Origin of the sequence: Streptomyces tibetensis (genome assembly GCF_040647715.1) — a bacterium.
GTDB lineage: Bacteria > Actinomycetota > Actinomycetes > Streptomycetales > Streptomycetaceae > Streptomyces > Streptomyces tibetensis_A.
In genome coordinates this window covers 281246-338916 of record NZ_JBEZCR010000009.1, presented here as the reverse complement: position 1 = coordinate 338916, position 57671 = coordinate 281246, and the positions used below count along the sequence as shown (strand labels likewise).

General features: G+C 69.8%; 44 protein-coding genes and 2 pseudogenes. 25 read left to right on the top strand and 21 right to left on the bottom strand.

Annotation, left to right across the window (positions count from 1 at the left end):
- Nucleotides 1–6: 6 nt before the first annotated feature.
- Both AB0B29_RS25210 and AB0B29_RS25205 read right to left on the bottom strand, forming a co-directional pair.
- Entirely contained in the window at nucleotides 7–1032 is a 1026-nt protein-coding gene (locus tag AB0B29_RS25210) for a lactonase family protein (RefSeq protein WP_362243736.1), read from the bottom strand.
- A gap of 251 nt (nucleotides 1033–1283) precedes the next feature.
- Nucleotides 1284–2774: an FUSC family protein gene (locus tag AB0B29_RS25205; RefSeq protein WP_362243734.1), complete on the bottom strand. Its 1491-nt coding sequence runs from the start codon at nucleotides 2772–2774 to the stop codon at nucleotides 1284–1286.
- A gap of 198 nt (nucleotides 2775–2972) precedes the next feature.
- Here AB0B29_RS25205 and AB0B29_RS25200 point away from each other — a divergent pair, with 198 nt between their 5' ends.
- The 3 genes from AB0B29_RS25200 (at nucleotide 2973) to AB0B29_RS25190 (ending at nucleotide 5060) form a co-directional block, all read left to right on the top strand.
- Nucleotides 2973–3449 (top strand): Lrp/AsnC family transcriptional regulator, encoded by a 477-nt coding sequence (locus AB0B29_RS25200; RefSeq protein ID WP_031111300.1) that lies wholly within the window; start codon nucleotides 2973–2975, stop codon nucleotides 3447–3449.
- A gap of 19 nt (nucleotides 3450–3468) precedes the next feature.
- Nucleotides 3469–4164, top strand: coding sequence for an HAD family hydrolase (locus AB0B29_RS25195; protein ID WP_362243733.1), 696 nt, complete (start codon nucleotides 3469–3471; stop codon nucleotides 4162–4164).
- 131 nt (nucleotides 4165–4295) lie between these two features.
- Nucleotides 4296–5060, top strand: a complete 765-nt coding sequence (locus AB0B29_RS25190) for a DUF4142 domain-containing protein (RefSeq protein ID WP_362243731.1) — start codon at nucleotides 4296–4298, stop codon at nucleotides 5058–5060.
- A gap of 169 nt (nucleotides 5061–5229) precedes the next feature.
- Here AB0B29_RS25190 and AB0B29_RS25185 read toward each other — a convergent pair whose 3' ends face one another.
- Entirely contained in the window at nucleotides 5230–6012 is a 783-nt protein-coding gene (locus AB0B29_RS25185; RefSeq protein ID WP_362243729.1) for a LysR family substrate-binding domain-containing protein, read from the bottom strand.
- Between the two features lie 58 nt (nucleotides 6013–6070).
- Between AB0B29_RS25185 and AB0B29_RS25180 the strand changes: the two genes are divergently transcribed.
- The 7 genes from AB0B29_RS25180 to AB0B29_RS25150 all read left to right on the top strand — a co-directional run bounded on the left by AB0B29_RS25180 (nucleotide 6071) and on the right by AB0B29_RS25150 (nucleotide 12732).
- On the top strand, nucleotides 6071–6454 hold the full coding sequence (locus tag AB0B29_RS25180) for a DUF5997 family protein (protein ID WP_362243727.1): 384 nt from the start codon (nucleotides 6071–6073) through the stop codon (nucleotides 6452–6454).
- Nucleotides 6455–6654: 200 nt separating this feature from the next.
- The gene (locus AB0B29_RS25175; protein ID WP_362243725.1) at nucleotides 6655–7980 is read left to right on the top strand and encodes an ABC transporter substrate-binding protein; all 1326 of its coding nucleotides are present in this window, start codon (nucleotides 6655–6657) and stop codon (nucleotides 7978–7980) included.
- The gene (locus AB0B29_RS25170; RefSeq protein ID WP_362243723.1) at nucleotides 7977–8888 is read left to right on the top strand and encodes a carbohydrate ABC transporter permease; all 912 of its coding nucleotides are present in this window, start codon (nucleotides 7977–7979) and stop codon (nucleotides 8886–8888) included. The genes AB0B29_RS25175 and AB0B29_RS25170 overlap by 4 nt, the downstream gene beginning before the upstream one ends.
- Complete coding sequence (locus AB0B29_RS25165) at nucleotides 8885–9829, top strand: carbohydrate ABC transporter permease (RefSeq protein ID WP_362243722.1); 945 nt, start codon at nucleotides 8885–8887, stop codon at nucleotides 9827–9829. Before AB0B29_RS25170 ends, AB0B29_RS25165 begins: the two co-directional genes overlap by 4 nt.
- Nucleotides 9830–9855: 26 nt before the next feature.
- Nucleotides 9856–10764: a 5-dehydro-4-deoxyglucarate dehydratase gene (locus tag AB0B29_RS25160; protein WP_362243720.1), complete on the top strand. Its 909-nt coding sequence runs from the start codon at nucleotides 9856–9858 to the stop codon at nucleotides 10762–10764.
- Entirely contained in the window at nucleotides 10761–12011 is a 1251-nt protein-coding gene (locus AB0B29_RS25155; protein ID WP_362243718.1) for a glucarate dehydratase family protein, read from the top strand. Before AB0B29_RS25160 ends, AB0B29_RS25155 begins: the two co-directional genes overlap by 4 nt.
- 232 nt (nucleotides 12012–12243) lie before the next feature.
- Complete coding sequence (locus tag AB0B29_RS25150; protein ID WP_362243786.1) at nucleotides 12244–12732, top strand: hypothetical protein; 489 nt, start codon at nucleotides 12244–12246, stop codon at nucleotides 12730–12732.
- Here the strand turns inward: AB0B29_RS25150 and AB0B29_RS25145 are convergent.
- A complete protein-coding gene (locus tag AB0B29_RS25145; protein ID WP_362243717.1) occupies nucleotides 12698–13135 on the bottom strand; it encodes a hypothetical protein in 438 nt (145 codons plus the stop codon). The two genes, AB0B29_RS25150 and AB0B29_RS25145, sit on opposite strands and share 35 nt — an antisense overlap.
- 231 nt (nucleotides 13136–13366) lie before the next feature.
- Between AB0B29_RS25145 and AB0B29_RS25140 the strand changes: the two genes are divergently transcribed.
- The 3 genes and pseudogenes from AB0B29_RS25140 (at nucleotide 13367) to AB0B29_RS25130 (ending at nucleotide 17233) form a co-directional block, all read left to right on the top strand.
- Complete coding sequence (locus AB0B29_RS25140) at nucleotides 13367–14590, top strand: transcriptional regulator (protein ID WP_362243715.1); 1224 nt, start codon at nucleotides 13367–13369, stop codon at nucleotides 14588–14590.
- A gap of 129 nt (nucleotides 14591–14719) precedes the next feature.
- Entirely contained in the window at nucleotides 14720–16237 is a 1518-nt protein-coding gene (gene adh, locus AB0B29_RS25135) for an aldehyde dehydrogenase (RefSeq protein ID WP_362243713.1), read from the top strand.
- 197 nt (nucleotides 16238–16434) lie between these two features.
- A pseudogene (locus AB0B29_RS25130) lies at nucleotides 16435–17233 on the top strand (IS5 family transposase).
- On the opposite strand, the gene AB0B29_RS25125 reads toward AB0B29_RS25130, so the two are convergent.
- Nucleotides 17223–17540, bottom strand: a complete 318-nt coding sequence (locus AB0B29_RS25125) for an ankyrin repeat domain-containing protein (RefSeq protein WP_362243711.1) — start codon at nucleotides 17538–17540, stop codon at nucleotides 17223–17225. The pseudogene AB0B29_RS25130 and the gene AB0B29_RS25125 overlap by 11 nt on opposite strands.
- An 87-nt stretch (nucleotides 17541–17627) precedes the next feature.
- On the bottom strand, nucleotides 17628–18488 hold the full coding sequence (locus tag AB0B29_RS25120; RefSeq protein WP_362243709.1) for a tyrosine-type recombinase/integrase: 861 nt from the start codon (nucleotides 18486–18488) through the stop codon (nucleotides 17628–17630).
- 77 nt (nucleotides 18489–18565) lie between these two features.
- On the opposite strand from AB0B29_RS25120, the gene fxlM reads away from it, so the two are divergent.
- From fxlM to AB0B29_RS25080, 8 genes are all read left to right on the top strand, one after another.
- On the top strand, nucleotides 18566–19669 hold the full coding sequence (fxlM, locus tag AB0B29_RS25115; RefSeq protein ID WP_362243785.1) for a methyltransferase, FxLD system: 1104 nt from the start codon (nucleotides 18566–18568) through the stop codon (nucleotides 19667–19669).
- A 4-nt stretch (nucleotides 19670–19673) separates the two neighbouring features.
- The gene (locus AB0B29_RS25110; protein ID WP_362243707.1) at nucleotides 19674–20786 is read left to right on the top strand and encodes a hypothetical protein; all 1113 of its coding nucleotides are present in this window, start codon (nucleotides 19674–19676) and stop codon (nucleotides 20784–20786) included.
- A gap of 234 nt (nucleotides 20787–21020) precedes the next feature.
- Nucleotides 21021–22961, top strand: coding sequence for an ABC transporter ATP-binding protein (locus AB0B29_RS25105; RefSeq protein ID WP_362243705.1), 1941 nt, complete (start codon nucleotides 21021–21023; stop codon nucleotides 22959–22961).
- A gap of 61 nt (nucleotides 22962–23022) precedes the next feature.
- Nucleotides 23023–24159, top strand: a complete 1137-nt coding sequence (locus AB0B29_RS25100; RefSeq protein WP_362243704.1) for an NUDIX hydrolase — start codon at nucleotides 23023–23025, stop codon at nucleotides 24157–24159.
- 57 nt (nucleotides 24160–24216) lie between these two features.
- Nucleotides 24217–25710: an NUDIX domain-containing protein gene (locus AB0B29_RS25095; protein WP_362243702.1), complete on the top strand. Its 1494-nt coding sequence runs from the start codon at nucleotides 24217–24219 to the stop codon at nucleotides 25708–25710.
- Nucleotides 25707–26975: a M15 family metallopeptidase gene (locus tag AB0B29_RS25090; protein ID WP_362243701.1), complete on the top strand. Its 1269-nt coding sequence runs from the start codon at nucleotides 25707–25709 to the stop codon at nucleotides 26973–26975. Before AB0B29_RS25095 ends, AB0B29_RS25090 begins: the two co-directional genes overlap by 4 nt.
- A gap of 131 nt (nucleotides 26976–27106) precedes the next feature.
- A complete protein-coding gene (locus tag AB0B29_RS25085) occupies nucleotides 27107–27787 on the top strand; it encodes an NUDIX domain-containing protein (protein WP_362243700.1) in 681 nt (226 codons plus the stop codon).
- A gap of 359 nt (nucleotides 27788–28146) precedes the next feature.
- Nucleotides 28147–28602: a hypothetical protein gene (locus AB0B29_RS25080; protein ID WP_362243698.1), complete on the top strand. Its 456-nt coding sequence runs from the start codon at nucleotides 28147–28149 to the stop codon at nucleotides 28600–28602.
- A 52-nt stretch (nucleotides 28603–28654) separates the two neighbouring features.
- Here the strand turns inward: AB0B29_RS25080 and AB0B29_RS25075 are convergent, their stop codons facing one another.
- From AB0B29_RS25075 to AB0B29_RS25050, 6 genes and pseudogenes are all read right to left on the bottom strand, one after another.
- Complete coding sequence (locus AB0B29_RS25075; RefSeq protein WP_362243696.1) at nucleotides 28655–29932, bottom strand: NucA/NucB deoxyribonuclease domain-containing protein; 1278 nt, start codon at nucleotides 29930–29932, stop codon at nucleotides 28655–28657.
- Between the two features lie 291 nt (nucleotides 29933–30223).
- Nucleotides 30224–30544 (bottom strand): annotated as a pseudogene (locus tag AB0B29_RS25070) (transposase); the annotation flags it as partial.
- The gene (locus AB0B29_RS25065) at nucleotides 30544–35817 is read right to left on the bottom strand and encodes a sacsin N-terminal ATP-binding-like domain-containing protein (RefSeq protein WP_362243694.1); all 5274 of its coding nucleotides are present in this window, start codon (nucleotides 35815–35817) and stop codon (nucleotides 30544–30546) included. The gene AB0B29_RS25065 and the pseudogene AB0B29_RS25070, both read right to left, overlap by 1 nt.
- Nucleotides 35818–36150: 333 nt before the next feature.
- Nucleotides 36151–36864 (bottom strand): restriction endonuclease, encoded by a 714-nt coding sequence (locus AB0B29_RS25060; protein ID WP_362243692.1) that lies wholly within the window; start codon nucleotides 36862–36864, stop codon nucleotides 36151–36153.
- Nucleotides 36865–36907: 43 nt separating this feature from the next.
- A complete protein-coding gene (locus AB0B29_RS25055) occupies nucleotides 36908–37582 on the bottom strand; it encodes a restriction endonuclease (protein WP_362243691.1) in 675 nt (224 codons plus the stop codon).
- Entirely contained in the window at nucleotides 37582–37794 is a 213-nt protein-coding gene (locus tag AB0B29_RS25050) for a hypothetical protein (protein ID WP_362243689.1), read from the bottom strand. Before AB0B29_RS25050 ends, AB0B29_RS25055 begins: the two co-directional genes overlap by 1 nt.
- A 927-nt stretch (nucleotides 37795–38721) precedes the next feature.
- Between AB0B29_RS25050 and AB0B29_RS25045 the strand changes: the two genes are divergently transcribed.
- The 4 genes from AB0B29_RS25045 (at nucleotide 38722) to AB0B29_RS25030 (ending at nucleotide 44090) form a co-directional block, all read left to right on the top strand.
- A complete protein-coding gene (locus AB0B29_RS25045) occupies nucleotides 38722–38853 on the top strand; it encodes a hypothetical protein (RefSeq protein WP_362243790.1) in 132 nt (43 codons plus the stop codon).
- A gap of 179 nt (nucleotides 38854–39032) precedes the next feature.
- Nucleotides 39033–39974: an ABC transporter ATP-binding protein gene (locus AB0B29_RS25040; protein WP_362243687.1), complete on the top strand. Its 942-nt coding sequence runs from the start codon at nucleotides 39033–39035 to the stop codon at nucleotides 39972–39974.
- Entirely contained in the window at nucleotides 39971–41329 is a 1359-nt protein-coding gene (locus tag AB0B29_RS25035; RefSeq protein WP_362243686.1) for an ABC transporter permease, read from the top strand. Before AB0B29_RS25040 ends, AB0B29_RS25035 begins: the two co-directional genes overlap by 4 nt.
- A gap of 4 nt (nucleotides 41330–41333) precedes the next feature.
- The gene (locus AB0B29_RS25030; protein ID WP_362243684.1) at nucleotides 41334–44090 is read left to right on the top strand and encodes a bifunctional YncE family protein/alkaline phosphatase family protein; all 2757 of its coding nucleotides are present in this window, start codon (nucleotides 41334–41336) and stop codon (nucleotides 44088–44090) included.
- 110 nt (nucleotides 44091–44200) lie between these two features.
- Here the strand turns inward: AB0B29_RS25030 and AB0B29_RS25025 are convergent, their stop codons facing one another.
- The 9 genes from AB0B29_RS25025 to AB0B29_RS24985 form a co-directional block, all read right to left on the bottom strand.
- Nucleotides 44201–45337 (bottom strand): hypothetical protein, encoded by a 1137-nt coding sequence (locus AB0B29_RS25025; protein WP_362243683.1) that lies wholly within the window; start codon nucleotides 45335–45337, stop codon nucleotides 44201–44203.
- Nucleotides 45334–45642, bottom strand: a complete 309-nt coding sequence (locus AB0B29_RS25020) for a helix-turn-helix domain-containing protein (protein ID WP_362243681.1) — start codon at nucleotides 45640–45642, stop codon at nucleotides 45334–45336. Before AB0B29_RS25020 ends, AB0B29_RS25025 begins: the two co-directional genes overlap by 4 nt.
- Complete coding sequence (locus AB0B29_RS25015; RefSeq protein ID WP_362243680.1) at nucleotides 45639–46385, bottom strand: hypothetical protein; 747 nt, start codon at nucleotides 46383–46385, stop codon at nucleotides 45639–45641. The genes AB0B29_RS25020 and AB0B29_RS25015 overlap by 4 nt, the downstream gene beginning before the upstream one ends.
- Entirely contained in the window at nucleotides 46382–46666 is a 285-nt protein-coding gene (locus tag AB0B29_RS25010; protein ID WP_362243678.1) for a hypothetical protein, read from the bottom strand. Before AB0B29_RS25010 ends, AB0B29_RS25015 begins: the two co-directional genes overlap by 4 nt.
- Entirely contained in the window at nucleotides 46663–47454 is a 792-nt protein-coding gene (locus tag AB0B29_RS25005) for a hypothetical protein (protein WP_362243676.1), read from the bottom strand. The genes AB0B29_RS25010 and AB0B29_RS25005 overlap by 4 nt, the downstream gene beginning before the upstream one ends.
- 106 nt (nucleotides 47455–47560) lie before the next feature.
- Nucleotides 47561–48283 (bottom strand): Crp/Fnr family transcriptional regulator, encoded by a 723-nt coding sequence (locus AB0B29_RS25000; protein WP_362243674.1) that lies wholly within the window; start codon nucleotides 48281–48283, stop codon nucleotides 47561–47563.
- Between the two features lie 139 nt (nucleotides 48284–48422).
- On the bottom strand, nucleotides 48423–52886 hold the full coding sequence (locus tag AB0B29_RS24995; protein ID WP_362243672.1) for an ATP-binding protein: 4464 nt from the start codon (nucleotides 52884–52886) through the stop codon (nucleotides 48423–48425).
- Between the two features lie 194 nt (nucleotides 52887–53080).
- Entirely contained in the window at nucleotides 53081–55018 is a 1938-nt protein-coding gene (locus tag AB0B29_RS24990) for a S41 family peptidase (protein WP_362243670.1), read from the bottom strand.
- Between the two features lie 46 nt (nucleotides 55019–55064).
- The gene (locus AB0B29_RS24985) at nucleotides 55065–56993 is read right to left on the bottom strand and encodes a DNA/RNA non-specific endonuclease (RefSeq protein WP_362243668.1); all 1929 of its coding nucleotides are present in this window, start codon (nucleotides 56991–56993) and stop codon (nucleotides 55065–55067) included.
- Between the last annotated feature and the right edge of the window lie 678 nt (nucleotides 56994–57671).

Sequence of the window (57671 nt, the reverse complement as noted above, 5' to 3'; positions counted from 1 at the left end):
TTCCGCTCAGCCGAGGACCACGTACGAGGCCGCGGTCACCCTGGTCGAGCCGCCTCGTCGTGGGACGCCCGTGAGCGGGTCGACCGCGAACCAGGTCACGTCGCCGGAGCGCTCGTTGGCGACGTACAGGTAGCCGTCGCCGGCGGTGAGGGCGCGCGGCCAGTGGCCGCCGCAGGGCACCGTGGTGACGAGCCGCAGCCCTTCACCCTCGACGGCGAGCACGGACAGGACGTCCTCGCCGCGGGTGGCGGTCCAGACGAAGCGGCCGTCGCGTGAGGCGGCGATGCCCGACGGGTAGGCGTCGCGCGCCGGTGCACCGGGCAGGACCGGGGTTTCGGACAGCGGTGTCAGAACGCCTTCCGTCGCGTCCCAGCGGCATACGGTGACGGAGGGGCTGAGTTCGTTGACGACGTACGCGTGGCGGCCGTCCGGGTGGAAGGCCAGGTGACGCGGCCCCGAGCCGGGGCGCAGGGCGGTCTCCCGGTGCACGGCGAGGGCACCGTCGGTCAGGGTGCACACCCGCACCGAGTCCGTGCCGAGGTCCACGCTGACGGCCCAGCGGCCGCTCGGGTCGGGCTGCACCTGATGGGCGTGCGGCCTCTGCTGGCGGGGCGTGTGCGGACCGGCGCCGCTGTGCCGGAGCACGCGGGACGCGGACCGCGCGAGTGTGCCGTCGGGGCGGAGCGGGACCGCGGTGACGCTGCCGGAGCCGTAGTTGGCGGTCAGGAGGTGCCCGGCGTACAGGCTGAGGTGGGTCGGGCCGCTGCCGTCGACCGGGACCGGCCGTCCGGCCGGCTCGGGCTTGTCCCCGTCCACCCGGTACGCGGCCACCGCGCCCTCGGCGGTCTCACTGACCGCGTACAGCATCTCCCCGTCCGTCGAGAGCGTCAGGCAGGAGGGGTCCGGGACGGCGTTCACGCTGCTCAGCACGGTCAGCGCGCCGGTGTCGGCGTCGACCTCCGCCATCACGATGCCGGGGCCGCCGGCCGCCGTGAACGACCCGATGAACGCCCGCCGCCTGCCGTCCGTCACCGCTGTCCCCTCTCGTCCGCGCGGCCGGGTGGTCCGCCCAGCCGATCATGCGCGGTCTAGACCAGACGGTCAAGGGTGCCTCGCCCGGTCGGCCCCGGGCCCGGCGGAGCGCGCACCGCCACCGTGCCGGCCCAGAGCCGCTGACGTCCTCACGGCGCACATCACCACCGTGCCGACCCAGGGCGCGTCACCGTCTCACGGCGCAACTCGGGCCCGTGCCGACCAGGGGCGCCTGCGCCCTCACGGTCCCGTCAGGCGCCCACCAGCGGTGAGCCCGACGGGGTGCGCAGGGGGCGGGCCAGATCGGCCAGGGCTCGCTCCAGGCCGTGCAGATGGGCCAGGGCGGGCTCCGCGTGGGGCAGGCCGTCCGCGTGGACCGCGATGTCCCTGCCCTCGGTGAGGGCCTCCACAGCGGCCTCCACCCGTCGGCAGGCGGTGGCGAGACGGGCGTCGTGGGAGGCCTCCGGGTCCGCCGCGACGGCGACCAGACCGCGGATTTCGCGGGCGCAGTCGTCGAGGAGGGCCAGCACGTGCCGGGCCCGCCGTTTGCGGCCGAGCATCGGGTTCAGCGGGTGCACGAGCGGGGCGACCGAGAGCCGTACCCGGGCGAGCAGCTGCTCCAGCTCGGCCACCCGCGGGCCCGGGTCGGCGTCCGCCGCTCCGGCCAGGCGCCGGGCGGTCTCGACGGCGCAGGCGTGCACGCAGCGCAGGGCCCGCCGGATCCAGGCGTCGGTGATGCTGTGGGTGGTCACGGGCAGGACGAGGATCACGGCCAGGGCGGCGCCGAGCGCTCCGACGCCGGTCTCGGCGAGCCGCAGTGCGAGCAGTCCGGGGCCGAGCACGCCGAGGAGACCGTAGAGGAGTCCGGCGAGGAGGGTGACCCAGAGCATCATCCAGGTGTAGGACACGGCGGCGGTGTAGAAGATGCCGAACACGCAGGCGGCGGCCAGCGCGGCCGTGACGGTCGGGTCGCCGTGCACGGGCATCGCCACGAGCAGACCGAGGGCGATGCCGATGACCGTGCCGAGCAGCCGCCGGAAGCCGCGGACCAGGGTCTCGCCCCGCGAGGTGGTGTTGACGAAGATCCACCAGGTGGCGCCGACGGCCCAGTACCAGCGCTGCCCCGACACCAGCTGGCCCACGACGAGGGCGAAGCCCGCCCCGGCGGTCGCCTGGATCGCCTGGCGGGTGGTCACCCGCGCCAGACCGGTGCCGCCCGGCGGGGCGGGCGTGGACGGCGGGGGCAGGCGGCGCTCGTAGCACCAGAGGCCGAAGCGCACCGCGGCGGCGGCGAGGACCGACAGCAGGACCGCGGCGTACAGCTCCAGCAGCCGGCCGGTGGTGGCGTGCAGGAACTGCGCCACGAAGAAGGTCATGAACGCGAACACGCCGAGGCTGTGACCGCGCGGGCCCCAGCGGCGCGCGTACACGCCCGCACCGACGACGGCGAGGAAGGTGAGGTCCCGGGCCACCGGGTGGTCGTGCAGCTCGGCCGCGGCGGTGAGCACGGGCAGGCCGACGGCGGGCAGCAGAGCGGTCGTGACGGCCTGGCCGCGGACCGTCGCGTCCGTGACGGTGAACAGGGCGAGCAGGGCGGCGAGACCGCCGGTGACGGCACCCGCGAGGGAATGCCCGGCGAGGCCGCACAGGGCGACCGCGAGCGCGATGCCGAGCACGGCCCGCGCGGCGAACCTGAGCCGCGTCCGCCCCGGATCCGGAGCCATGAACACCCTCTTCAGCACCGCTTACCGCCCCTCTCGTCGTACCGGCCACAAGTACGCATGAAAAAGGCGCCGCGGGGTCCGCAGCGCCATCGACGCACCCATATCAGCATCCCGGAGGCCACTGGCTCAACCGGCTCCTTCTAGACTGGGCCATTGGTGCAGCCTGAGCGGCCGGGGAACGGCCGCAGCAGAGCCAACGGACGAGGAGGAGGCGCCATGCCCGTGGACGAGCTCGACACCCGCATCCTGCGGCTGCTGCTGGAGCAGCCACGTACCAGCGTGCGCGAGTACGCCCGGATCCTGGGCGTCGCCCGGGGCACCCTGCAGGCAAGGCTCGACCGGCTGGAGCGCGACGGTGTGATCACCGGCACGGCACCGGCCCTCTCCCCCGCCGCGCTCGGGCATCCCGTGCTCGCGTTCGTCCACATCGAGGTCACCCAGGGCCATCTCGACGAGGTGGGGGACGCTCTGGCGGCGGTGCCGGAGATCGTGGAGGCGTTCTCGATCACGGGTGGCGGGGATCTGCTGGCCCGGGTGGTGGCCCGGGACAACGCACATCTGGAGGACGTCGTCCAGAAGCTGATCAGCATGCCCGGGGTGGTGCGCACCCGTACCGAGGTCGCCCTGCGCGAGCGCGTGTCCCACCGGATGCTGCCGCTGGTCGAGTCGATCGGGCGGTCGGCCCGCGGATGATCTTTGAGAGCATGGCCGCATGAGCGAGCTCCGCGGAATGTCAGTCATCTTCGATCTCGATGGAACACTCGTGGACAGCGAGCCGAACTACTACGAGGCAGGCCGCCGGACGCTCGCCGAGTACGGCATCACGGACTTCACCTGGGCGGACCACGAGCGCTACGTCGGCATCAGCACGCAGGAGACGGTCGCGGACTGGAAGGACCGCTACGGCCTGCCCGCCTCGGTCGAGGAACTGCTCGCCGTGAAGAACCGCCACTACCTGGAACTGGCCCGCAGCGCCACCCGCGCCTACCCGGAGATGCGTGCGTTCGTCGAGCTGCTGGCGACCGAGGGCGTGCCCATGGCCGTGGCCTCGGGATCGTCGCCGGAGGCCATCGCGGCGGTGCTGACCGGAACCGGGCTGGACGCGCGGCTGCACACCGTGGTCTCCGCCGACGAGGTCGCGCACGGCAAGCCCGCTCCGGACGTCTTCCTGGAGGCGGCCCGCAGGCTGGGCGCGGCCCCGTCCGACTGCGTCGTGCTGGAGGACGCCGCTCCGGGCGCCGCCGCCGCGCACGCGGCCGGCATGCGCTGCATCGCGATCCCGTACGTCCCGGCCCAGGCCGACGCACCCGAGTTCGCGACCGTGGGCCTGCTCCTGCGGGGCGGCCAGGAGCAGTTCACGGCACGGTCGGCGTACGACTGGCTCGTCGGCTCGGCCGACCTGTCCTGATCTGGCCTCTCCCGTCCCGTGCGGGGAGCATGGCGAGCGGATTCTGCGAACTTTTTTGCGGCAGGGGTGATTGTTTCGCCCCCGGCGTCCGTACCTCCTGGTGTTGGGCCGTTCATATCCCAGGAGGCACGATGCGCATCTCGCGCAGCACGGCAGGAACCGCGTTCGTGGGCGGTGCGTTGATCCTTACGCTCACCGCGCTCGCCTACCCGAGCATGCTGGGCGTGCAGAACACCGCTTCCGGCCAGGACCGCATCATCGCCAACACCCAGTGGGGTCCGCTGACCGAGGCGGACCGCGACTTCGTGGTGCGCGTGCGCGCGGCCGGGCTCTGGGAGTACCCGCTCGGGCAGATGATCAAGGAGCGGAGCACGTCGCCGGAGATGCAGGAAGTCTCCAAGCACCTGCTCGTGGGGCACGGCCGGCTCGACGCGGGCTGCCGCAAGATCTCCACGGACCTGGGCATCACCCTGCCGAACGAACCGTCGCCACAGCAGCAGCAGTTCGTGGCGACGGCCGAGGGCAGCACCGGCAAGGAGTTCGAGTCCACGGCCGTGACCATCATGCGTGTCGCGCACGGGGGCATCTTCCCGACGATCGCCAAGATCCGGGCAACCACCCGCAACAGCCTCGTGCGGGAGCTCGCCGACACGACCAACGACACCGTTCTGGACCACATCACGGTGCTGGAGAAGACCGGCCTGATCAACCAGGAGCAGGTCAGCTTCCAGATCACCGCCCCGCCCAAGCTTCCCCAGGACCAGACGACACCGCCGCCGCCGCAGCAGGGTGCGCCGGTCCGCGTGCTGCCGATCCCGGACGACCTGAAGGACTTCCAGACGGTGGCACCCAACCCCTCCTTCGGGGCGCCGGCGCCCTCTCCGTCGGCAGGCTGAACAGACACGGGTACGCGTCCGGGGCTGCGGTCCGTCCGCCGGCCCCGGACCACGAACGACGGCTGACCGGTATCGCGCAACGGCCTCCGCGAGCACCACGAACACGGCAGGCCCCGGTGCCACGAACGACGGCCGTCCCCGGTGCTGAGAACGACGACAGGCCCCGGTATCACGAACGGCGGCGGGGCTTGCCCCGTCTGGCGCCCTTGGGCGCGCCGCTCCCGCTCTGCCCCGTCCGCTTCACCCCCGCCGACTTGGCGCCAGCCGACTTGCCGGGCGCCGGTTTCCGCCGGGCGCCGCCCCGGGCCGCGTCCGTGGACCTGCCCTGCGTCGGCGGCTGCTGACGGCCCCGGGTGCTGTTGACCGTGCGGCCGCGGACGATGCCGATGAAGTCCTCGACCTGGTCCGTCTTCGCGTCCTCGGGCCAGGCAAGGGCCACGCTCGACTCGGGGGCGTCGGTGAGGGGCCGGTGGGTGAGGTCCTTGCGGTGGTGGAGCCGGGCGAGCGACAGCGGGACCACGAGGACGCCGATGCCCGCCGCGACCAGTTCGACGGCGTCGGCGGTGGTGGCGGGCCGATCGAGGGCAGGACGCCCGGGGAGGGTCTCCCAGTCGAGGACGTCGTCGAGCGGGTGCAGCACGATGTCGTCGGCCAGATCCTCCGGCGCCACCTCGTCAACGGCCGTGACCAGGTGATCCTTGGGCACGACGACGACCGTCTGCTCGGTGTAGAGGGGAATCGCGCTGAAGACCGTCCGGTTCACCGGTGTGCGGACGAGGCCCGCGTCGGCCTCCCCGCCCAGCAGCCGCTCGGCCACCTCTCCGGCCGGCACCTGCGTGAGGATCAGCGGGACATCGGGCTGCCGCTCGTTCCAGATGCGCACCCACTTGTCGGGCATCACCCCGGGGACGTAGGCGAGCCGGAACGAGGGGGTTTCATCCGAGCCTGTCACCTCGCCAGGTTACCGGGCGTGGTCAGGGGTCGTGCACACGCTCGATACCCTGGGAGCCATGACGTCGCACCAGAGCACCCAGACGATGAAGCCCGCTACCGCGGCCAAGAAGCTGGGTGTGTACCTCGAAGCCACACCCGCCGAGTTCCGGGAGGGTGTCGTTTCGCGCGCCGAGCTGAACGAGCTCCAGGCGAACCCTCCGCAGTGGTTGCAGGACCTGCGGCGCAACGGCCCGCACCCCCGCCCGGTGGTCGCCGCCAAGCTCGGCGTCTCCATCGCCGGTCTCGCCCGCGCGGGCGTCACCGAGCCCCTCACCACCGAGCAGATCGAGGCCCTGAAGCAGGAAGGCCCCGAGTGGCTCGAGCGGGAGCGCACCACCCAGGCCGAGGTCCGCAAGGAAGCGGCCCGGATCAAGAAGAAGAACGCCGAACGTCAGGCCTGACCTCAGCACCCCTCGTTTTTGGACGGCCCCCACCGGATGATCCGGTGGGGGCCGTCGCTGTCTCCTGGGTGTTACCGGGCGCCGTGTGGCATCGGTGAAACCTTTCGGCCATGTCTTGACATGGCGCTGAAACGATCCGTAGCTTGGCCGATCATTTAGATTCGTGAAGCGGGTTCACGAATATGAACGGAGAACCACCCATGCGGGATCGCCGACGAAGTCTCCGCCTGGCTGCCACGCTCACCGTCTCGGGGCTCCTGTTCGGAACGGCAGGCTGCGGCTCCGGTTCCGGCAGCGCCCGGGCCGGCGACCCGAACACCCTGGAGGTGTGGACCCGGAGCGATCCGGAGTCCGCCAAGACCTACGACCGGGTGTTCGCCGCCTTCACCCAGAAGACCGGCATCAAGGTCGACTACCAGCCGGTCATGAACTTCGACCAGCAGCTCCAGAGCCGGGCGTCCGTCAAGGACCTGCCGGACGTCATGATCAACGACACGGCCCTGATGGGCAGTTACCAGTCCCAGGGTCTCCTCGAGCCCATCACCCCGGCCTCCATCGCGGGCCACGACGAGATCACCGCCAAGTCCTGGGCGACCACCGTGGGCCGCGACGGCAGGCACTACGGCATCCCCTACTCCCGCCAGGCCATGACGCTGTTCGTCCGCAAGGACTGGCGCGAGAAGCTCGGCCTGCCACAGCCGAAGACCTGGCAGGACACGCTCGTGCTCGCCAAGGCGTTCGCCACCCGCGATCCGGACGGGGACGGCAAGGAGGACACCTACGGCATGGTCGTCCCGGGCAGCGCCCAGAACGGCTACGTCGCATGGTGGGGCGCCAGCTACCTCTGGCAGGGTGGGGTGCAACTCCTGGAGAAGGAGGGCTCGGGCTTCCGGCCCGCCATGGACTCGGCTGCCGCCGTGCGCACCGTCACCTGGATGAAGAAGAACCTCTTCTGCGGCGACAAGGGGGTCGTCCAGCCCAGCGCCCTGACCTCCGTCACCTCGAACACCACCAACTTCCAGGACGGCAACGCCGGGATGTACCTCACCGGCCCGTACAACATGTCGACGTTCGACGCGGCGCTCGGCAAGGGCAAGTACGAGGTGCTGCCCGCGCCGGCGGGACCGGCCGGCAACAACGTGCTGGCCGACGGCGAGAACATCTACTTCGGCGCCAGGACCGGCAAGGCGAAGCAGGAGCAGGCGCTCGCCGCGTTCCTCATCTCCCCCGAAGGCCAGGAACTCGCCATGACCGGCGACCACCAGCCCGTCGTGCGCATCCCGGTCAACTCCACGCTCGACGCGGCGAAAGTGCGCCACGACCCCCGCTGGAGCGTGGTGCAGAAGGCGTACGAGACCGCCTCCGTGCAGTTCCCCAATGCGCCGGACTTCGCCCCGATCAAGCAGGACACCGCCGACGCGCTCAACGCGATCTTCACCTACTGCGGCAGCGACGTCCGCTCCGGCCTGAAGGAACTCAACGACACCCTCGCCGGTGACCTCAAGGACCAGGACCTGTTGAAATGACCGCGACCGCGACGACTGCCGGGCCACGCAGAGCCCGGATCATCAGCAAGAAGGCCGTACTGCCCTGGCTGTTCCTCGCCCCGGCTCTGCTGCTGGCCCTCATCTTCAAGTTCCTGCCGATGGGCAAGGGCGTCTGGCTCAGCTTCTTCGACGTACGGCCCTTCCTCGGCGACAAGTGGGTCGGCCTCGACAACTACACGCGGGTCCTGACCGATCACCGCTTCCAGGACGCCATCGGCCACACCCTGGTGCTCGGCATCGGCATGTCCCTCGGCGGGATCGTCGTCGGCTGTGCGCTGGCGCTGCTGCTGGAGGGCCAGGCCCGCTCACTGAAGATCATCCGTACCGCCGTGTTCCTGCCCGTCGTCACCGCCACCGCGGTGGTCGGCGAGATGTGGCGGCTGATGTACTACCCGACCTCCGACGGCCTCATCAACAGCGGTCTCGGACTGTTCGGGCTGGGTCCGGTGCCCTATCTGGACAACCCCGGCACCGCATTGTGGGCCACGATGGCCATGGGCATCTGGATGCTCGCCCCGTACAACATGGTGATCATCCTCGCGGGCCTCGCGGGCGTGGACCGCTCGCTGTACGAGGCCGCCGCGATGGACGGCGTCTCGCTGTGGCAGCGTCTGCGCCACATCACCCTGCCCGCCATCCGTCCCGCCCTCGGCATCGTCCTGACCCTCGCCGCCATCCGTGGACTGCGCGTCTTCACCGAGGTGTACGTCCTCACCGGCGGCGGCCCGGCCGGCTCCACCGACGTGTGGATGACCCGCGCCTACACCCTCGGCTTCACCCGTAACGACATCGGCGGTGCCTCGGCCGCCTCCGTGGTCCTGCTCTGCGTGACGCTACTGCTCACCGTCACGGTCAACTACCTCCGCAAGAGGGGAGACGCGAAATGAGCGCCCCTGCCATCGAACCCGTCCGCACCCCGGTGACCGCCTCCCCCACGCGGCAGTCCGGCGGCAACCGGCGCACCACGCCCGCCCGTTTCGACACCGCCCTCGGATGGAACGACCGGCCGGGCCCCGCCTGGGCGCTGCGCGTCCTGCTCTGTCTGCTCGCCCTGGGGGTCTTCGCGGCACCGTTCCTGACGATCTTCTCCGGTTCCTTCAGCGAGAAGGCCAGCGGTTCGACGCTGTCGTTCCTCCCCCACCACCCGACCCTGCTGAACTTCGAGGTGGCGGGCGAGCGCGGCATCTGGGACTACTTCGGCAACTCGCTGGTCATCGCGGGCGGTGGGCTGCTGCTCCAGCTCGCCGTGTGCACACTGGCCGCGTACGCGCTGGCCCGGCACAGGTTCCGCGGGCAGGCGCTGGTCCTGACCCTGTTCATGCTGACGATGATGCTCCCCGAAGAGGTCATCGCCATCCCGCTGTCGCTGGTCCTCGGGCATGTGCCCGTGCTCGGCGTCGACCTCAAGGGCACGGTCTGGGGCGTGATCCTGCCGCTCGGCGCCTGGGGTTTCTCGGTGATGCTGCTCACCGAGTTCATGAAGGACATCCCCACCGAGATAGAGGAGGCCGCCCGTATCGACGGCGTGGGCGAGCTGCGGATGCTGTGGCAGGTCGTCCTGCCGCTGTGCAAGCCCGCCCTCGGCGTGGCCGGGGTGCTCGGCTTCATCATGATCTGGGACCAGTACCTGCTGCCCCTGATCGCCGCCAAGGACCCCACCGACTACACGGTCACCGTCGCCCTGTCCGTCCTGCGCACCGACCCGCAGGTCGGCTCCGGGGTGGTGCTGGCCGGTGCGGTCATCGCCCTGATCCCCAGCCTGATCGTCTATCTGCTCCTCCAGCGCTCGCTGGTCACCGGCATCGCCGCCGGGGCCACCAAGGGCTGACCACCCACCCCACGTTTGAGGGAGACATGAAGTTCCACGGAGTGCTGTTCTTCCCGGTCACGCCGTTCGCGGCGGACGGTTCACTGGACGAGGAACGGCTCGCCCAGCACATCGAGTCGGGTGTCGCCGCGGGCGCGGGAGGTGTGTTCGTCGCCTGCGGCACCGGCGAGTTCCACGCGCTGTCGGCCGAGGAGATCGAGCGGGCCACCCGGGTCGCCGTCGAAACCACGGCCGGACGCGTACCGGTCCTCGCTGCGGCCGGCGGCCCCACCCCGGTCGCCCGCGACCAGGCCGCCCGCGTCGAACGCGCCGGCGCCGACGGCATCCTGCTGCTGCCGCCCTACCTCGTCAGCGCCCCGCAGCAGGGCCTGGTGCGCTACGTCGAGGAGGTCATCGCGACCACGGACCTGCCGGTCGTCTTCTACCAGCGGGGCACCGCCCGGCTCACGGCGCAGACGGCCGCGGAGATCGCCGCCCTGCCCGGGGTGGTCGGACTCAAGGACGGTGTCGGGGACATCGAGCGGATGCACCGCATCGTCCGCGCGGTGCGGGCCGTGCCGGGCACGGAGGACTTCCAGTTCTTCAACGGGCTGCCGACCGCCGAGATGACCGCGCCCGCCTACCAGGGCATCGGTGTGGAGCTGTACTCCTCGGCGGTGTTCGCCTTCGCCCCGGAGATCGCCCTGGCCTTCCACCGGGCCCTCGCGGAGAACGACGACGCCTTGGTCTCGCGGCTCCTCGACGAGTTCTACGGCCCGCTGGTCGCCCTGCGCGACGAGGTCCCCGGGTACGCCGTGTCGCTGGTCAAGGCCGGTGTGACCCTGCGCGGCCTGGATGTCGGCGGGGTACGGGCGCCCCTGCTCGACCCGACGCCGGAGCACCTCGCCCGGCTCGCGAAACTCCTCGACCACGGTCTGGAGGTGGCCGCAGCATGAGTGCCACGCGCATCCGTGAGCTGATCATCACCCCGATCGCCTTCGGCGACCCGCCGCTGCTCAACTCGAGCGGCGTGCACGAGCCGCTCGCCCTGCGGATCGTCCTCCAACTGGTCCTGGAGGACGGCACGGTGGGGCTCGGCGAGTCCCCGGGTGGCGCGGCCCGCCTGGAGCGGCTGCACGCCGCCGCGAAGGTCGTCGCCGGCATGGACGTCTTCGACACCACCGCCGTGTCCGCGGCGATCGACGCGGCGCTGCTCCCGACCGAGCCGAGCTCCCACGAGCGCGGCTGGACCACCTCGGCGGTCGAGGTGGCCTGCCTGGACGCGCAGGGCAGGCTGCTCGGCCGTCCGGTCAGCGACCTGCTGGGCGGGAAGGTCCGCGACGCGGTGCCCTTCGCCGCCTACCTCTTCTACAAGTGGGCGGAGCACCCCGCGCTCGACGGCCGGGCCGCGATCGGCGACGACTGGGGCGAGGCCCTCGACCCGGCCGGCATCGTCGAGCAGGCCCGGCTGATGCAGGAGCGGTACGGGTTCCGGTCGTTCAAGCTCAAGGGCGGTGTCTTCCCGCCCGACGAGGAGATCGCCGCGATGCGGGCGCTCGCGGAGGCCTTTCCCGGGCAGCCGCTGCGGCTCGACCCGAACGTGGCCTGGACGGTGGAGACGTCGAAGTACGTCGCCCGTGAACTCGACGGCGTACTGGAGTACTTGGAGGATCCGACCCGGGGCGTCCCCGCCATGGCGGAGGTGGCGAAGGACTCCCCCATGCCGCTCGCGACCAACATGTGCGTCATCGCCTGGGAGCATCTGAAGCCGGCCGTCGAGCAGGACGCGATCCAGGTGCTGCTCACCGACCACCACTACTGGGGCGGACTGCGCCGCACCCGTGAACTGGCCGCCGTGTGCGAGGCGTTCGGGCTCACCCTGTCGATGCACTCCAACTCGCACCTGGGCATCAGCCTCGCCGCGATGACCCATGTCGCCGCCGCCATCCCCAACCTCGACCACTCCTGCGACACGCACTACCCGTGGAACTCCGCGGACGACGTGATCGTCCCCGGCGCGCTGGAACTGCGCGACGGTGAGGTCAAGGTGCCCACCGGGCCGGGACTGGGCGTCGAACTCGACCACGACCGGCTGGAGCGACTGCACCGGCGGTACCTCGACTCGGGGAAGCGCAGCCGGGACGACACCGGTTACATGCGGCGGTTCCGTCCGGAGTTCGAGTCGAGGCTCCCGCGCTGGTGACGGCCGCGCGTGTTGCGCTCGAAGTTGACCGCGGTTGTGCGGAACGTGCCTTCGGCTGCCCTCGTTCGACCGGGACCGGCACGCCTCAAACGCCACACCGCGCCACCCCTTCCGGCGCATAGAAATATCTACGAGCATGGCTACGGCCGGGCGGCACGCGGAACCCCGCGGGCCACCGGCCGTGTCCAGCGCGCGCCCGACCGCGGCGCCACCGACTGTGCCTGGGGTGGCCATGCAGAGCGTCATGTGGAAGCAAGCCGTCGAGTGGCTCGCCGCGGCCGCCACGGACCCCAAGGAGTGCAAGCGGGAGTGGGACTACGGTGCGGGGACCATGCTCGTGGAGGCCGGGCGGTACTGGGACGTGCTGAGCGTCCCCGACCGGCTCGGCCTGCTCGCTCTGGACATCCTGTGGCGCGATCCGCTGAAGGTGCCCGGCCCTACCCTGGTGGACTGCGCCGCGCGCAGAGTGGGGTTCTTCCTGCCACCGGATCCGGTCAGCGAGTGGATCGGCTTCGGCGTACGGCACGTCGGCCGGGGTTCCTGGGTCGCCGTGCCGCCGCCGTACCGTCCCGCCGGCCGGCTGGAGTGGCTCGTGCCGCCGGACGGAACCGGCACCCTGCACACCCCCGGCCCGCTCGAATGGGCCCTGCGGGAGGCCAGCGGAACCCTCGCGGTGCTGGCACCGGTCAGTGCGGAGCCGGTGGTGACGGACGGCTGGTGACGCGGGCACCGGACGACGGCCCGGCAACCCCCGGGTGCCGGCCGGAGGCCGGGCGGGTGCCCGCGGGTGCGGCCGGGCCCGGGTACCGGCCGGCCGCCGGGTGAGGGGCGGCAGCCGGGTACGGGGCGGCAGCCGGACGCGGGGTGCCGGGGATGACCGGGCCCAGGTGCAGGCCGGTGGTCCACGCGGGGACAGCGGTCCAGGTTTCGCTGTCGGCGGGCGCGGCGAAGGAGACCCACTGGCCGTCGCGGTGCTCCGGGACCGCGTGGCCCCGCGCCTCCCACTCGGCGACCAGAGCCGCGTAGATCGGCGGGTGTCCCGCGTATCCGCTGGTGAGTTCGGCGTACGAGCGGGGTACCGCTTCGTTCCCCGGAAGGCGCCGCGCCGTCTCCGTGCTGTCCATGCCGGGGGAACGCGGCGCCGCGCACCGGTGGCACGCGAGCCGGACCCCGTCCGTCGGGTCGAGTGAACCCGTCACCCGGACGGCGGCACGCGGGCACCGGACAAACATCCAGTGAGGCGGTCGCCCGTTCAGAACGTCTCACCCCGGCCCGGCCAAGTGCTCGACCGGGGCCGACGCGTCCGGTAACACTGACCTCACCCCGAGAGACCGGTACGACGGCAGGGAGAGGCCATGTCACAGCGCCCTGACCTCACGCAGCGCAGGGCCGTGCTGGAGCACGAGTGGTCGCGCTGGGTGCCGCGGCTGGGCGTGCCGGGCACGCGGCCCGGCGGCACCGCCGTACTGCGCCACGAGGTGAGCGAGTCCTGGGCGCGTTCGCTGGGCAGCGTCGACCCGGGCCGCGACAGCGCCCCCGTCACCGACGACGGCCTGGTGCACCAGCGCTGGACCTCGTCACCGCTGTACGGGCCGGTCTCCGCTCTCGCCGGGGAGCTGCACAGCATCGCCGAGGACGCCGGGTTCGTCTCTGCGGTCACCGACGAGTCCGGCACCATCCTGTGGACCTGCGGCGGCCCTGCCATGCGCCGCAGGGCCGAGCGGGTCAACTTCGCGCCGGGCGGCCGCTGGGACGAGCAGGCCATGGGCACCAACGCGCTGTCCCTCGCCCTGCGCACCGGCCGTCCCAGCTCCGTGTTCTCGGCCGAGCATCTGGTGTCGGCCCTGCACGGCTGGGTCTGTTACTGCGCGCCCGTGCACGGCAGGGACGGCAGCGTCCTCGGCGTCCTGGACCTCTCCACGACCTGGGACCGGTCCCACCCACTGGCCATGTCCACCGTGCGCACCCTGGTGTCGACGATCGAGGCCCGCCTGACCGCGGAGGTGTCCCGCCCGACTCCGCTGCGGCTCACGTGCCTGGGCACCGAGCGAGCGCTGCACGAGGGGCGGCCGCTCCCCCTGCGCCCCCGGCAGTTGGAGATCCTCACCCTCCTCGCGCTCGAACCCGACGGCTTCTCCCCGGAGCGGCTGCGCGCGGCCCTGTACGGCGACCGGCCGGTCACGTCGTCCACCTTCAAGGCGGAGATCTCCCACCTGCGCCGGGCGCTGGGCGGCGCGATATCCCCCCGCCACTACGCCCTCACCGCCCCCGTGTCCTGCGACGCCGCAGACGTCCTGCGCGCGCTGGAGCAGGGCGACACGGACAGCGCCCTGGGGCACTACGGCGGCCCGCTCCTGCCCCGCTCCGAGGCCCCCGGCGTCGAGGAGTGGCGCACCCGCCTCGAAGTGGCGGTACGCGAGGCCGTCCTGGCGAGCACCCGCCCGGACCACGCCCTGCGCTACGGCGAACGCGCCCCGTACGACGCGGAGATACACGAGCACGCGCTGCGGCTGCTCGGTCCGGACGACACGCGCCGCGCCATCGCGGCGGGCCGGCTGACGACGGCCCTGCGCGACTGACGGCCTGTGCGGCCGGCACCCGCGCGGCTGCAGTGCCCTCGCCGCACGCCAACCTTGCGCCAACCTCCCGGGAGCACAGTGAGGGACGTCGCGACCGTCCCGCACCGCCCTTCACCGAGGAGAGCCGCCATGGTGTACGCGCAGCCCGGAACCGAAGGCAGCATCGTTTCCTTCGCCCGCCGGTACGACAACTTCATCGACGGCGACTGGACAGCGCCGGTCGAGGGCCGTTACTTCGAGAACCCGACACCGGTGACCGGCAAGGTCTTCTGCGAGGTCGCCCGTTCCACCGCGGCCGATGTCGACCTCGCCCTGGACGCCGCGCACCGGGCGGCCGACGGGTGGGGCCGTACGTCCACGGCGGAACGCGCGAACGTCCTCAACAGGATCGCGGACCGCATCGAGGAGAACCTGGAGAAGATCGCGGTCGCCGAGACGTGGGAGAACGGCAAGCCGGTCCGTGAAACCCTCGCGGCCGACATCCCGCTGGCCGTGGACCACTTCCGGTACTTCGCCGGAGTCGTCCGCGCGCAGGAGGGCAGCATCGCGGAGATCGACGCCGACACCGTCGCGTACCACTTCCACGAGCCGCTGGGTGTGGTCGGTCAGATCATCCCGTGGAACTTCCCGATCCTCATGGCCACATGGAAGCTCGCGCCCGCGCTGGCCGCCGGCAACTGCGTGGTCATCAAACCGGCGGAGCAGACCCCGGTCAGCCTGCTCTACGTCATGGACCTGATCGCCGACCTGCTCCCGCCGGGCGTGGTCAACGTGGTCAACGGCTTCGGCGTGGAGGCGGGCAAGCCGCTGGCGTCCAGCCCCCGGGTGGCGAAGGTGGCGTTCACCGGCGAGACGACGACCGGCCGCCTGATCATGCAGTACGCGAGCGAGAACATCATCCCCGTCACCCTGGAGCTGGGCGGCAAGAGCCCGAACATCTTCCTGCCCGACGTGATGGCCGCCGACGACGACTTCCTGGACAAGGCGGTCGAGGGCTTCGTGATGTTCGCCCTCAACCAGGGCGAGGTCTGCACCTGCCCGTCCCGCGCCCTGATCCCCTCCTCGATCTACGACGACTTCATGGCCCGCTGTGTCGAACGCACCGAGGCGATCGTCGGCGGCGATCCGCTGGACCCGGCCACGATGATCGGCGCGCAAGCGAGCAACGACCAGTACGAGAAGATCCTCTCCTACCTCGACATCGGCAGGAAGGAGGGCGCGGAGGTCGTCACGGGCGGCAGGCCCCGCGCGGTGCCCGGCCTCGATGGGGGCTACTACATCGAGCCGACCATCTTCCGCGGCACCAACGACATGCGGATCTTCCAGGAGGAGATCTTCGGCCCGGTCGTCTCGGTCACGACGTACGACTCGGTCGACGAGGCGCTGAAGATAGCGAACGACACGTTGTACGGCCTCGGCGCGGGCGTGTGGACCCGCGACGGCAACACGGCCTACCGCCTGGGCCGCGAGATCAAGGCGGGCCGCGTCTGGACCAACTGCTACCACGCGTACCCGGCCCACGCGGCGTTCGGCGGCTACAAGAAGTCGGGCATCGGCCGCGAGACACACAAGATGATGCTGGACCACTACCAGCAGACCAAGAATCTTCTGGTGTCGTACTCGCCGAAGAGGCTGGGCTTCTTCTAGACACATGCGAAAAGGCGCCTGACCTGGGTTTTCACCCGTCAGGCGCCTTTCGTGCAACCCGTTCTCGACCGAGCCCGGCTTGCGCGCCAACTCCCAATTCCTCCCACGACTGCACCCCTGCTGACCAGTGCTTCCGGACCAGTCACGGACTAACAGCTCATCTCATTTGGCTGGATAGGCTGCGGCCTGTGGTGGGGATCGTGGAGCGGCTGGTGCCGGACGAGTTGTGGGAACAGTTCCAGCGGGTGGTGCCGGAGGCGCCGACGCGGCCTCAGGGCGGCGGTCGGCGCCGGCACGGTGACCGAGAGGTGCTGGCCGCGATCGTGTTCGTGTCGACGTCAGGCTGCACGTGGCAGCAGTTGCCGTCTGCTTCGTTCGGACCCTCGGGAGCGACGGCTCACCGCCGGTTCACCGAGTGGACGCGTGCCAGGGTGTGGGCCAAGCTGCACCGCCTGGTCCTCGACGAACTCGGTTCCCGTGGCAGGCTGGACTGGTCCCGCTGCGCGATCGATTCGGTCAACATGCGGGCCCTGAAATGGGGGACCTGACAGGTCCGAATCCTGTCGACCGGGGCAAATACGGTGCGAAGATCCACCTGATCACCGACCGGAACGGTCTGCCCCTTTCTGTCGGAATCTCCGGGGCCAACGTCCACGACAGCCAGGCTCTGGTCCCGCTTGTTCAGGGCATCCCCCGGTCCGTTCCCGCCGCGGACCTCGGCGGCGCAGACCGGCAAAGCTTTATGCCGACAAGGGATACGACTACGCCCACCTGCGACGATGGTTATTGGCGCGCGGTATCCGGCACCGGATCGCCCGCAAGGGAAGGGACAGCTCCCAGCGGCTGGGCCGCCACCGTTGGGTCGTTGAACGGACCGTGGCCTGGCTGGCCGGCTGCCGACGCCTTCATCGCCGCTACGAACGCAAGGCCGAACACTTCCTCGCCTTCACCAGCATCGCCTGCGCCCTCATCTGCCTACGCCGCCTCACCAGCTGATGTGCCGGAGCAACAACTTGACCGCCAGGTCATGGCCGTAGTGAACGGCGAGGTCCATGGGCGTTTGCCCGTCAGGTCCTGGAAGTTGCGGGTCAGCACCGAAGGCCAAGAGCACAGCGGTGGTATGCACCGTCAGCGGGTCACCGCACTGCAAGGCGCCGTCACCTTCCACGTCAATTGCGTGCATCAGGAGCGTCATGTTGCCGCATACCTCGTCGGGGTCGACTCCCTTGGCCAGCAACTGAGCCAAAGCCCCTGCGTCCTCGTCCTCCACCGCTTGATGCGCTGGCGTCCAGATGTTCTCCACGGCGGCATTCAACCGTTGCGGACACTGTCCGGCCAGCGCCCTTCTCAGCCTCCGCTCACCAATTGAGATGAGCTGTAAACCCTCGGTTCAGCCCTCGGGTACGTCACCTTGACTGACGCGCTGCCACTCGTTCATGGACTGCTCGATGAGACGATTCGCCTGCTCTCGAAGGCCGTCATGCAACTTGGCGTAGTGGCGAAAGAGAACCTCGATGCTCTGACCGGCGCGGCGGGCGCACTCGGCCGGGTCCACTCCGGAGTAGAGCCACAACGAGATCCCGGCGTGCCGGAGATCGTAAGGCCGCTTGGCCAGGCGAGAAGTGCGCTCAGTACGGGTCAGGGTGTATTCCCGGGCCCGCGCCCATGTGATGTCGTAGGCGGCAGCGTCCACGTAGTTGCCAGCCTGGTTCCGGAAAAGTCGACCGTCAGGTGCCACGTCGAACCGATTCACATGGGCACGCAGCATGCGTACGAACTGCGGCGGGATGGGAACAGGCCGCGTCGCGCTTGCCGCGCGACGCTTGAGCGAGTGCACCTCGTGCACCTCACCGTCGTCGGTCCTCTCCTTGCCAGACGTGACGACCCCGCCCGAGAGGTTCAGCATCCCCCATCCCGTCTTTGGCAAGTGGCATTGATCGATCCGAAGGTGGATGACCTCAGCTGGCCGCATAGCCGCGAAGTACATGCAACCGAAGAATGCTTCAAGATGAGGACCCCGCCCCCGCTGGCGAGCAACGGCCTCGAGCAGCCGAAGCACCTGGGCCGGATTGGGAACGGCGTCCGGATCCACCTCCTCATTGACTGCTGGCGCTTGCCATCGGAGCCCCTTGAGGGGGTTCTCTGCGAAGTACCCCTTCTCCACCGCAGTGTTGAGAGCTTCGTTGAACGCAGCCCTCTTGCGTCGGGCTGTTTTAGCCGCAGCCGCCTTGCCGTCCAGCTTGCGGCACATCGCATCGAGGGCCCGCCTCAGAACGTCGGCTTCCGCGAGGGCGCTGACCGGCAGCGAGTTGCGTCCGGCACGCCTTCCTGCCCGGCGTCGACCTGGAGAGCTCGTACAAGGAGGACGCGGTCCCGATCAAGCACGACGAGCACGGGGAGATGATTTCCTGCATCTCCGCGCCGTCCATCGTCGCCACCCAGCTCGAACGGCTCGGCACCCAGCCCGGCCACAAGGTCCTGGAAGCCGGAGCCGCCACCGGCTACAACGCCGCCCTGCTCGGCAAAATCGTCTCCCCCGGCGGGCAGGTGTGGACCCTCGACGTCGGCCAGGACCTCTTCGCCGGCGCGAGCCGGCACCTCGCCGAGGCAGGGGTCGACAACGCCACCGCGGTGATGGCCGACGGCGCGGCCGGGCTGCCCGAGCACGCCCCCTACGACCGGATCATCTTCACCGTCGGCGCCGGCGACGTCCCCGTGAAGATCCTCGACCAGCTCGCCCCCGGCGGGCGCCTGGTCCTGCCGATGCGCATCCGCGGCAGCATCTCCCGCTCCTTCGCCTTCGAACGCGACGGCGACACGTGGAAGACCGTCTCCTGCGAGATGGCCACCTTCATCCCCCTGCGCAAGGGCGTCTGCGACGACGTGTACACCCTCGTGCCGATGGCCGGCGAGGGCAACGTGCGCCTGGAGACGTTCAGCGAGCAGGACGTCGACCGCGACGCGCTCCGCTGCGTCCTCGACCAGCAGCAGACCAAGCTCTACAACGGGGTGAAGTTCCGGCAGGGCTCGGCGTGGGAGTGGCTGTACCTGTACCTGGCCTGCGTGCTGCCCAACGGCCTCTCCCGCCTGCCGGGCCAGCACCCCGGATTCACCCCGCACTTCGGGTGGGGCTCCATGGCAGCCCTCGACGCCGGGTCGCTCGCATACCTGACCATCCGCGAGGGTGAGGACGACAAGGGCCGGTACTGGGAGGTCGGCGTGATCGGCCACGGCGAGGGCGGCGCCGACCTCGCCGAGCGCGTCGTGAGCGAGATCCGCGCCTGGGACGCGACCGGCGGCAACGACGCCCCCGAGCCGGGCTTCCGGATGGCCGTCGCGGACTCGCGTGACCGGCTGACGGCGGACGACGCCCGCTTCGTCGTCGACAAGCCCTACAGCCGGCTGGTCGTCGACTGGGCGCGCAGGGGCTGAGCCGATGATCCCCGCGATAGCCAGCCGCATCCCCCTGGTCCGCCGCACCAAGGCGCCCGCGCTCCCCTTGGAGGAGCGCATCAACCACCTCACCGGGCTGACCGTCGCGCCCGCAGGTGCGAACCACCATGACCTGGTGGCCCGCGCCTGCGGGGTCCTCAACTACGCCGCGCTCATCGCCTCCGACGTCGGCCTGCCCGGCCTGGCCGAGGATCTGTGCTGGCGCCAGCACCAGGTCTTCACCGACGCCGGACGCTTCAGCGGACGGGTCGCCGTCATGTCGCTGATGCCGCTCGTCAACCTCTCCCGATTGCAGACTCGCGCCGGCCACGGCGAACTCGCCTACGGCTTGTTGTACTGCCTCAACGACGCTGCCCGACATCGGAACAAGGCTGACATCGACGGCCGCACCGTCGACCTGTCTGCTCTGACCGGCGCGGACGAGGACCACCGCACGGTGTGCCAGGAGCTGTACGTCACCCTGCTCGTGGACGGCGCCCGCGCCCTCGCCCAGATCGGGCGGTGGACCGACGCGGCCGACGCCATGGCCCGGCATCGCGGCACTGGCAACCGGCTCCTCGACGGTCGCCAGATCAAGATCATGGCCCTGATGGAGCAGGGCCTGGACCAGCAGGCCCGCGACCTGATCGACACCACCCAGCCCACGGAGCCTTGGGAGAGAGCCATCGCCCTCCTCCTGCACGCCCACTGCCGGCCCGAAGACACCCCCGTCCCTGAACCCGACCTCGACTGCACCGTTGATGCAGCCGTCCAGCTCCTCGACCATCCCGATCCGCCGACCGCCGCCTTCCAGACCCGGACGGGCCTGTCAGCCCTGGAACTGGACCGCACCGGACGCCATGTCGCCCGCGTACTCGACTCCCTCGTCAGCGTTGCCCGACTCGACGCCTACGCCGCACGAGACGCACTGCACCACCCCGTCGCCGCGGCCGCCCTGGACGACCGGGCGACAGACGCGCTGAACGCGGTGATCGCCGCGGCCGGACTGGGATCCGGCGTCCTGTCCGCCCACCACCATGAGGCTCTGACGGGCGCGGTCGGCCACGCCGAGACAGAGCTGGAAAGGCTGCTACAGGCCGAACCAGATCCCGGCTAGGAGAGGGCGACCGGGATGGGCCCGCCGTGCTGCCCACGCTGTTTGGCGGTGTCGGCGTTTCGGCCATTTCCTGCCCGCGGCCGCTCCAAGCCAGACCAGGGATCCCGCGCCCGCGGGGTTCCCTGACGCAGGAAATAGCAGGCTCCTCAGCACGACCGAATGACGTGTGTTCGATATCGCAGCCGTGTCGTTAGACCTTACGACTCTGCCGCAGCGACCGTCCTAGGGGGAACGATGACCTCGGCCATTACGCAGGACCAGCCGCCGCAACCGCCAAAGGGGGCCGCGCCGGACGACGAACCGCAGGAGGCCGGTGTTCGAGAGGAGGAATACCTCTACCGCGACGAGTCGAGGCTCCAGGCCGGCTCCCTGCTGACCTCCCGCACCATGGCGCGGCGCCTGCCCTCGCTCGTGCGGCGCTCGGTGCAGATGGCCTGGCGCGTAGACCGCGGCGCGACCATCGGCCTGCTGGTGTGCCAGATCGGGACCGGCGTCCTCGCGGCCCTCGGCCTCCTGGCCGTCACGGGCACGATCACCGCGCTGATCTCCTCGGGCGGCATCACCGAGCGGCTGTGGGACGCAGCCCCGCAGCTGGCCGTGATCGCCGCCGCCACCGGCGTGCGCGCGCTGCTGGGCATCGCCGTCGTCTGGCTGACTGGCCGTCTGCGCCCGGTGCTCGGCCGGGCAGCGGAGCTGACGATGATCGAGGCCGCGCTCGGCGCGGAACTGGCCGCCAACAACAAGCCCGGCTACAACGACGCCTACGACATCGCCGACCGCGGCGCCCAGGTCACCCCCGACCTCGTCGAAGAAGCGCAGGACGTCCTCGCGGCGACCGCCACGCTCGCGGCCGGCGCCACCGTCCTGACCGTCCTGCATCCGCTGCTCCTTCCCCTGCTCTTCCTCGCCTGCCTGCCGCAGGCCGCCGCCTACGTGCGCTCCGCACGCGTGATCTACCTCGCCGGGCTGGAGACCTCCGGGCGGCGCAGGATGCTGGGCAAGCTGCGCTGGCACATGGCCTATCAGGAGTCCAGTGAGGAGATGCGCGCCTGCCTGGCCGGGCCCTTCCTGATCGGCCGGTACCGGCGGCTGGCCGCCTCGGTCAACGCGGCCGAACGCAAGGCCGCGAACACCGGTGCCTGGATGGGGCTGGCAGGAGCAGTGGCCGGCGGGATCGCCTCGACCGCGGTGTGGGCGGCGCTGCTGTGGCTCCTGGCCTCCGGGCGGTTGAGCCTGGCGGCCGGCGGCGGCGCCGTCTTCGCTCTCCAGACCGCCACCGGCTCGGTGCGCGGCATCATCAACGGTGGGGCACGCCTGGTGCGCACCGGCTGGTACGTGCAGGACTGGCAGAACTTCCTCGACAACGCCCACGGCCAGGCCATGACCGCTTCCCGCGGCACCGCGCCCGTGAGCGCGGCACCGGAGCGTTTCGAGGTCCGCGACGTCACCTACCGCTACGACGGCGCCCCGAAGGACAGCCTGAGCAACGTCTCCCTGCACGTGCGGTGCGGGGAGATCGTGGCGCTGGTCGGAGAGAACGGCTCCGGCAAGACGACCCTCTCGCGCCTGCTGTGCGGGCTGCTGCTGCCCACCGAGGGCGACGTGGCCTGGGACCACGCCTCCACCGCGGACCTGGACCCGTGGGGGTCGTGGGAGCACGTCGCGCTGGTGCCGCAGAAGTTCACGTACCTGCCGCTGACGATGCGCGACAACATCACGTTCGGGCAGGGCGACACCAGCGACGCGGCCCTGCTCGCCGCATGCGAGGCGTCCGGCGCCGCGGAGATGCTGCCGGGCCTGCGCTCCGGCCTGAACACCCTGCTGACCAGCGAGTGGTTCGGCGGACAGCAGCTCTCCGGCGGGCAGTGGCAGCGCCTGGTCCTCACCCGCGCGTTCCACCGGCAGGCGGCGCTGCTGGTGATGGATGAACCCACCGCCGCCCTCGACGCCCGCGCGGAGCACCGGATCTTCGCCGGCCTGCGCGAACTGGCCAAGGACCGCGCCATCCTGCTGATCACGCACCGGCTCACCAACGTGGCCGTCGCCGACCGGATCGTGGTCCTGGACGAAGGGCGGATCGTCCAGGAGGGCACCTACGCCCAGCTCACCCAGGAGCCAGGTCTCTTCCGGACCCTGTGGGAGCTGCAGCGCCGGATGAGCGGCGACACCCCCTGATCACCCCTAGCCGTTCTGCGCTGCCCACTCCCCCGTACACCGTCTCGGAAGGCAGAGATTCGTGACCTCTCCCGTCTCCCCTTCGGATCACGTCTCACCGCGTGCTGCTCTGCCCGCAGCGCAGTACGCCGCATCCCGGCATGCGGCGTGGCTCGGCGCCGCCGCGATCATCACCGACGAGGTCGGCCGGGTCCTGCTGGTGCACCCTACCTACCGCGAGGACGATTCGTGGCTGCTGCCCGGAGGCGTCGTCGAAGCCGGCGAACACCCGCACGTCACCTGCAGGCGCGAGATCATCGAGGAACTGGGCCTGGATCTATCCCTGTCGGCCGTGCTCGCCGTCCACTCCTTCTCCCCGCACCACCCCGACCTCCAGCCCGCCACGGCATGCCCCGGCGAGATCCGGTTCGTCTTCGACGGGGGAACCCTCCGCCCCGACCAGGTGGAGGCGATCCGCCTGCCGCACGAGGAGCTGTCCGAGTACGCCTTCCTGGAGACCCGGGACGCGGTGCAGCGGCTGCGGCCCGTGGACGGGCAGATCATGCTCGCCGCCTACCGTGCCCGGCTCGGAAACACCGCCACCGCTCACCTCGCCGACGGCCGGCACATCCTCGACGTCCCGGCGCTGGACCGGCACGACGTCCACGTCCGGTACCGGCCTCTGTGGGACAGCCCTCTCCACCGCGGCCCCGTCCCCGGGCAGCTGCCCGTGCAGCAAGCCTGGGCGTGGTGCTTCATCCCCGACGGCCGGGTCGTCCTGGTGGCCGACCCCGGCCCGCGGGGCGCGCTGCCGATGCTGCCCGGCGGCACCGTGGAGACGACCGACGCGACGCCAGAGGACACCCTGCACCGCGAAGCCGCCGAGGAATCCCAGCTCACTCTGACCGATCCGGTGCGACTGGGCTGGGTGCTGGACGAGACCGGCGAGGTCTACGGCGGCGTGGGGCCCAACGCCCGGCTCCGCATGGCCGCCCGGGTCACCGCCATCGGGTCGACGGCCGTCGACCCCGCCACCGGCCACCCCTTCGCCCGCCTGCTCGCCACCCCCGCCCAGGCAGCCGCCCTGCTGGGCTGGGGCCCGCCCGGCGCGCGGCAAGCCCAGCTCGCGGCGGAGACGGCACGCGAGCGGTGGGGCCTGCCCACCGCTCGCTCCGCCGCCATCGAGGAGATCCCTGCGGAGGGGATGCGGCTGACCTGACCCGAACACGCACCCCGCCTCGACTCCTCCCGCTCTACGGCCCTATGAGGTAGCCCCATGCCGTTGTCGCACGACCACATCCGCACCACCGTCGAGACCTACCTCGCTCGCCACCCTCACGAGCGCACGCAGCTCGGCGGCCTCCTGGACGCCCTTGACCGTCCCACCGACATCGCCAGCCGCTCCACCTTCACCGGACACGTCACTTGCGGCGCAATCGTCGTCGACCCGCTCGGCCGCGTTCTGCACGTGCTGCACCTGGCGAGCGGGAAGGTCCTCGCCCCCGGCGGACACCCCGAGCCCGACGACGAGTCCCTGGCAGCAGCGGCGCTGCGGGAGCTCCACGAGGAGACCGGGATCCCGCCCCAGGCCGTGGCCCCGTGGCCCGGCTACGAGGCCGTGCCGTTCGACATCGACATCCACGACATCGACGCCCACCCGGGCAAAGGCGAACCCGGCCACCAGCACTTCGACCTCCGGTTCCTCTTCCGCCTGCACCCCGCAACAAATGTGCCCGTGGTGCTGCAGGAAGAAGAGGTCGGCGGCATCGAGTGGCGTCCCGTGGACAGGGTGTCCTCCCCCTCACTGCGCGAGAAGCTGCTCAAGCTCCCGCCCAAGACCGAACCGGATACGGCCAACGCCTCCGCCCTGATCTACAACGACCGCGGCGAGTACCTGCTCCACCTGCGCGACTACTTCCCCGGCCGGATCTGGGAGCCGGGCATGTGGTCACTGCTGGGCGGCGGCCGAGAGCCCCAGGACGTCACCCTGGAACACACCGTACGGCGCGAACTGGCCGAGGAAGCCGGCCTCGACATCACCGACCTCACCCCGTTCGGCACCGAGTACGCCTCCGACGACGCCGGCGCGAGCGTGCCCATCGCCATCTACGCCGGCCACTGGAACGGCGATCCCCGCGAACTCCGCCTGACGGAAGGGGTGATGCTGGCCTGGTTCGCCCCCGACGACCTCCACCGCCTGCGCATCGCAGACACCACCAGCGACCTCGTACGGCGCCACGCCGCCAGCCTCCCGGCCAACGCTTCCAGCACTGCGTCGCAGAGCGGGCTCTCGTCGCACGAGGAGCGTCGCCCAGCTTCGCCGCACGGCACGGTCCTCAACGTCATCGGCGTCCACCTCTACCTGGAGCGGCCCGACGGGACGGTGTTGCTCGGGCTGCGCCACCCCGACTCCGCGTTCGCGCCGTCCACCTGGCACGCCCTGGCCGGCCACTGCGAGCAGGAGAGCGCCATCACCTGCCTGATCAGGGAGGCACGGGAGGAAGCCGGCCTGCGCATCGAGCGCCAGGACGTCGAACTCGTCCACGTCGTCCACCACATCGACCGCGCCGGGGACCGGCCCCGCATGGGCCTGTTCTTCCGCGCCCGCGCCTGGAGCGGCGAGCCGGAACTACGCGAGCCGGACAAGTGCACCCAGTGGAAGTTCTGGGACCCCGCCGCGCTGCCCGACAACCTCGTTTCCTACACCCGCCAAGCCATCGCAAAGATCCAGAACGGGGACCTGTACAGCGAGACGGGATGGCCCGCATGACCGGCACTCCGAGCGGCGCACACCGTCGTGTGTCCACTGCAACTGCGGCCGGCCGTGCAGACACCCGTCTGGTAGTGGTCCGCGGCAACTCGGCGACAGGCAAGTCAAGCGTGGCCCAGGGCCTGCGAGATCACTACGGCCGCGGTATCGCGATCGTGGGCCAGGACGTGATCCGCCGGAACGTGCTCAGGGAACACGACACCGCGCGCGGCGCCAACATCGCCCTGCTGGGCAGGATCGCACGCGAAGCACTGAACGCCGGCTTTCACGTGGTGCTTGAAGGGATCCTGTACGCCGACCGCTACAGCCACATGATCACGTCTCTGGTGCGGGACCACCGCGGCGTCCCCTGCTGCTACTACCTGGACGTGCCGCTGGAATCGACGTTGTTCCGACACGCGTCGAAGGCGGATGCCGCGTACCTGGCTCACGTCACCGACAGCCACCTCGCCTCCTGGTACCGCGAGCTGGATCTGCTGCCCGGCGGTCTGGAGACCGTGATCCCGGCCGACAGCACGCTGCAGGACACCATCGCGCGAATCCTGCGCGAAACCGACCTGGCCTCTGCCTCCCCAACCCCGCCGCCGCAGTGCAAGCCGTCGCAGGGAGACTCGATGAACAGTCTGGTGTTGATGTCCGATCCGCAGGTCGCCGCAGTCCCGGTGCGCGAGTGCGGGGAGCCGCTCGTCGACGTGCGCGACCACAGCTTCCGCGTCGATCCCCGCAAGCAAGATCCGCTGGGCGCGTTCGCCCACGTCCGCGAGGGCGTCCTCGCCCGGCTGGAGCACGCCCGCTCGCTCCTGCCCGCCGGCACCGACCTGCTGTTCATCGAGGGCTACCGGCCGCTGGCTCTACAGCAGCGCTACTTCACCGAGTACCGGGACGAGCTGGCCGCCGCTCACCGCGGCTGGACAGCTGAGCAGCTGTACCAGGCTGCCAGCCGGTACGTATCACCACCGGAGATCGCGCCCCACTCCGCGGGCGCGGCCGTGGACGTAACCCTCGTCGACCAGGACGGCCACGAACTCGACCTCGGCACCCGCGTCAATGCCTCCCCCGAGGAGAGCGACGGCGCCTGCTTCACTCACGCCCCGAACCTCAGTGATCGCGCGCGCCACCACCGCACGCTGCTGCTCAACGCTATGGAGAACGCAGGTTTTACCAACTATGCGACCGAGTTCTGGCACTTCTCGGTAGCGGATCGGTACGACGCGCTGATGCGGCAGGAGCCGCACGCGCGCTACGGACCGATCGAACTGCCCTAGCGCGCCGGCATCCTCGTCCACTTTCTCGCCACCCACGCCGATCCGGAACCACAGGAGCGCGGCCACCGCACCCTGGCGCGCCTGCGATCCCAAGGCCGCAACCGGCGGACCGCATCGAAACGGAGGCACGCGTGCCTGACGACACCCAGCAGGCGATCCCGGCTGTCCCGAGCCCGGCGACCGGAGGTGAACCACAAGAGCACCACATGCGCCTGCTCGGGCGGTACTACCGCCAAGTGGAAGCAGGCCGCAAGACGATCGAAGTGAGGGTGGCCACCCCGCAGAAGCGCGCCGTCGCAGTCGGTGACACGGTCGTCTTCCACGACCGGGACACCGGGCGGGAACTCAACGTCATCGTGAAGCGGATCACCCCGTACCACTCCTTCGAGGATCTGCTCAAGAACGACCGGCCGGTCCAACTGCGCTCGGTCTACGGCTCGAGACTCTGGCAGTTCCCGGGTGGCAACCTGGACGTCCCAGGCGAGGACCCGCTGCAGACGGCCCGGCGCGAGGCGGTCGAGGAGACGGGCCTCGAACTCGGTCTGGACACGCCGAAGCTGCTCCTGACGCACTTCCTGCACGCCGGGCCCCGGCTGCCGCTGAACAAGGTGGGGCTCATCTTCGACGGAGGGCAGCTGACCGCCGGCCAGCTCGGCCGGATCCGCCTCGATCCCGCCGAGCACGACATGTGGGCCGTCCACGACCTCGCGACCTGGCAGGAACTGATGGCTCCGCGCGCCTTCACCCGTCTCGACGCCATCGAACGAGCCCGGCGCGGTGAAGGCCCCGCCTACCTGATCACGCACACCTGACCCCCAACATCCCCACCCAGGAGGCAACCGTGCCCGCCGAGGACACCAACACCCGGGCCTGGCAGATCTACGGCCAGAGACAACTGGCCCGCGCCTACACGCCGCTCTCATGGCTCTGGTGGCTGCCGACTGGAGCGTCGTCGCCGACAACATCCTGGTCCTGGCCCGCATCGATCACGAGGAGTCGCAATGACTGAGTCAAGCCACCTGCACGGTCTATCGAAGAGCGTCGAGGCCCATGTCTTGTCTGCGCAGCTACTGCCGCCTCGCCGTGCAACGGCTGGTTCCCAGTGATTTCGCCGCCGAAGATCGACGATGATGGAGCCCCTCGCACCAGACGACGACAAGGGGTGGGTGACGTGGCCAGCCTGATCAGGCGCCAGGAGTATCCGGTGAATGTCGACTACAACGGATGGGCCTTGCAGGACTTCGACGACACGCAGGTTCCTGTGCTGTTCCCGGAGGGTTTCGAGAGCGGCACGTTCCTCACTGCCCATCCTGGGCGCCTTGATTTCTACAGTGCCGGGCACACCCACACCGCGTCCCTGACGGTGGAGGTCTGGGACGGAGAACCGGCGGTGCCGGCCGGCGTGTGGGACGAGACAGCTCTTGCGAGCATCGTTTGTTCGGGCAAGTTGCGCGCCAGGGGTACGGCGGCGGGACCGATGCCAGAGGTGATCGAGTTGTCGGACGACCCGGGCGTCTGGACGGTGCGAGTGGTGTGTACCGGCCGTGAGGCGGCAGCTGCGCAGACCCAGCACGCGGTGGTGCACGGAGTCGAGCGCTACATCACACAGTTCTGGCCGAACGCCTGAAGTGGTGGGGACGGCTCTTCTCTCCGAGCCGCCCCCATACCTGTCAAAGTCGCTACGAAGTAATCTCGACCCAGAAGCCGTCGTCCGGTCCGTCTATGACCCTGTTCTTGTCATAGAACTGGGCGAGCAAGTTTCCGGCAGCTCCATTGTCCTCCTTCTTGACAGGTAAGACGCTGAAGTTCCCCGGCTCGGCGAGGTGATCGTAGTCGGAGTGGCCTGCTCCCTCGTACGTAGATGCCATCGGATACTCATCACATTCTCTCGCATACCCGGCTGACGTTGCGTAGTCCTCACCGAAGTACTTCCCGCAATTGTAGACGGAGCGGTTGCGGTTCAACTCCCGGCGTTTGGTGTCCCAGTACAGGCGCGTCAGCCCGGGCTTGGGACCCTTGCCTGGAACGTCCTTCTTCGCCATGGGGGGCTGCGTCATACCTGGAGTGGTGAACGCCTTTTGGATATGCAGGGCCACCTCCCGCTCCGGAGCACCGGCCGCCGTGCTGTACTGCAGCGGCGTGACGACGGCCCACGAGGCTGCCCCCGCCGCTGCATTGGGCAAGTACGGAGCCTTGTCCCATCGGGGCGGCAGCATGAACAAGTCGCCGCCCGTGATCGGCAGCGACGACCAAGCGGGCGGTGCCTTGAGGCTGATGTTCGGCACGTACACCGCGGCGATAAGATCCGTCTTCGCGGTGTCAGACCCCTGGCCGCCGGCGACGGTCAGCGTGTGCTTGTACGCGTCCGCACCCAGCAGCTCACTCCATGTCCGGGTGAAGGGCATCTTCACGCCGCCCTGCGTGTAGGCAGCTGTGGACGGCCAGAGATGGGTGACGCTGCCCTTCGTCGTGATGCCCATCGCAGCGGCACCATTATCCTTGGCCGCAGTGAAGTCAGTGAAGTGATAGGTGATCGTGATGGTCCTGCTGTTCTTCGGGATGGTGCCGATGGCGAGAACATCGAACTGACTGGTGCCGACGGCTTTGCCGTTGCGCAGCCAGACCTGCTCGAACTGCTTACCGGAGCACAGCGCATAGCGGGACTTGACGTAGAAAGTATTCGTCGCGAGTCCCGCGATGCATTCCTGTTTCGTCATCGTGCGCGGCGGCTCGGGAAGGCTGACTGCCGCCGGCGCTCGAGAGTCGAGCGGCCTACGACTCGGAGGCTGATATCGCGCCGAATACTCCGTGGCGAGCGGAGCGTAGGTTTTGGCCTGGCCGAGCGTCTCGCGAGGCAGAACGGCCTGCGTGGTCTCCTCGCTGGACAGGGTACGTAGCTTGCTCGGCTTCTGTTGAAGTTCCGCGAGGTCGAGCGGCTCGGCGTTCACCGGCCGCATGTATGACTCCATGCTCAGCGAGTCAGATCCGTCAGCCTGGGCACTACTCAAGGGCATGAGTAATGAAGCAACCAGCCCGGGAACCAGTACAGCGGCTGCGCGTATTCGGGCCCGCGCGAGCACACGTTTCATCATCATTTACACCCCTGTTCTCAGGTACACGCCATGCGACCTGGGCCCCAACAGAGCTACCTGGCACAGGAAGTGCACAACCTGCACTTGATCTACTCTGACTTGATCGGTTCCGAGCCTGGCGCAAATACACGTTCGATCAGTCGCCCTCGCAGAACCTCATCCCCTGGTCGGCGCGAGAGGTGCGAAGACTCGGTTGTCGCGTAGGAGAGCCCACAGGACACTGACGCACCGACGGGCGAGCGCGATAACGGCCTGTACATGCTTAAGGCCCTCACCGCGCTTCTTGAGGTAGAAGTCCCTGTTCGGGCCCTTGTGGATGATGCTGGTCTGCGCGGACAGGTAGAAGACCCTGCGTAGGCGTCGGCTATAGCGCTTGGGCCGGTGCAGGTTGCCGATGCGACGACCCGAGTCCCTCGGGACTGGCACCAGCCCCGCTGCGGAGGCCAGATGACCAGCGTCCGGGTAAGCCGGTTGATTCAGCCAAGGTTGAATCGGAGCCTCAGCTGGGTGCTGACCAGTTCATAGCCAGCGAGGTCGGGGGCGCCGAATGGGTTGGGCAGGACGGTGATGTTGCGGCGGTCGCGGTCGAGGACGTGAGAGACGTACACGATGAAGTACGTCTCGTCCGGCTGCAGGCGAGAAGCGCGTCGAACCTCGGATTCGCCGAGGATGATCTCGCCACTGTCGCCGGTGGATGCCTTGACCTCGTAGAGGTAGGTCGCGTCGCCGTCGTGGATGAGGAAGTCGTAGCCGAGCCGGTCGTCCCCCGGCTGCGCGCCGGCGAGCCCGTGAACTCGCAGGCCGGACTTCCATGAGTCCTGTGGTTCGACCCCGAACTGCTCTTGCAGCCACGCGGCCACCGCCGCCTCCCCCGCAAGGCCCACGGCCAATGTCCGGTCCTGGTCGCTCGCGGGGACCTGGTACGAACCGCTGTGCGACCTTGCACCGGACGACGAGGAGGTGCGTGGCTGCGGAATGCGGGGCGCGAGCGCCGTGGCGGACGTGGCCGAGGTGGCCCGCTGCTCAGGCGTGAGGTCTGCGGCCACCTCGCGGGAGAGCGCCGCCAGGTCATCGGGCAGGGCCGACACGGGCCTGCCGTTCAGCATGACATGAGGGCCGGGTGCCGACCCTCCGGATCGGTTTCCGCCCGTGGCCCCGCCAGTGTTCCCCGCGGGATCCGGGGGACGTGTCGCGGCCAGTCCGAGGTCCGCGCGCCGGTCCGACAGAGGCATGTCTTGGGGCCAGTGGCCGCGAGCCCCAAGCCAAGCGATCAACGCCTTCACGGACAAGACTTCGAAGTCCAGCAGGCCGTCGCCGTCCAGTTCCCGCAGGACGTCCTGGGCCGGGGGCAGCACCGTGGGGCGACTTGCGGCATGAAGGCGCTCCCATTCCTCGATTAGTTGGCGCAGCCGCGGTACCTGCCTGTGCACCGCTGTGCTGGATGCCTCGCGTACCTCGGCCAGCGGCCTCAGCAGGCGTGACGTCGAGGAGGGTGCGGGAAGCTGTTTCATCAGCCAGGCGTCCGCGTGGGCTTGGAGAAGTTCGTCGGAGAGATGCCACAGCGTCGTGTGCCAGGCCGGGTCCGGCGCGAGTAGGGAGAGGTCGCGCAGCTTCACGTACCCGGCCAGGGACCGTCCGGACCGGTGGACGTCCCTGTAGGCGTCCCTGATCCGCTCGGCGAGCGCGGGACGGTTCCGCTGAAGCCATGCCGCGAACTGCCGTTCATGCCGGTCCCTGTTGTCGATCTCCGGGAGGCCCAGGGTGCTCCATGCGCGGTTGGCGTCGGCCAGGGGAACGGATATAGCGCTTAGTTGCCGTTCCCGGTCGTCGTCCTCCAGCAACCGCATGAGCTGTTCCCCGTTCGGTGCGCCGATCCGGTCGGTGAGCCAGGTGAAGAGGGCGGCGTGGTGGGAGAAGTCGTCGGCCTGTTGCCGCAGTTGCTCCGCGAGGTCGAGATCGAGGCAGGCGAGGAGGGGGACTAGCCGCGCGCTGCCGGAACGCTGTGACGCCCGCTCGGCGAGGACGGCGTGCAATTGGTGCGGCCGCAGGTCCAGGACGTCCGTGAGATCCTCCTCCGGGACGTGGTCGGTCTTCAGGCCGCGTTCCTCCAGTTTGGTCAGCGCCTTCCACAACGGGTCTGCGAGGTAGGGTGCGCCGATAAGGGCAGCCACGGCGGGGGCGGCGGTGCGGAGCACTCGCCAGCCGGTACGCGGCTCGCTGTGCACGACGACCACACGGGGCCGGTCTGGGTGCGGGTGCAGCAGGGCTCGGGCCGCTCCGTGCTCGGTGAGGCGGTGGCCGGCGATCCAGAGGACGGCCTCGCCGGCCACGGTCACGTCGCAGCGATGCAGTAGGCCGGCCACGTCGGCCGCGGCGACGGGCTCCGGACGGGACGCTCGTTCCTCGTCGAACTCCACCAGGGCCGCGACCAGGGTGAGCAGCCAGGATCCCGCGTACTCCGTCAACGGCACGTGCGGTGCGTCACGGACGGGCAATCCGTCGGCCTGGATGTCGTGCGCGGCCTCGCCGCACCGCTGGACGTCGAACGTAGTCCTCCGTTGGAGGAAGGCGTGGACCCGGCCGCCCAGTGCCCTGTCCCGTACCGGGATCACGGGCACGGGGACCCGGTCCAGAAGGGCTCGGTTCTGGATCCCGTCAGGATCCGGGACGAAGACCGTCTCGTCCGTCTCCGCCGGGTCCAGCGAGGCGAGGGCGCCAGCGCGGGTCACCAGCAGCCGGCGCGGCGCCGCAGGCTGCCCGCCGTCAGCGGCGCGCGTCCCGCCCTCCGTCGGCAGCAGCTGCGCCCACGCCTTTTCGTACTCCCGTCCGATCTCGTGCGCGAGTCTTCCTTCCCTGAGGTGGGCGTTGGCCTGCACGAGGTCCGGCAGGTGGCGGAGCCGGTCGAGCGCGGTGCCGGGATCGTCCCAGGAGCGGATGCCGAGCAGGCCGAGCCGTGCCACGAGCTTGGCGGACCGCCTGCTGCGCAAGGAAGCCGGCACCACGCCGAGGAACTGGGGCGGGGGCTGCGTGCCGTGCCACCACCAGGCCGTGCCGGCGGTGGCGAACACGGTTCCCTCCGAGGTGGCGCTCGGGGCGGCCGTCTGCGGGATCCACAGTGCGTGGGTGAGGAAGGCGGACAGCGGAGTGGGCCAGGGCGTCCCGGTGGGATCGCTGTGGCGTACGAACTGCATCTCCAGTGCGGAGTCGGCCCAGGCGAAGGCGAGGCCGTGCACGATGAGCTCCGCGTAGAGTCTGCGGTCCTCTTCGGAGAAGGCGGCGTAGTCGTCCTGGCCGGGCAGCATGGCCGCGGTATGGGAGCGTGAGTGGTACTCCACGCTGATGTAGCCGACCCTACGCCGGTTCCGCCAGCGCTCGGCGCTCGTCCGCCACTTCGGCAGCAGGTCCGGCCGGTCCGGGGCCCAGAAACGGGAGGGCCGGTTGAGGGCGTCTCCCCTGACACTGGTGCGGAAGGTCTCGTACCGGGGAAGGAGGCCGTGAGCGACGTGGTGCCGTTCGAGGAAGCGCCGCATGGCCTCCACGGGGATCGCGTCACCGCACAGCTCGTCGGGGCGGACGAGGAGCCGTCCTTCCGTCTGGGTGAGCACGGGAGACAGTTCCCGGGCGCGCTCCAGGAATCGGGTCAGGGTGTCGTCGACGGAGGAGTGCTCTGCTGGCCAGCCCGGCCCGAACATGGCGCGGCTCGCGTCGATCCAGCCGGCCCGGGTCAGTACCTGAAGATTTCCCAGGACGGGAGCCCTGCGGCCCTCCGTCTCCAGAGCGTGGGAGACCGCGCAGGCGTAGCGCAGGCAGGCCAGTCGTACGCCGTTGTCCTCGCTGTCCGCGCTCAGTGCGGCTGCGACGACCGCGAGCACTCGGTCGGCGCCGTAGTCATGGACGAGGTTCGCGGTCCTGAGCCACTTGCGGCCCTGGGCTCTGCGCTTGCGGCCCTTGCCGGACCAGGCGATGCGCTCGTGCACGAAGTGCAGGCGGTCGGACAGGCCGTCGGGCAGGGTCGGCAGGGAGCCGCCCTGCGGGGGGTCGCGGTCGAAGAAGACGCCATCCGCGCCGGCCGGTGCCGTCGTCGACCGGGAAGTAATGACGATCCGCTTGCCGGTCAGGGCCGAGCCGTCGGGGAACGCCTGGGAGAGGTCGTAGTAGAAGTCCGCCCACCATCCGGGATCAAAGGTGTCACGTACGGCGGCCCCGGCGAGCCCTTCCGCCCACGACGCGAGGCGCTCTGTGGGGGGTTCGAGGCGCGTGCCCGTGCTCCTGGCCAGGGACGCCAGTCGCCGCAACCGAGTGGGGTGCAGATGCGGATCGAGGAGATCCATGACCCCCGTGGCGGCGACGGCGTGCGGGGTGAAGATCGTGGAGCCGTCCTTCCCTTCCCACAGAAGGGCACGGTGCAGGGAGGTGCGAGCCCCTGGTGTCGCTCCGATCACCGGGATGAACGGCACGTGGGCGATGCCATCGTCTAGCCGTTGGAAGGCAGACGTCAGCCGTGCCAGAGCCTTGGGCTGCCAGCACATCAGGTCGACGAGCGCGCCGGGCGGAATCGGTGCCCGCCTGTCCGCCGCTGCAAGCACCGCGCGGGCGCACACCTCAGCCACTGTGTCGAGCAGCAGGCCGTTCCACGGCACCGCCTCGTTGAACGAACGACGGTTCATCTCCGCGAAGAACGGTGCGTGGACATACCCGCGGACGGGTGCCGGGATCTGCTCGCCCATCGGCAGGAAGGCGTAGAGCCGCCCGTCCCGTAGGGGATCGGCGACCGGTACGGCGACGCGTACCTCGGCCTTCTTCTCCCAGGCCATCCAGTCGCGTCGCATCCCGCTCTTCTCGATCGACGCGGCGAGCGCCTCCCGGGCGCGGTCCGGGTCGGCCTTCCCGCAGATGACGATCAGACGCATCCGCCGACGCAAGGTGATCTGCTGCACCTTCAGGCCACGGGCGTGGTGCAGCACCTCCACCTGACGGTCGTACGTCCTGCGCCGGGTCTCTCCCGCGGCCCGCCACTCCAGCCGGACACGTTCCAGCCGGTCGAGGAACAGTTCGAACGGGGCGTTATCGTCCATGAGTTCTCGCACCTGCGCCCCGGCGGCCGAGCGCGCGTCGGGTGACTTCAGCGGCAGACGGATGACGGTGACAAAGCCCCGGCGCGCGAAGCCTTGGACGGTCTTCGGTGGCTCCTCCAGGAAGACCGGCACCTTCAGCGTGAGCAGGTTCTCCTTCAAGTGGTCGGCAAAACCGTCGCGTTCGGGCGCCACCTCCCGGGCGAGCGCGTCGTAGTCGTCGAGCCGGGCGAACCGGAAGGTGAACCCGTCGAGGAGCCGGGACCCCTCCCTGGCCACGCTGTAGACCTCGGGCGCGTCGCACAGGTGCAGCACGCTCCTGAAACCGACGCCCTTGTGGCCGATCCCGGCGTCGGCACGCTTGCTGGAAAGGGCGATGCTGCACAGGTCCTTGAAGTTCTTGCCGCCGAACGGCTTACCGCGATTGGCCACATAGAGGGTGCCGTGCTCACCCTCGTCCTCGTCCAACCGGATCTCGATGCGTCCGTCGGTGGCTCTGGCCGGGTGCGCGTCGTGCGCGTTCTGCAACAACTCGATGAGCACCCGACCCTCGTACTCGGGCGCGATGATCGTCTCGGCCACGGCCTTGGCCTCACGGGCCGCGTCACGGCCGTCGTCCCAGTCCCGCAGACAGCCGCGCACCTCGACCAGCGCCTTCTCGTGCACACGCCTGCGCACAACTGCCGACCGGCGCTGCCGCGCACGCTCCGCCGACGGTCGCCAGCCCCCCGCTGCCATACCGCTGCTCCCCACCCCGTGCGCCTCCCGCCCCACTCTGCCGGTGATCCTACTGAGCGCGAAGGAGCCCTGAAGGACGTTTGACACCGGCAGCCTGTGGCTCCGTAGCCTGCCCGTTTGATCAAAGCGCTCGTACGCTGCAAGCCGGGTAGCGGGCAAGCGGATCCTGACGCGGGCCCATTGGGTAGTTCCTTCCGGACTGATCCCGAGAAGGGACCACCGATAGATAGGCGGGAGCTCCCCGGGAATGGCTCTGCTGCGTGTGCGCTGGCGTCACTGTGTCGTGCTTTGGATGCCGAGGACGTCGTAGAGGTGCTCGCCGTGGGCCCATCGTTTCAATTCCGGGCGGCCCATGAGGATGAGCTGGTGATGCTGGGCGAAGTCGATCGCCGGCTGCGTGAAGCCGTTGAGCGCGATCATGATCGGGAGGTCGGCTCCGTGGTGCGGGCGGGCTGTCCCGTTGAACTTCTGCACGTGGCCTGACCCGACTGGGCTCTGATACTGCTTGCACTGCACGATCAGGAGGCGGTCTTCGTCATCGCGGGCAGTGATGTCCACGCCGAGGTCACCGGCGCCTCCGACCCGCTTGGGACGCCGGAATCCGTCACGGGCCAGGAGATCAGTGCACGCCTGCTCGAAACCCGTCGCGCTCATCGACGAAAGCTGCTTCATCTTGAAGGTCAGCGCGTCCGCTTCGATCACATCGCCAGAGGGAGCGGCGAACGTGTCGTCCGCGTAAGCGTAGGTGTTGACGCCGAACAGGAACGACAGGATCCTGCCGAGCAGGAGCAGCATGGGCAGTCCGCCGACCACGAAGAGCCCGGTCCACCACGGGTGATCGGCTATCAGCCCCCACAAATCTGCGGTGATCCACTGGCCGACGTCCTCGGTGAGCCACTCCCAGAGCATCTTTCCGACGGCCAGCGCGATGACCGCATACAGCAGGAACTTCAGCAGCGGGTCGAGCGACCCGTCCTCGTCGAACACCCCACCTCCAGACGTCTTGGGCAGCGATCACGCTCTTTGCCAGTCATGCCGCACGCCTGAATCGGCTCGGGCGGGAGCGCGCGGACAATCCGAGGAGCTCGCGCAGAGCGGCACCGTCCTCGGCCCAGCGCCGAAGCTTTTCCCGGTCGATCCAGTGGACGCCGTGCCGGTCGCCCCACGCCATGGCATCGCGGGTGAAGGCTCCGTTGGTGACGACGACAGCGTGATCGGCTTTGTGGACCGGCCCGGCCGTCCCCTTCACCGCGTACATCACAGCTGAGCCCACTTTCCCGCCGACGCGAGTGTGCTTGGCCTGCACCACGATCCGGCCGCGCTGCGGATGGTCACCGATGACGTCGGCGGCCTGGTCGCCGCCGCCACCTACTCTGCGGGCCGGCCAGCCGTCGCGGACCAGCAGATCCCGCAGGGCGTACTCGAAGCGACGGTCGTCCATGGTGTCGAACTCCGCGAGCGTGATCCGCAGAGTGGCCAGCCGCTCCTTCTCCCGACGCCGCATCGTGGTCGCCTGCGTGATCCGCCACGCCGCGACGGCTCCCGTGAGCAGGGCGAGAGCCAGCAGGGCAGGCCATGCCGCCTTCAGTGTGCCGACTGCCTTGGCCGCCGTCTGCGCCACCAGGACGAGCACCGCCAGGGCGACTACAGCCGCTGCGACCAGTTCCGCGGCACCGCGAGGACGCCGCAGACGTATCCGTCCCATCAGCGCTCGGCCGTCGCGCTGGCCGGCGGCTTCGGATCCGTCGGCGGTGTCGTGGCGGTGGACTCACTGAACCCGAACACCTGCCCCCACAGCCACACGCCGGCCAGTAAGCCGGCAATCATCCAACCGCTCATGCGCTTGGCGCTCCTGGGCTTCGGATTGCGACGGATGTGTCCGCGTACCCGGTGGGACCCGTCCGGCACCTTCGACATGTTTCCCCCTCCCGTCGGTGGGCCGCGGAGCGCGGCTCATCCCAACAAAAGGGTGTAGCAGTGGGCACTGACAGCAGCTGATGGGTCATCACGGTGCTACGCCCGGGTCGAGTCGCCATCAGGCCAGGAGGGCCCACACCGTCAGGCCAATTCACGGGGCAGCGAGCCTGAGGCAGCTCAGCTGGGCGAATGCCCTTCTCAGCTACCAAGCGGTTCGCCATGGCCCTTTCCGCCAGTCCTCACACGGCGCGTGGCCGTCCCTCTCTCACCTGCGGAAACAGCCCCGGTCACGCCAAGCGGAGCTCTGCCGACGAATGGCGAAAAGCAGCGGAAGCGCACTCACAGCCATAGTGCGCCGGCGCCGCCCCTTCGAACCGTGGTTCTGCGATCATGACCCGGTGGCGTCACAGAGTCGGGAGGCACTGGTAGGCACTGATCAACCCGCCGCCGCGACGCCTCGGGCAACCAAGCGCCTACGGGACGAATTCTCAACACCGTGTCGTCGCGGTCCTGCGAGGACAGTGGCACGGTTGTAGGGCCGGGCCGAAGAAACCGCCGCTGGCCTACGCCAGCGCCGGATCCAGCCTTGGTGCAGCCCGGTCAGGACAGTCTTCTGCGGCCCGTCGTCGCCTCTCGAAGCAGTGCCGAGGCCGTCATCGTCGTACAAGCGCAACACGTGAGCAGCGCTCATCACCACAAACCTTCGAACCAAGATCCGGACCATACCCGGACCAGCCATCCGCAGCTTGTGGCGAGCGGAGCTGTTATCGCTGGTCAAACTGCATCCGAACCGTGTACCACCAGCAGACCAAGAACATTCTTTGTTCTTACAGCCCTCAGAAACTCGGCTTCTTCTAGAGCCTGAAGTCGGGTTGCGCGCGTGATGTACGGTGCGTCGATGCTGTACGTCCTCGCCGCGATGCCGGCGTGGCGGCCGGGTGGAGGACCGCCTGCCCCATCCTGTACGCGTCCGGCTTCCTCGTCCTCGCGTCCCTGCAGGTGGCGCTGGGCCAGGCCGTGTCCGCCCGCCTGCCGGACCGTTCGGGCAGCCTGCCGTAGGCAGGAGGATCCCCCCACCTCTCGTCCAGGTGTCGCCCACACCCGCCACTGAAGCCGCCACTCGTGGACGGCGACTTGCCGATGCCTTGACGATCCGTTCCATGTACGTTCAATCAACTGCCCCTGCCTGCGCTGCGTGTGGTCACTAAGTTTCCTGAGGGTTTTGGGAGATAGGGACTATGAACACATTCCTCGCAGTCCGGGCTCGTGGGATCACCAAGTGTTTCGGTGATGTCGTCGCCCTCGACGGCATCGATCTGGATGTGGCGCAGGGGCAGATCCACGGTCTGGTCGGGCCCAACGGCGCCGGTAAGACGACGTTGCTCGGTGTCCTTCTGGGTCTGGCGGTAGCCGACAACGGCAGCTTGGAGATTCTGGGGGCGCCGGTGGGGCGGGCGCTCGCCGCTCCCGACGGTGTAGCCGGTTTCGTGGACGGGCCCGGTCTCTATCCCTCGCTGACCGCGCGCCAGAACCTCGCCGCGCTGGCGACCCTGCGCGGTCGCAACGCGCGGACGGCGGGGATCGACGACGTGCTCGAGCAGGTCGGGCTCACCGATGTCGCCGACGACCGGGCCCGTGGCTTCTCCCTCGGCATGCGTCAACGGCTGGGGCTCGCCGCGGCCTTGCTTGCCAGGCCCCGGCTGCTGGTGCTCGACGAGCCGTCCAACGGTCTCGACCCGGCCGGGAAGAAGCACGTGCACGGTGTCCTCACCCGGCTCGCGGCGGAGGGAACCGCCGTCGTGCTGTCGAGCCATCGGATGGACGACCTCGAGGCGCTGTGCTCCGACGTCACCATCATCGCCACCGGCCGGGTCGTCTTCTCCGGCCCGCTCGGCAAGCTGGCCGCCGAGAACCGTGAGCTGGACTACCGGCTGCTCACCTCCGACCCGCGGGCCGCCCGCCGACTGGCCGTCGAGTCCGAGGGGATCGGGGTCGTCGACGATGCCGGGCCACGGCACCACGCCGATGTGCTGGTCGTGCGGGCGCTGGTGCCCGCCCTCGACGAACTGGTGGTGCGGCTCGTGCGGGCGGGCGTCGCGGTGCGTGAGCTCGCGCCCGTGGTGTCGCCGCTGGAGGCCGCGTTCCTCGCCCTCACCGAACAGCAGGAGGCGGCCCGATGACCGCGACCATCGCCCACCCCCCTGTTCAGGGGGCGCCCCGCGTCTCGGTGGCGCGCGGATACCGCTTCGAGCTCGTCAAGTTGGTCTCGCAGTGGCGGATCCGGCTGCTGGTCCTGGCCTGCTGGATCGCGCCGGGGCTCTTCGTCGCCGCGGTGAGCCGGCAGAGCACGCTGCCCTCCGACACCCTCTTCGGCCGCTGGATGCACGCCACTGGGTGGGCCGGGCCGCTGGTGCTGCTCGGTTTCGCGGGCACCTGGGCGCTGCCGCTGCTGACCTCGGTCGTGGCCGGCGACGTGTTCGCCTCCGAGGACCGTCTCGGCACCTGGCGGCACCTGCTCGTGGCGGTCCGTTCGCCGCGCCGGATCTTCGCGGCGAAGGCGCTGGCCGGCCTCACCGTCCTGCTGCTGCTCGTGGCCGGGCTGGCCTGTTCCAGCGCGGTCGGCGGTGTGCCGGCGGTCGGCAACCAGCCGCTGGTGGGCCTCGACGGCCACCTGCTGTCGCCGTCGGACGCCGCGGTGAAGGTCCTGCTCGCCTGGGTCTGCGTGCTCGCCCCGACCCTGGCCCTCGCCGGTATCGGACTGCTCGGTTCGGTCGCGCTCGGGCGGTCCCCGATGGGGCTGCTGCTGCCCGCGCTCGTCGCGCTCGCGATGCAGCTCGCCCAGATGATGCCGCTGCCCGTCGCCGTACGCCTCTCCCTGCCCGGCTACGCCTTCATCTCCTGGAACGGCCTGTTCACCAGCCCGGTCCAGCTCGCCCCGCTGCTCATCGGCATCGTCGTCAGCCTGCTGTGGGCGTTGGCCGCGACAGCGCTGGCGTATCTGCTCTTCCTGCGGCGCGACTTCACCAACCCGACCGACGACGGCTCGGCGCGCCGCGCGGTCACCGCCGGAGTCCTGCCGCTCGTGGGCCTGGTCGCCGCGACCATGGCGGTCGTCACCGCGACGACCTCGGCCACGGGCTCGGGGATCACGCAGGACAAGGTGCAGCACTCGCTGGCCACGGCGTTCGCCCACCTCTACCGGATGCAGACCGCGCAGCTCCACCGCCCCGCCGTCACCGAAGCGCAGGTGCGGGCGACGGCGGCGTGCAGCAAGGGAGATGGCCAGGTCGCCCCCGAGGGCGCGGGCAACGACTGGCGTTGCGTCGTCACCTGGCACCTCCCCGGCGTCGCGACCGCGGGGCAGGCCGTCTACCAACTCGACGTCACCCCCGACGGGCGGTTCGTGGCCGACGGCGACGGACCGAAGGAAGTCAACGGCTACTTCCTTGTCCGGACCCCGACCGGGGACGCCCCGAACCCCCTGTGGCAGTTCGACGGCAACGCCGAACTGCTCGACACCACCTCGAAGGGATAATTCCGTGCAGGTAACACGCCGGCGCCGGATCAACGAGCAGGGACAGATCAGCCTCTTCGGCAGACGAGTCGGCCGCCGGACCATGCTGGTGACGGCGGGCATCGCCGTCACCCTGGGCATCACGGGCACCGCGGTCGCCCAGACCCACCAGTTCGGCACCCAGCAGGTCGGCCAGGTCACCGCCCACGGCCAGGTCGCCTCGGACGACCAGTACATAGCCCCGTACGGCGACCGCACCGTCATCAACGACGGCAAGATCATGTCGTCCTCGGTCAGCCCGGACGGCAGCCACCTCGCCGCCGCGGTGGCCGACGGTGACGCGGCGCTGGTCATCATGGACCTGAAGACCGGTCAGGTGAAGCAGAAGGTCGGCACCAACGCCGCGGACGACCTGCGCATCAGCAGCGCCTCCGTCGGCCAGGAGGGCCCGACGTACTCGCCCGACGGCAAGCAGCTGTGGCTGGGGCAGAGCGACGGCTACACCAGGTTCGACGTGAACGCCGACGGCACGCTCTCCCACCCGACGACCGTCTCCATGCCGGCCGACGGCTCCCAGCACGCGCTCGTGGATGGGGCCGTGTTCTCGGCCGACGGCTCCACCGTGTACTCGGCGGTCAACGGCCAGAACCGGGTGGTCGCCATCGACGCGGCGACCGGCGCCGTCAAGCAGACCTGGGCCGTGGGCAACGCGCCCCGTGGCATCGCCCTGGTCGGCGACAAGCTCTACGTCAGCAACGAGGGCGGGCGTCCGGCCAAGGCCGGCGACACCACGATGAACTCCTACGGCACCAGGGTGCCGGCCGACCCGGACACCGGCGCCGCCACCACCGGCACGGTCAGCGTCATCGACCTGGCGGACCCGTCGGCGGCCGTGGGGAGCATCGACGTCGGTCTGCACCCGACCGCGGTGTACGCGACGAAGGGTGCGGTGTTCGTCACCAACACCGCCGACAACAGCGTGTCGGTCATCGACACCGCCAAGGACAAGGTCGTACAGACCATCGCCACCCAGCCGTGGCCGGAGGCGAAGGTCGGCTACGAACCCAACGCGGTGACGCTCACGCACGACGGTCACCTGCTGGTGACGCTCGGCCGCGCCAACGCGGTCGCGGTCTACCGATACACCTCCCCGCAGCAGCCGGCCGGTTTCGTCGGGCTCCTCCCGACGGACTACTTCCCCTCGGAGATCACCACGGCCGGCAAGAAGGTGGTCGTCTCCAACACCCGTGGCATCGACGCCCGCCGTCCCACCACCAACGCCGGGCACGGCACCCACGACACGACCTCCAGCCTGACGCAGTTCACGCTGCCGGACGACAGCGTCATCAGATCCGAGACGGCCAAGGTCTTCAAGCAGAACGGCTGGACCCCCGGCTCGGTCACGACGGCCAAGGGCAAGAGCCACGCGAAGCCGGTTCCGGTCCCGGTGCGGCTCGGCGACCCCTCGACGATCAAGCACGTCTTCCTGCTCGTCAAGGAAAACCGGACCTACGACCAGGTCTTCGGTGACATGAAGCAGGGCAACGGCGACTCCTCGCTCACGCAGTTCGGCGAGAACGTCACGCCGAATCAGCACGCGCTGGCCCAGCAGTTCGGCCTGTACGACAACATCTACGACATCGGCACGAACTCCGCCGAGGGCCACAACTGGCTGATGCAGTCGGACAACCCGGAGTACACCGAGTCCTCGGCCGGTGAGTACACCCGCAGTTACGACACCGAGGACGACGTTCTCGGCCACCAGAAGTCCGGCTTCATCTGGAGCGGCGCGCAGGCGGCCGGCAAGTCCGTCAAGGACTACGGCGAGTTCCAGTCGATCGAGAGCAAGCCGTCCGACGCGACCTGGCAGAACCTGTACTGCGACGCCAAGAACATGGAGGCGACGGGGCAGAAGACCGCCTACCCCATTCAGACGGGGTCGGCGATCCCCTCGCTCAACAAGGTGTCGGTGCCCGGCTTCCCGCTGTTCGACCTCAGTGTCCCGGACGTCTACAAGGAACAGGTCTGGAAGCAGGACTTCGAGAAGAACGGTCCGGCGAACCTGAACATGTTCTGGTTCTCCAACGACCACACCGGTGGCCCGCCGAGCCCGGCTGCCGAGGTCGCGGACAACGACCTCGCGGTCGGCAAGATGGTCGACGAGATCACGCACAGCCAGTACTGGAAGGACTCGGCGATCTTCGTCGTCGAGGACGACTCACAGGCCGGCCTCGACCACGTCGACGGCCACCGTGCCCCGGTCCAGGTCATCAGCCCGTGGGCCCAGCACGGCACCGTCGACAGCCACTACTACTCGCAGATCACGATGATCCGCACCATCGAGCAGATCCTCGGGATCCACCCGATGAACCAGATGGACAGCGCGGCCACCCCGATGTTCGGCGCGTTCACCCGGAAGCCGGACTACACGCCGTTCAAGGCGCAGCCCAACCGGACCTCGCTGACCCTCGGCCTGAGCACCCAGCCCTCCTGCGGCTCGGACACCCCGAGTCCGCAGGTCGCGGGAGCGGCGCCCGCGCAGACCTTGGTGACGGTGCCGGCGTCCGAGCGGAAGGTCGCGGCGCAGTGGAAGGCCTGGGAGTCCCACCAGCGGCTCACCGGCACCAAGGCGGTGCCCGACTTCGCGAACCCCGAGCAGATGAACCGCCTCACGTGGTACGAGACGCACAACTGGTCCAAGCCGTACCCGGGCGACAGCAAGATCTACGCGCCGAACGACGTGCCGGGCGCCTACATCCCGTCGTCGGAGAACGACGGCTGACGTAGGGCGAATGACCCGCAGGTCGATCGGCTTGGCCGCCCGTGAGTGTGCCAGCAGCAGGCGCACAGGACCCGGGCCTGTGAGGAGGTCCGGGTCCCTGGGAGGGGGTGTCACGCGGTGGCACGGTGCGCCAGCGCACGGGCCTTGGCCGCCCACTCCCCCATCCTCGTGATGGCGGAGGTCAGTTGCTTCACCGCGGCGGAGATCTCCTTCACCGGCTTGCGGAGGTGCCGGCTCACCCGGACCAGGCCGCCCACCGAGGTGCCGAAGGAGGAGATCTGCGCCAGACCTTCCTGCGCGGCCTCGTCCAGGGACATCAGCTGCTCCAGGAACTCCTCGACTCCCTCGCCTCGCTCGTCGGGCGGCGTCATTTCGATGAGCCCCAGCGCTGCCCGCACTCCGCTGTCCATGGTCGTCATCCGCTCCGCGAACACGGCAGCGACGGTGTTCAGCTCGCCCGCCGGTGCGCTGATCGTTTCCGCGTACCGGGCGACGGCGGCGAGCCGTGCGCTCATGGGCGCGTTCGCCTGGGTCAGATCGAGCATCTCGGTGCCGGACTGCTCGGTCAGCGTTCCAATCGTCTCGACCGTCTTCGTGATCGCCTCCATGTCGGCGGCCATCTCGTCCAGCCCGTCCTCGATCACGGCGAAGTCGTCGAGCAGACCGGGCGCGTCCTCGTCCTCGTCCTTCCCGCCGTCGCCGGCTTTTGAGGCGTAGGCCGTTCCGTCACCGGTCTGGAGTCCGCGCAGCACCCGCGCCGGCGTGAGGAGTTCGAAGCCGTCCCGGAGCCCGGCTTCCAGGGCGCTCTCGATCTCTTTGCGCGCTTCGGCCAGATGGCTGCGCTTCCGCTGGTAGCGGATGGTCCTGATCGACGCGATGTCGAAGGGCAGCTGCCCGGCCTCCCCGATATGGATCGTCGGCTTGCCGGTGATGTGCCGCAGCCCGAGCTCGTACATCACGTTGGGGTTGCCGCCGCTGACGTCCGCGACGACCAGGTCGGATTCGACGACGTGCCGACAGATCTGTTCGTTGATGTCACCGGCGTGCGCGATGCCGTCCGCGCGCACGGCACTGATGCCGTACTTCTCGCAGGCGGGGGCGATCACCTGCTCGAAGATGCCGAGGTGGTGCTCGTACGCCTCGCGCTCCGGGCTGCCGTGCTCGGCGTGCGGGTCGCCGATGGGGCCGACGACGAAGCATTTCCGGGGCTGGTCGGACTCCTGTCGGAGCGCCTGTGACGTGATCATGCGGGAACCTCCGATGAGCGAGTGTGGATGTCATGGGGCCGGGCTGCGGGCGTCGCGTCGTCCTCCAGGGGGACGGCGTAGACCGGCCGCTCCTCGATGCCGAGGGTGCGCAGCATGTAGGCCGTGGGGATGCGGTACTGTCCGCCGACCCGCAGCACGGGACACGGGAAGGCTCCGAGGCGGATCAGCTTGTACGCCGTCGCGGGGCAGATGCCGAAGGCGCGGGCGGCTGTGCGCAGGTCGACGCTCAGGGGCAGGTCGAAGGCCTCCGCGAAGCCGAGCGGCGGGCCGGGCCGCCCGCTCACCGCCCGGCTCCCGTGGGGCGCAGGACCAGCGTGCCGATGAGGTCGGCCTCCTCGTGGCGGCGGGCCCGGAACACCAGGTCGGGCAGGCGGGTACCGGTTCGCCGGCCGTCTTGCCGGGGGCGCGGCTCGGCGAAACGGAGCGTGGCGTACAGGCCCTCGCGGCGGGGCGGGGGCGTGATGTGTACTTCCCATCCTTCAGGCGGCCGGGGGCTTTCCTCCGGCGGCGTGGTGGCGTTGCGTGCCTCGGCGAAGGCACCGATGTCGACGACGGGGATCTCCCGCGTGACGCGCTTCGCGTAGGCCCACATCCGGTTCACCGCCTCCTTGATCAAGCAGCCCCCCGGGTCCGGGCCGTCCGGGTCGGCCGCGTCGAGGGCGGCAAGCACGGCCAGGACGGCCTCCGCCTCCAGATCAGCCCGGTCGACCCGCCGCCAGAGGCGCAGGATCCGGTGCAGGTTCCGGTACAGGCCGGGGAGGACGAGCCAGACGACAAGCAGCCGTCCGGCGCCGTCGCCGTCCCGCGGCTCACGCCGGGCCTCGATGACGGCCTGTCGCCAGACCGCCGCGCCCAGCGCCGCGTCCCGGTGTGCGCCGTAGAGCACCTTCCTGCTCTCCTCCGGGGAGAGCAGGACCGCACGGGAGCCGATGTGCACCGTGAGGGACGGCCGTGTGGCGACGCCGGGCGGCCCGAGGACGCCCCGGTCGATCCGGGCGAAGACGCTCCCGGGTTCGGTCGATGTCATCCCTCCTCCTTTGCGGCCTCGTCGGGTCGGAGGTACGCCAGGGCGGCGGCGGCTCGGGCGCAGGCACGGGCGAGGTCGGTCAGGGCCGACCGCACGGCCGCGTGCCGCGTCATGCGGGCCGGGTACGCCGTCCCGTTTCGGTGCCGGGACCGTGCGGCGGGCGACGCGGGCGGGTGGAAGTGGATGCCGCCGTACACGGCGTGGCCGACGTTCACCCCGTAGTCCGCCCACTGGCTTTCGCCCCGCTCGCTCCAGGGCGGAGCCTTGTAGGGGGCGGTCACCGGGCGGGCCCCGAGCCGGCCGGCGGAGGGGCCACGGGCAGGCCGACGGTGAGACCGCCGACGACGTCCCTGCCGACGGCGGCGCCCTGGTGGACGTACTGGGACAGGCTCGTCCGGCTCGGGACGTCGGCATGGGCCGAGGGCTTCGGCTCCGGCGTCTCCGCCACGGCCGACCGCACGTCGTCGCGCGCGTGACCCGGCACGCGGATCCAGCCGTAGCCGCCGAACTCCTTGACCTGCACATGGGCCCGCACGTACTGGGCGGGGTCGAGGTCCCGCCGCCCTGACCGCACGACGTCCTGGTAAAGCCGGTCCGACACGATGACTGCGAGATCCGCCGCGGTGAGGGTGGCCAGTACGGCCTTGAGCTGGGGCGCGTTGACATACCTCGCCACAGCGACCGGGGCAGGGCCGGCGTGGCCGAGGGCGGCGTCCGCGACCACTCCGGTGTCCACGGCCATCCGCAGCCTGATCCGCTGGGCTGCCGGGCGGGCGTTGCGGTCCCGGAGGCGGACCGCGAGATGGTGGACGAAGGGGCCGAGCACGCAATCCTCCGGCGTGCCCTCGGGGAGGACAGCGAACTCCAGGTCGCCCTGCGGCTGACGCGCCCAGGCTGCCCTGTCCAGTCCGGTCAGTACCGCCGCTTCGTCCAGCATCCGAACCAGCTCGGACTGGACAGCCGACTGCGTCCGGGTGTCGAGACGGCTGTACTGCTCCACGTCCGCGGCCAGGCACAGCCGGCGGTGTGTCAGGTCGTCCGGCGGGCGGAGATGAGAGAGCTCCTTCATGGCAAATCGCCACCTTCCAGGGTTGGGTGCGGTGCACGCCAACTGTGGGCGGAAGGGGCGGGAGCAAGGAAGAAAGCCGCATTAATGCGGCTTTCTAGGCATGCTCTTAGGCGGCCGGCACACTCAGCAGGGCCGTCTCGCGCAGACGGGCCATATTCTCGATGGAGGTCTGACTGCAGCCGGTGGTGATGATCTCGTCATTCCGTAGTTGGGCGAGAGCCTTGTGAACGGTGTGCGTGGTCGATGCGGTGAGCGCAGCGAACTCCGACTGGGACAAATTCACGTCTATGCGCACCCTGTTCCGGTCGAGCCCTCTGAGCGTCCGTCTGGGCTGCCCGTACGACTCCGCGAGTTCGACGAGAACGCGCGCCAGCCGCACCCGGACGGGGTATGCGCCCAACTCCAGCCGTAGGCGGTCGGCTCGGCGCAACCTGCCGCAGAGCATGCGGTTGAGCGCCAGTAACGCCTCGGGATGAGCGAGGAAGAAGGGCTCCAGTTCGTTGCGCGGGACAACGGTGGCGGACACGTCGCCGCAGGAGGTGACCGTGGCCGATCGCGGTCCGACACCCATCGCCGCCACCTCGCCCACGACGTCCCCGGCGATCCTGATGTCCCTCAGTAACACCCGGCCAGGGTCCAGCCGGGCCGTCACCTTGACCAAGCCCTCGTGGAGGACCACCAGCTCCTGCGCGTGGTCGCCTTCGTGGATGAGTACGTCTCCCACCGCGTAGCGGAGTCGCGTACCGAGCCGGGTGAAGGCCGAGCGTGTTCCGGGCGACAACGTGTCGAGGAAGGCCGCGCGGCCGTTGGGGTTCGAGCTGTGCATCATCTGCACAGCACAGCACTCGGTCACCGCGGCGGCGGACCATTCCGCCCGGTCCTCCGGTGCGCCGGACGCACGCCGGGGCGCGCGGCGGCGCACGGCCGGAGCATTCATGCGGGTCGGAACCGGGCAGGGCCGGTGCCGTTCAGCTCCGGTCGGAGTCGTGGATCGCCTCTGCCACGCCGTAGGAGCCGAGGAGGAGTAGTTGATCCAGCAGATCGAGGATCCCGGACCGGAGCGCGGGTGAAGTTGCCTGGACGTACGCACGGACCAACAAGCGGCCGATGGCGCGGGCGTCGGCCGCCACACCACGGGCCAAGTCGGCCGAAGCGGCTCCGAACACCGTGACAAAGCGGTGCGCGCATGTCAGAACCAACTCGTCGACCCGGTCCGGGGCGTCTTCGAGCGTGATCAGCAGTTGAGGCAGGGCGGCCTCGAAGGCGCGGGAGTCGATCAGTGCGGTCACTGTCCGCCGGTAGGGGCCCAGGCGTCGGCCGCGCAGCGCGGCGGCCACCGTGGCGGCGGCTTCGCGCACGTCCTCCTCGGGGTCGTGGAAGAACCGGACGAGTGCGTGGTGGGCGAGCGCCGCGTCACCGGTGTTCAGGAGGCGCTGGGCGCACACTTCGGCGGCTCCCTGCCGCTGTGCCGTGTCGTTACCGGCAAGCACCTTGGCCAGCAGGTCAGACGTCTCCCACTCCATTGCGGCCAGCGCGGCGACCTGGCCGCCGACCTGACGCACCGGCGCCACCGGGGAGTACAGCATTCGTCGAGTCAGCGGTCCGGCCGACGCCGGGTCTCCGTGCATCAGCGCAACGGCCAGGCGGGCAACGTACGGTGACGCCAGCAGGTGGTCGGCGGTCTGGACGAGCACCGCGAAGGCATCTGCCGCCGCCGGGCGGTCGTGACGGATCGCGGCATGCAGCGTGTGGGCCACGCACGCCCGGACGTCGAGGGAGGAGTCGGCCGCGAGTCGGCCCAGGTGGGGGACGATCAGGGCGGCGCGGGAGCCGTCCGCGTCGTGGACGAGCAGATCGCCCAGGCTCTCGGCCGCGCTCCCTCGCACGGTGTTGATCCCAGCGGTGAGCAGATCACGCGCCACGTCGTCCCCGTCCGCGCCGGACACGTGCGCGCCGGCCAGATCGTCGGCGTCGCTCGGCTCACCCACGTCGAGAGCGCGGCTCAGGAGTGCCTCCACCAGGTCGAGCGGCACGTGATCGAGGTACTTCCGCAGGGCGTGCCCCAGCCACCGGTCCTGTCCCGGCCTGCCTTTGCCCGCGAGGTGGCGCACTGCCGCGAAGACGGTCTCCGGATCGTCGTACAGCTCGGCCTCCCCAAGGCCGAGGAGCAATGAGGCACCGTAGGCCGGGTGTGTGCCGGCGTCGATCCGCAGGGCGAGCCGCGCGAACCGGCCGGGGTCCGCCACGGTCATGCTCCGCAGCACGTGGGACAGTTCGCGCGCCCCGCCGGTGTGGGTCGTCCAGTCGGTTCGGTCCCGGCTGTGTTTCCTCATGGCCCTCAGCCACTGGTCGTCACTCATGTGCTGGGCCGCCTCGGCCGGGATAGGCGGTCCCACACCCCCACCCGTCACCCCCTCCGGTTCGTCCGGCCCCCGTCGGTCGCCGTGGAGCCGGCGGAGTTCTCCGAGCCGGCGCGTCGCCCGCTCGGAGAGCCGCCCTTCGGGAAGCGCCGTCAACAGGGTGAACTCGTGCCAGGGCGAGAGTGTGCCGTCCGGGGGAAGGCGCAGGTGGAGCAGGAACCGTTCCAGCCGCCCGAGAGTGTGGTCGGGCAGGGCACCGCCGATGGCGTGGAGGACCTCGCGTGCGCCCCACACGGCATTGGCAACGTAACCGGACAGCAGACGGTGTCCGCCCTGGAAAAGGATTTCGGCGGACCAGGGGGCGAGGTCGGGGCCTCCGGCGGCCAGCGCCCGGTAGAGCAGCCACTGCGCCGCCTCGTACGGCTCGCTCACCAGAGGTTCCACGAGCTGACGCGCTCGCGCGGCGTCCCGGCCTGCCGTACTGCGCAGAGCTTCGGCCGCGCCTTGCAGCAGGGCCTCGCCCAGGTCGCCGGGATCGTCGCCGGGGTGGCGGTGCGAGAAGTGGCGGTCAGGGACGGGCCGCCCCGTTCGTACCGGACAGGCGGTCAGGCTCATGACGGCCAGCAGGACCGGCAGCATCCGGACGCAGAACTCCTCCGGCGCGCCGGCAGCAGCGGCGGTCACCGTCTTGAGTGCCGTGTGGTCCCGGTTCAGCAGTACCGCCACCCTGCCTCGGCCGTCGAGCTGGAGTGCGTACGGGCGGTCCGCCAGCAGTGCGCCCAGCAACTCGACCACCCAAAGGGGTTCTTCGGCCGCCAGATCGCCCGCCGGAACCCAGAGGGCGTGCTCGACTCCCTTGAAGAGGCCCGCTCGCACGCCGCCGAGCAGGAGATCGAAGAGCGGTCGGCTGCCGGCCAGGCAGGCGTGGGGAACGATCCGGATCAGCCACGCCCCGTACCCGGGATCAGCGGTGTGCGGTTCCAGAAGCCGGGCCACCCGGTCGGGCAGGGCATCGGCGACCGCCACCAAAAGCCCTACCGCCCAGTCCTGTTCTCTCGTGTCGGCGCTGTCGAGCCAGTTCTCGAAGACCCCCTCGTCATCCGCGCGACGGAACCAGGCAGGCGTGGCGAGCATGTCGACGAGGCGGTCGCGGAAGGGCGGGCGCGTGTCCAGCACACGTGCGACGACACCCCACTCGGTGGCGGTGGGAGCGTCCAGGTTGCGCAGCACGGCCAGGGTCAGATGCTTGAGGTGGTAGCGGATGTCCGGATCGGTCAGCAGTGCCTCGACCTCCTCGGCGAACCGCTCCGGGTCGAGATCCCGCAGGTGATCGAGCACCTGCCGAAGCTGTCCACGGCGGAACAGCTCCTGCTCTCCGCCCGTGAGGAAGGCAACCAGGCTCTCTTCGCGCCGAAGCCAGTCGCGGGCGAAAGCGTAGTCGAAAAAGCTCTCGTGGAAGAAGGCCAGCTGACGGCCGTCGCGTACGCAGACGTGTTCTGACTCCAGTACCTTCCGGCTGGCGGCGAGGTCGTCCGAGTCGAGCACGCTGTGCGGCACGGACAGCCGCTGGCGCGCACTCATGACGGCGACGAGGGCCGAGACCGCGTCGTGGAAACGCACGGATGGACGCCGGGCGCACTCCTCCTGCTTGGTGTCCCAGAAGGCATCGAAAAGCTGCCGGGTCGTGCGGAAGAGGAGGGCCTCCTCCTGGTCCGCGACCTGGGCGAGGAGGACCAGATGCAGGGGTGAGCGCAGCAACGCCCTCTGCGACGGGGTTAATCGGGAGGCGTCCAGGCCCATGCCGGTGACGGCGGTGTCGACCTGGGCGTCGGACAGCGACCCGACCGTGACGCGTGTGCAGTGGTCCGAGGCAGTGAGCCTGCGGATGCGAACGTCGGCCTCGGCGTCGAAAGCGCGGCAGGCCAGGACCACTCGCATCCCGGGATGCGCCGCAGCTTCGTCCACCATGTCGGCCACCGCGTCGAAGGTCTCCGGGATGCGTCCCGAGGCCATGCTGACGGCGTCGAGCTGGTCCACGAGGAGGACGCAGGGCCGCCCGTCCGCCACCGCGCCCAAAGCGCTGACCGGGGACATGGGCAGGCCGACACGCTGCCCCAGTTCATGGGTCGAGCCGAAGGGTTCCAGGCGGTCGAGACGGAAGGCAAGAACCGGAGTGGCCGCCTCATCGAGGGCGGTGAAGGCCTGGTGCAGCACGGCGCTCTTCCCGCCGCCCGCCGTGCCGCTCAGCAATACGAGCCGCCGGGTGCCCTCCCTGACCTCCGCCACGAGGCACACGGCCTCCTCCCGGGGGATTGTGGGCCGGAGCAACGTACGCTCGATACTCGCCGCCCACCGGCGCGTCACCGTTCTCACGGTGTTGGACACCGCGACAGCGTCGGCCCGCACGACGCCCCGCAGTCCGTACGGCGCCAGGAGGGTGGTGAGGGCCGCGGCGTCGAGTGTCGTTCCCAGGTTGTCCAGCAGGACTTGACCGAGGGCAAGCGCCGCCAGGCGGCCCGGTGCTCCGGCCAGGACCTGTTCGGCCAGGATTCCGTTGGTGTGCACGAGGTCCCGTTCGTCATGCCACTCAACCCTGAACCCTCTCAACATCCTCCAGGCCGTCGTGGTCGACCCGTAGACGGCGCCCGAGGCGAGGGCGTCGAAGTGGCCCCGGAGCTCGTTTGTCAGCCACTCGGCCTCGAACGAGGCGAGATCGTCGGAGCGGCGGGCGCGGTCGGCGAGTTCGTCGAGCGCACGGGCGGGGAGTGCGGAGACAAAGTGGAACACCCTGCCCGCCTCGACATGCGAACGCAGGCTCTCCCACACTCCTTTGCGGCGGAGGGAGGCCACATTCCAGCTGTTCGCGTTGTGGTGCTGCCGCTTGACCTGATGCACCTCCGTGCCGTGGTCGTGCCGGTAGACGAACTCGACCCCGTCGCCCAGCGGCCCACCCGGTTCGACGCGGAGCGACGTGCCCGATCCCAGCAGTACGTACAGGGCATGTCTGATTGTCCAGGCCCCCTCGTAGCGGTTGCCGAACTTGTCCGTCTCGCCACCAGGCCGCGGTACCACTGTGCCCCCACCCCCTCCGACCCGGACGGGCCGCGCACGTGCCCGGACGCTACCGCAAGCAGGCGAGGCACGCTGAGGACCACTGAGCCCGCCTTGTCGAGCGGGGATGGATGGCGGTGATCCACCTTCTGCAACAGGTGCGCGGCGTGCCGGCGATGGCCGACGAGAACTTGCCGGCAACCGCCGGAGAGGATCTACGGCAGGGCCCTGGTCGTGCTCGCGACCAGGCGGCCCACCTCGAAGCCCTCGAGGTGGGCCGTGTGTGCGGAGGCGGCACCGTGGACCAGCAGGTCGGCCTGGCCGCCGGCGAGGTCCACGGAAGCGCGCGGGCGCTGGTCGAGGTACACGTCGACGCGGTCGACGTTCTCCGCCGTGAGCGTCATGTGGAGGGCGCCATCGACGGGGGCGGCCTCCGTGATCGTCACGGCGTGTGGAGCGAGACCCTGCAGAAGCCGGCCCGCGTGGTCCAGGAGATCGAGGTTGCCCTCCAGCAGGTCGCGGCGCGTCATGCGGTGCAGTTCGTCGGGCACGACACCCAGGTCCTCCACCGGTGTGCCCGAGTTCGGGCCGACCCGCAGCGTGCGGCGTATCGACACCCGCATGCCGGCGCCCTTCGGCAGGGGCAGGTAGGGCGTGCCCGGGTCGTCCGCCAAGAAGTCGGAGAGCAGATCATGCGTCCATACATTGGCGCCGCCGGCGCCGGTGTTCTCGTCGGTGCCGAGCACGGGGCCGATGCCATGGTCCTGGAAACCGGCAGCGAAGATGTCCGTGGCCGAGTAGCACCGGGCGTTGGTGATGAGTACGACGGGCCCGAAGTACTGCTGCCCGATGGCGTTCGCGCCGTCCTCGGGGCTGATCGGGAAGGCGCCGGAATAGACCGAGCCGGTCTCGACGGCCTGTTCCATGGAGGGCACCCAGGGCCCCAGATCCAGTCCCGGACCGCCCTGGAACCGCCGACAGATCCGCAGATTGAGCGGGGTGTTGAGGAACTGCACCGGTTCGGGAGTGATCCGCCGCGGTGTCAGCGTCTGCAGGGTGAACTCGGCTGCGTGAATGTGCCCTCCGCCGTTGTCCCGGACGTCCACGATGAGGCCGCCCTGCGGCAGTTGACGGATGAGCCGGACGAACTCGGCGACGAACATGCCGGGATCGGTGACGTTGAACGTGAAGATGCGGATGTGGCCGAACGTCCCGGACGGGGTGGTGACGGCCCGGGCCCGGAACACCTTGGGCATGCTGGTGGCCACCTCACCCGCCCCCAGGTCCGGCAGGGAACCGTCCGCTTCGGCGGCCCGTTCCTGGGCGACCACCCGGGGCGCGAACAGGAGCACTTTGGCCCGCTGGGTTTCGTCACCGTCGAGGTCCAGGCCCTGGAACGCGGGAGTGTCCCGGTCGGCGGAGGCGAACGAGGGCAGGTTCTCCACGATCTGCCAGCTCTGCCGGAGTTCCCTGGCCGTTCCGGCGAGGTCGAGGTAACTGACCGTCACCCACTCCTCCAGCGGCGGAAGGTGCATGATGAGCGGCCGCACGGTCAGCGACTGCACACCTCGGCTGCGCCGGGCCGCCGTGTTGCTACCGGCGAACCGAGCCGCGTTGAGGTCGACGGCGTCCAGGATGGGGATGCCGCTCCAGTGGGTGATCTCGGCCCCCGGCTCGAACCCAGGGGCCGAGAAGCCGCTCATCACGTGGGTGACCAGGAACCGGGTGCGGTCCCCGTCAGTGCAGGACTCGACCAGGAACGGAAGGAAGGCGATCTTGTCGTTGAAGGGGTCGGGCAGCAGGTAATTCGTGTGCAGGTCTCGCACGGAGTGGAAGATCTCCGACATCTCCGCGTGGAACAGCCACTCCCTCGGCATGGTCTGCGGTGTCTGCCGCTCCATGCGCCGACCCAGCAGCCGCAGCCGCTGGACCGGGTTGACGGCGTGCATGGCGGTTTTCAGCGGCAGATGGGCGTAGTTCTGCTCCAGCAGGACCAAGGCCTGGTCCACGAGGAGCCGACGATCCTCCAGGGACAGCTGGTCGGCGCCCTGGAGGAAGGCGGGCAAGGGGGCCGCACCGAGCAGGTGGTCACGTACCGGTTCCTCCGCGTTCTGGAGGAACTCGGGTGCGTTCTCATGAACGGGCTTGGTCATGATGACGCGCCGGCCTTTCACGACGTATGAGCGGAGCTCGACGAATTCAGCTCCATCGGATGTCGGACGTGGACCGCAGCGGCGAGCGCTCCGCTGCCGCCTCGGGCACATGCTGGGTGTCGCCCTTGTGGAGGGCGGCGGGGAAACGCACCCGGGTGCGGTCCTCGACCTCGCCGAGGGTGACCTGGAAGACCCGGAACTCGTCCAGTTCCAGCGCTTCGAGCTGGTCCAGGCTCTGCGTGAGCAGAAACGCTCTCGCCTTCAGTTCGCCGTTCTCGGTGAACGCGATGACCTTGTAGAACTCCCGGGGTATGCGCACGCCCCGGTAGACCCGGTCGTCGTCCTGGAAAACAGGCCCGCCGAAGACGCTGATTCTCAGGTCATCGACTTCGACGTCGGCGAAGACGGCGTCTTCCAGCGCGCCCCACACCCCGTTCTTGGCACTCTGGTTGAAGTCGTCCATCTGCGGGGTGATATTCGTGTAGAAGAACGAGTCGGTGTTGGCCTTGCTCGCCTCCGGCAGGCTGCCCCAGAGCAGGTCCGCACGGCGGGCGATGTGCCCCCGGTCGAGCCGGTTGGCCTGGTACAGCTCGTTGCCGACCTGCGCCGTGCCGGGCAGCCGCTGGTCCTTGACGAAGGGGATGCCGCTCCGGCTGAGCTTCTTCAGCGAGCCGCCGTCGACGTTCCAGGCCACCCAGAACGGGAAGCGCCGCTTCTTGTTCAGGGTGAGGGAGAAATGCGTGTACGGGATGACCGGCGAGCCGTCCAGGAGGGCGGCGTCCCGCGAGAGGTCGGTGTCCAGTTCCGGGGCCTCGACCCGCTCGCCGAGGAATTCGGCGTCGTAGCCGGCGATGATCTCCAGCTGCTCCGGCGCCGGCTGGCTGAGGGTGATGTCGAGCTTCTCGAACACCGAGGTGGACAGGCAGGCCAGGGCGTGCTCGTCCGGGTCGCCGGTGCCCTCGCCGGCGAAGTGCAGACCGGCGAGCACCGTGCTCGTGCGCTCGTCATCCTCCTTGAACATCCACACCGAGCCGGAGTCACCGCCGCTGCTGACCTCTCCGCCCGCCGACGGATGGTCGGGGTCCGGGCCGATCTCGAAGCACCCGATGGTCTGCAGGCCCGTCACCCCGCCGTAGTCGATCTTCGCTACGGTGTCGATGCGGCGGACGGTGCCGTGGGTGACGCCGGTGGACCGGCCGCTCTTGACGACCTTGTCACCGAGTTCGGGCTCCCCCAGGGTCTGCGGGGCGACGTCGAGTTCGAGGATCTCCGGGAGGGAGCCGCGGTCCTTGATGGTCGCCACAGCGCAGTCCCCGGCCACGCCGAGGTGGGAGCGCTTGAGCACGCCCATCCGGTTGCGGTCGATGCGATTGTCGTCCCGAGTGCCGGGCTGCACGACCTCGATCCCCAGTTCGCCGAATGCGCCGTGCAGCACATGCCAGTTGCTGAGCACGTACGGTGTGCCGTCGGCCCGGTCGAACACGATGCAGCCTATGGTGCCGGCCGACACCGTCACCGCGCCGACGCTGGCTCCGGGCCGGACGGGGTCCAGCCGAGTCTTGCGCAGCGGGCTCTCGACCTCGGCCACCATGTGGAAGCTCGGCTTGTAGGTGCGCTCTATGACATCGGTGGGCACCTCCATACCGTCGACAGTGATGCTCGCCGGGATCGGCGATGTGCCCAGGGATTCCAGCTCCTCCGGCTCGGCCTTGGTCGCCACGGTGAACTGCAATGCCACTTCCCCGCCCTGCTGATCGCCGGTGACCTTACGGCCGACGCCCACCGAGGTGATGTTCGGATCCTCCAGCAGATGCGGCCCCCGGACGCGTATGTACTGCCTCAACGACGCGATGAGGTCACTGTCGGAAGACGAGCCCGTCTTCGCCGAGGCGGTCTTCGCAGCGGACTTCGACGCGGCCTGCGGTTTCGGGGCCCTTGAGGTGGTCTTCTTCGTGTTCGTCGTTCTGGTAGACATGCCGGCACATCCCCTCATGTGCGAGACAGCACCCGAGAAGCGTCGCTCACCGGCAACGTCTTTTGTCGGTGGAGCATTCGATCGCGGCACCGCCGGCCGGACGAAGGGCGGCCACGGCGCTTGCCACATGGTCGATTTGGACACCGCTCGACAGCGACCCCGCTGGAAATTCAGGTTCTGAAGAAACTCGGAAAGCGGTTTTAGCCCTCATCTCCATGATGGTTGAGCGGCACGAAGAGGCAAGTCGACATTGCCACTCGAATAGGGTCCAGTGAAGCGTCAACTGTTGAAACGAGGCTCAAGGTTGTACGTCGACGGGGACGGTGGCCGGGGCAGTGTGCGGGCCGTTCGGGCTGGGCATCCTCGCCCATCAGGCCTTGACGCTCGATGAGTTCGGCCGGCGTGGGCCCTGGGATGTACACGTGGCCGGCCAGGGCGCCTTCGCGTCCACCACCAAAGCCGTGCGGAGAGGCAACCGCCCGCGGCGAGACAGACCGTCCCCATGCCGCCCGCGCTCGGCTCTCGCTCAACGGCGTGGACACCGATCCGACGCGGCACGCCCGCGCCGTTCTCCGTTCACCGGTGCGTCTCCCCCTGCGCGCGATCACCCCATCGTGACGCCGCGTGGTGCACCGGCCGATCTCCGGTCCCATGTGTCCGTCCAGCTGCGTGGACGGA

Bases quoted from the DNA above. Each gene is read 5' to 3' on its own strand.
- AB0B29_RS25200 (WP_031111300.1), top strand. From the start codon at position 2,973: ATGCCCGTGGACGAGCTCGACACCCGCATCCTGCGGCTGCTGCTGGAG.
- AB0B29_RS25195 (WP_362243733.1), top strand. From the start codon at position 3,469: ATGAGCGAGCTCCGCGGAATGTCAGTCATCTTCGATCTCGATGGAACA.
- AB0B29_RS25190 (WP_362243731.1), top strand. From the start codon at position 4,296: ATGCGCATCTCGCGCAGCACGGCAGGAACCGCGTTCGTGGGCGGTGCG.
- AB0B29_RS25180 (WP_362243727.1), top strand. From the start codon at position 6,071: ATGACGTCGCACCAGAGCACCCAGACGATGAAGCCCGCTACCGCGGCC.
- AB0B29_RS25175 (WP_362243725.1), top strand. From the start codon at position 6,655: ATGCGGGATCGCCGACGAAGTCTCCGCCTGGCTGCCACGCTCACCGTC.
- AB0B29_RS25170 (WP_362243723.1), top strand. From the start codon at position 7,977: ATGACCGCGACCGCGACGACTGCCGGGCCACGCAGAGCCCGGATCATC.
- AB0B29_RS25165 (WP_362243722.1), top strand. From the start codon at position 8,885: ATGAGCGCCCCTGCCATCGAACCCGTCCGCACCCCGGTGACCGCCTCC.
- AB0B29_RS25160 (WP_362243720.1), top strand. From the start codon at position 9,856: ATGAAGTTCCACGGAGTGCTGTTCTTCCCGGTCACGCCGTTCGCGGCG.
- AB0B29_RS25155 (WP_362243718.1), top strand. From the start codon at position 10,761: ATGAGTGCCACGCGCATCCGTGAGCTGATCATCACCCCGATCGCCTTC.
- AB0B29_RS25150 (WP_362243786.1), top strand. From the start codon at position 12,244: ATGCAGAGCGTCATGTGGAAGCAAGCCGTCGAGTGGCTCGCCGCGGCC.
- AB0B29_RS25145 (WP_362243717.1), bottom strand. From the start codon at position 13,135: ATGGACAGCACGGAGACGGCGCGGCGCCTTCCGGGGAACGAAGCGGTA.
- AB0B29_RS25140 (WP_362243715.1), top strand. From the start codon at position 13,367: ATGTCACAGCGCCCTGACCTCACGCAGCGCAGGGCCGTGCTGGAGCAC.
- adh (WP_362243713.1), top strand. From the start codon at position 14,720: ATGGTGTACGCGCAGCCCGGAACCGAAGGCAGCATCGTTTCCTTCGCC.
- AB0B29_RS25120 (WP_362243709.1), bottom strand. From the start codon at position 18,488: ATGTGCCGCAAGCTGGACGGCAAGGCGGCTGCGGCTAAAACAGCCCGA.
- AB0B29_RS25110 (WP_362243707.1), top strand. From the start codon at position 19,674: ATGATCCCCGCGATAGCCAGCCGCATCCCCCTGGTCCGCCGCACCAAG.
- AB0B29_RS25105 (WP_362243705.1), top strand. From the start codon at position 21,021: ATGACCTCGGCCATTACGCAGGACCAGCCGCCGCAACCGCCAAAGGGG.
- AB0B29_RS25095 (WP_362243702.1), top strand. From the start codon at position 24,217: ATGCCGTTGTCGCACGACCACATCCGCACCACCGTCGAGACCTACCTC.
- AB0B29_RS25090 (WP_362243701.1), top strand. From the start codon at position 25,707: ATGACCGGCACTCCGAGCGGCGCACACCGTCGTGTGTCCACTGCAACT.
- AB0B29_RS25075 (WP_362243696.1), bottom strand. From the start codon at position 29,932: ATGCGGCCGGTGAACGCCGAGCCGCTCGACCTCGCGGAACTTCAACAG.
- AB0B29_RS25055 (WP_362243691.1), bottom strand. From the start codon at position 37,582: ATGGGACGGATACGTCTGCGGCGTCCTCGCGGTGCCGCGGAACTGGTC.
- AB0B29_RS25050 (WP_362243689.1), bottom strand. From the start codon at position 37,794: ATGTCGAAGGTGCCGGACGGGTCCCACCGGGTACGCGGACACATCCGT.
- AB0B29_RS25040 (WP_362243687.1), top strand. From the start codon at position 39,033: ATGAACACATTCCTCGCAGTCCGGGCTCGTGGGATCACCAAGTGTTTC.
- AB0B29_RS25035 (WP_362243686.1), top strand. From the start codon at position 39,971: ATGACCGCGACCATCGCCCACCCCCCTGTTCAGGGGGCGCCCCGCGTC.
- AB0B29_RS25025 (WP_362243683.1), bottom strand. From the start codon at position 45,337: ATGATCACGTCACAGGCGCTCCGACAGGAGTCCGACCAGCCCCGGAAA.
- AB0B29_RS25015 (WP_362243680.1), bottom strand. From the start codon at position 46,385: ATGACATCGACCGAACCCGGGAGCGTCTTCGCCCGGATCGACCGGGGC.
- AB0B29_RS25005 (WP_362243676.1), bottom strand. From the start codon at position 47,454: ATGAAGGAGCTCTCTCATCTCCGCCCGCCGGACGACCTGACACACCGC.
- AB0B29_RS25000 (WP_362243674.1), bottom strand. From the start codon at position 48,283: ATGATGCACAGCTCGAACCCCAACGGCCGCGCGGCCTTCCTCGACACG.
- AB0B29_RS24990 (WP_362243670.1), bottom strand. From the start codon at position 55,018: ATGACCAAGCCCGTTCATGAGAACGCACCCGAGTTCCTCCAGAACGCG.
- AB0B29_RS24985 (WP_362243668.1), bottom strand. From the start codon at position 56,993: ATGTCTACCAGAACGACGAACACGAAGAAGACCACCTCAAGGGCCCCG.